49 protein-coding genes, 1 tRNA gene and 1 riboswitch (2 of these 51 cut by a window edge) are annotated in these 57671 nt (G+C 56.6%); of the genes, 34 read left to right on the top strand and 16 right to left on the bottom strand.

Translation table 11 applies throughout. The annotated features are described in order from the left end of the window. On the bottom strand, window positions 1-1618 hold the 5' portion of the coding sequence (locus GSF01_RS20450; RefSeq protein WP_159887157.1) for a methyl-accepting chemotaxis protein. It extends 140 nt beyond the left edge of the window; only the first 1618 of its 1758 coding nucleotides appear in the window; its start codon is at window positions 1616-1618; its stop codon lies beyond the left edge, outside the window. Window positions 1619-1848: 230 nt separating this feature from the next. On the opposite strand from GSF01_RS20450, the gene GSF01_RS20455 reads away from it, so the two are divergent. The 13 genes from GSF01_RS20455 (at window position 1849) to GSF01_RS20515 (ending at window position 16047) form a co-directional block, all read left to right on the top strand. After that, window positions 1849-2577 (top strand): (Fe-S)-binding protein, encoded by a 729-nt coding sequence (locus GSF01_RS20455; protein WP_159887203.1) that lies wholly within the window; start codon window positions 1849-1851, stop codon window positions 2575-2577. Continuing rightward, window positions 2574-4094, top strand: coding sequence for a LutB/LldF family L-lactate oxidation iron-sulfur protein (locus GSF01_RS20460; RefSeq protein WP_159887158.1), 1521 nt, complete (start codon window positions 2574-2576; stop codon window positions 4092-4094). The genes GSF01_RS20455 and GSF01_RS20460 overlap by 4 nt, the downstream gene beginning before the upstream one ends. After that, window positions 4087-4851, top strand: coding sequence for a LutC/YkgG family protein (locus GSF01_RS20465; protein WP_159887159.1), 765 nt, complete (start codon window positions 4087-4089; stop codon window positions 4849-4851). The genes GSF01_RS20460 and GSF01_RS20465 overlap by 8 nt, the downstream gene beginning before the upstream one ends. A gap of 329 nt (window positions 4852-5180) precedes the next feature. Next, complete coding sequence (locus GSF01_RS20470; RefSeq protein ID WP_159887160.1) at window positions 5181-6116, top strand: glycoside hydrolase family protein; 936 nt, start codon at window positions 5181-5183, stop codon at window positions 6114-6116. 144 nt (window positions 6117-6260) lie between these two features. Beyond that, window positions 6261-6959 carry a pirin family protein gene (locus GSF01_RS20475; protein WP_159887161.1) on the top strand — a complete coding sequence of 233 codons (699 nt, stop codon included), beginning with the start codon at window positions 6261-6263 and terminating at the stop codon, window positions 6957-6959. A 13-nt stretch (window positions 6960-6972) separates the two neighbouring features. Further along, the gene (locus GSF01_RS20480) at window positions 6973-7302 is read left to right on the top strand and encodes a hypothetical protein (RefSeq protein ID WP_159887162.1); all 330 of its coding nucleotides are present in this window, start codon (window positions 6973-6975) and stop codon (window positions 7300-7302) included. Between the two features lie 405 nt (window positions 7303-7707). After that, window positions 7708-10011 (top strand): ATP-binding protein, encoded by a 2304-nt coding sequence (locus tag GSF01_RS20485; protein WP_159887163.1) that lies wholly within the window; start codon window positions 7708-7710, stop codon window positions 10009-10011. 255 nt (window positions 10012-10266) lie between these two features. Beyond that, complete coding sequence (locus GSF01_RS20490) at window positions 10267-10473, top strand: helix-turn-helix domain-containing protein (RefSeq protein ID WP_159887164.1); 207 nt, start codon at window positions 10267-10269, stop codon at window positions 10471-10473. Between the two features lie 96 nt (window positions 10474-10569). Beyond that, window positions 10570-11976 (top strand): MATE family efflux transporter, encoded by a 1407-nt coding sequence (locus GSF01_RS20495; RefSeq protein ID WP_159887165.1) that lies wholly within the window; start codon window positions 10570-10572, stop codon window positions 11974-11976. Between the two features lie 350 nt (window positions 11977-12326). Next, complete coding sequence (locus tag GSF01_RS20500) at window positions 12327-13280, top strand: ABC transporter permease (protein ID WP_159887166.1); 954 nt, start codon at window positions 12327-12329, stop codon at window positions 13278-13280. Then, window positions 13270-14220, top strand: a complete 951-nt coding sequence (locus GSF01_RS20505) for an iron chelate uptake ABC transporter family permease subunit (RefSeq protein WP_159887167.1) — start codon at window positions 13270-13272, stop codon at window positions 14218-14220. Before GSF01_RS20500 ends, GSF01_RS20505 begins: the two co-directional genes overlap by 11 nt. Next, window positions 14214-14972, top strand: a complete 759-nt coding sequence (locus GSF01_RS20510; protein WP_159887168.1) for an iron ABC transporter ATP-binding protein — start codon at window positions 14214-14216, stop codon at window positions 14970-14972. The genes GSF01_RS20505 and GSF01_RS20510 overlap by 7 nt, the downstream gene beginning before the upstream one ends. A gap of 94 nt (window positions 14973-15066) precedes the next feature. Next, window positions 15067-16047, top strand: coding sequence for a siderophore ABC transporter substrate-binding protein (locus GSF01_RS20515; RefSeq protein WP_201305449.1), 981 nt, complete (start codon window positions 15067-15069; stop codon window positions 16045-16047). A gap of 124 nt (window positions 16048-16171) precedes the next feature. Here GSF01_RS20515 and GSF01_RS20520 read toward each other — a convergent pair whose 3' ends face one another. Further along, window positions 16172-17317 (bottom strand): GGDEF domain-containing protein, encoded by a 1146-nt coding sequence (locus GSF01_RS20520; protein ID WP_159887169.1) that lies wholly within the window; start codon window positions 17315-17317, stop codon window positions 16172-16174. A gap of 191 nt (window positions 17318-17508) precedes the next feature. Here GSF01_RS20520 and GSF01_RS20525 point away from each other — a divergent pair, with 191 nt between their 5' ends. The 3 genes from GSF01_RS20525 (at window position 17509) to GSF01_RS20535 (ending at window position 23376) form a co-directional block, all read left to right on the top strand. Further along, window positions 17509-18651: a glycosyltransferase family 4 protein gene (locus tag GSF01_RS20525; protein ID WP_159887170.1), complete on the top strand. Its 1143-nt coding sequence runs from the start codon at window positions 17509-17511 to the stop codon at window positions 18649-18651. Window positions 18652-18772: 121 nt separating this feature from the next. Then, window positions 18773-20047, top strand: coding sequence for a metallophosphoesterase family protein (locus GSF01_RS20530; RefSeq protein WP_159887171.1), 1275 nt, complete (start codon window positions 18773-18775; stop codon window positions 20045-20047). Beyond that, entirely contained in the window at window positions 20044-23376 is a 3333-nt protein-coding gene (locus tag GSF01_RS20535; protein ID WP_159887172.1) for an AAA family ATPase, read from the top strand. The genes GSF01_RS20530 and GSF01_RS20535 overlap by 4 nt, the downstream gene beginning before the upstream one ends. Window positions 23377-23563: 187 nt before the next feature. Here GSF01_RS20535 and GSF01_RS20540 read toward each other — a convergent pair whose 3' ends face one another. Then, window positions 23564-24604, bottom strand: coding sequence for a DMT family transporter (locus GSF01_RS20540; protein ID WP_159887173.1), 1041 nt, complete (start codon window positions 24602-24604; stop codon window positions 23564-23566). Window positions 24605-24641: 37 nt separating this feature from the next. Next, a complete protein-coding gene (locus GSF01_RS20545) occupies window positions 24642-25400 on the bottom strand; it encodes an SDR family NAD(P)-dependent oxidoreductase (RefSeq protein WP_159887174.1) in 759 nt (252 codons plus the stop codon). Window positions 25401-25498: 98 nt separating this feature from the next. Here GSF01_RS20545 and GSF01_RS20550 point away from each other — a divergent pair, with 98 nt between their 5' ends. After that, a complete protein-coding gene (locus tag GSF01_RS20550) occupies window positions 25499-25789 on the top strand; it encodes a hypothetical protein (protein ID WP_159887175.1) in 291 nt (96 codons plus the stop codon). Window positions 25790-25814: 25 nt separating this feature from the next. Next, entirely contained in the window at window positions 25815-26267 is a 453-nt protein-coding gene (locus GSF01_RS20555; RefSeq protein ID WP_159887176.1) for a hypothetical protein, read from the top strand. On the opposite strand, the gene GSF01_RS20560 is transcribed toward GSF01_RS20555, so the two are convergent. Then, complete coding sequence (locus GSF01_RS20560) at window positions 26187-27239, bottom strand: YkvI family membrane protein (RefSeq protein ID WP_159887177.1); 1053 nt, start codon at window positions 27237-27239, stop codon at window positions 26187-26189. The two genes, GSF01_RS20555 and GSF01_RS20560, sit on opposite strands and share 81 nt — an antisense overlap. A 177-nt stretch (window positions 27240-27416) precedes the next feature. On the opposite strand from GSF01_RS20560, the gene GSF01_RS20565 reads away from it, so the two are divergent. Next, window positions 27417-28037 carry a DedA family protein gene (locus tag GSF01_RS20565; protein ID WP_159887178.1) on the top strand — a complete coding sequence of 207 codons (621 nt, stop codon included), beginning with the start codon at window positions 27417-27419 and terminating at the stop codon, window positions 28035-28037. 104 nt (window positions 28038-28141) lie between these two features. Here the strand turns inward: GSF01_RS20565 and GSF01_RS20570 are convergent, their stop codons facing one another. Continuing rightward, on the bottom strand, window positions 28142-28861 hold the full coding sequence (locus tag GSF01_RS20570; protein ID WP_159887179.1) for a DUF4309 domain-containing protein: 720 nt from the start codon (window positions 28859-28861) through the stop codon (window positions 28142-28144). 333 nt (window positions 28862-29194) lie between these two features. On the opposite strand from GSF01_RS20570, the gene GSF01_RS20575 reads away from it, so the two are divergent. From GSF01_RS20575 to GSF01_RS20605, 7 genes are all read left to right on the top strand, one after another. Then, window positions 29195-29764 carry a xanthine phosphoribosyltransferase gene (locus tag GSF01_RS20575; RefSeq protein WP_159887180.1) on the top strand — a complete coding sequence of 190 codons (570 nt, stop codon included), beginning with the start codon at window positions 29195-29197 and terminating at the stop codon, window positions 29762-29764. A gap of 136 nt (window positions 29765-29900) precedes the next feature. Continuing rightward, entirely contained in the window at window positions 29901-30224 is a 324-nt protein-coding gene (locus GSF01_RS20580) for a hypothetical protein (RefSeq protein WP_159887181.1), read from the top strand. 468 nt (window positions 30225-30692) lie between these two features. Further along, on the top strand, window positions 30693-30929 hold the full coding sequence (locus tag GSF01_RS20585) for a hypothetical protein (protein WP_201305451.1): 237 nt from the start codon (window positions 30693-30695) through the stop codon (window positions 30927-30929). Continuing rightward, window positions 30926-31660 (top strand): adenosylcobinamide amidohydrolase, encoded by a 735-nt coding sequence (locus GSF01_RS20590; RefSeq protein ID WP_201305450.1) that lies wholly within the window; start codon window positions 30926-30928, stop codon window positions 31658-31660. The genes GSF01_RS20585 and GSF01_RS20590 overlap by 4 nt, the downstream gene beginning before the upstream one ends. A 57-nt stretch (window positions 31661-31717) precedes the next feature. Further along, a complete protein-coding gene (locus tag GSF01_RS20595) occupies window positions 31718-31927 on the top strand; it encodes a hypothetical protein (protein WP_159887183.1) in 210 nt (69 codons plus the stop codon). Window positions 31928-32287: 360 nt separating this feature from the next. Then, window positions 32288-32371, top strand: a tRNA-Leu gene (locus GSF01_RS20600). A gap of 199 nt (window positions 32372-32570) precedes the next feature. Then, entirely contained in the window at window positions 32571-33458 is an 888-nt protein-coding gene (locus GSF01_RS20605) for an RCC1 domain-containing protein (protein WP_407945783.1), read from the top strand. Window positions 33459-33860: 402 nt separating this feature from the next. Here GSF01_RS20605 and GSF01_RS20610 read toward each other — a convergent pair whose 3' ends face one another. Then, window positions 33861-34769, bottom strand: a complete 909-nt coding sequence (locus tag GSF01_RS20610) for a CAP domain-containing protein (protein ID WP_159887185.1) — start codon at window positions 34767-34769, stop codon at window positions 33861-33863. A 7-nt stretch (window positions 34770-34776) separates the two neighbouring features. Next, window positions 34777-34914: riboswitch (cyclic di-AMP (ydaO/yuaA leader) on the bottom strand. A 233-nt stretch (window positions 34915-35147) separates the two neighbouring features. Here GSF01_RS20610 and GSF01_RS20615 point away from each other — a divergent pair. Further along, window positions 35148-35939 (top strand): ABC transporter ATP-binding protein, encoded by a 792-nt coding sequence (locus GSF01_RS20615; protein WP_159887186.1) that lies wholly within the window; start codon window positions 35148-35150, stop codon window positions 35937-35939. A 172-nt stretch (window positions 35940-36111) separates the two neighbouring features. Further along, on the top strand, window positions 36112-40557 hold the full coding sequence (locus tag GSF01_RS20620) for a DEAD/DEAH box helicase (RefSeq protein ID WP_159887187.1): 4446 nt from the start codon (window positions 36112-36114) through the stop codon (window positions 40555-40557). Between the two features lie 155 nt (window positions 40558-40712). Here the strand turns inward: GSF01_RS20620 and GSF01_RS20625 are convergent, their stop codons facing one another. From GSF01_RS20625 to GSF01_RS20645, 5 genes are read right to left on the bottom strand one after another with little or no spacing between them, the layout of a single operon-like run. Then, window positions 40713-41657, bottom strand: a complete 945-nt coding sequence (locus GSF01_RS20625) for a ferrochelatase (RefSeq protein ID WP_235941642.1) — start codon at window positions 41655-41657, stop codon at window positions 40713-40715. Window positions 41658-41691: 34 nt separating this feature from the next. Further along, window positions 41692-42255, bottom strand: a complete 564-nt coding sequence (locus GSF01_RS20630; protein WP_268893727.1) for an ABC transporter substrate-binding protein — start codon at window positions 42253-42255, stop codon at window positions 41692-41694. Window positions 42256-42270: 15 nt separating this feature from the next. Then, window positions 42271-42738 (bottom strand): TroA family protein, encoded by a 468-nt coding sequence (locus GSF01_RS20635; RefSeq protein WP_159887189.1) that lies wholly within the window; start codon window positions 42736-42738, stop codon window positions 42271-42273. 15 nt (window positions 42739-42753) lie between these two features. Further along, the gene (locus tag GSF01_RS20640) at window positions 42754-43548 is read right to left on the bottom strand and encodes an ABC transporter ATP-binding protein (protein ID WP_159887190.1); all 795 of its coding nucleotides are present in this window, start codon (window positions 43546-43548) and stop codon (window positions 42754-42756) included. Then, window positions 43545-44630 (bottom strand): FecCD family ABC transporter permease, encoded by a 1086-nt coding sequence (locus GSF01_RS20645; protein ID WP_159887191.1) that lies wholly within the window; start codon window positions 44628-44630, stop codon window positions 43545-43547. The genes GSF01_RS20640 and GSF01_RS20645 overlap by 4 nt, the downstream gene beginning before the upstream one ends. A 245-nt stretch (window positions 44631-44875) precedes the next feature. Here GSF01_RS20645 and GSF01_RS20650 point away from each other — a divergent pair, with 245 nt between their 5' ends. The 4 genes from GSF01_RS20650 to GSF01_RS20665 all read left to right on the top strand — a co-directional run bounded on the left by GSF01_RS20650 (window position 44876) and on the right by GSF01_RS20665 (window position 49520). Next, complete coding sequence (locus GSF01_RS20650) at window positions 44876-45361, top strand: GNAT family N-acetyltransferase (protein WP_159887192.1); 486 nt, start codon at window positions 44876-44878, stop codon at window positions 45359-45361. 104 nt (window positions 45362-45465) lie between these two features. Continuing rightward, complete coding sequence (locus tag GSF01_RS20655; RefSeq protein WP_159887193.1) at window positions 45466-47160, top strand: methyl-accepting chemotaxis protein; 1695 nt, start codon at window positions 45466-45468, stop codon at window positions 47158-47160. Between the two features lie 172 nt (window positions 47161-47332). Further along, on the top strand, window positions 47333-49051 hold the full coding sequence (gene argS / locus GSF01_RS20660) for an arginine--tRNA ligase (RefSeq protein ID WP_159887194.1): 1719 nt from the start codon (window positions 47333-47335) through the stop codon (window positions 49049-49051). Window positions 49052-49310: 259 nt separating this feature from the next. Further along, window positions 49311-49520 (top strand): YqzE family protein, encoded by a 210-nt coding sequence (locus GSF01_RS20665; protein ID WP_159887195.1) that lies wholly within the window; start codon window positions 49311-49313, stop codon window positions 49518-49520. A 173-nt stretch (window positions 49521-49693) separates the two neighbouring features. Here the strand turns inward: GSF01_RS20665 and GSF01_RS20670 are convergent, their stop codons facing one another. The 3 genes from GSF01_RS20670 to GSF01_RS20680 all read right to left on the bottom strand — a co-directional run bounded on the left by GSF01_RS20670 (window position 49694) and on the right by GSF01_RS20680 (window position 53650). Next, on the bottom strand, window positions 49694-50656 hold the full coding sequence (locus tag GSF01_RS20670; RefSeq protein WP_159887196.1) for a hypothetical protein: 963 nt from the start codon (window positions 50654-50656) through the stop codon (window positions 49694-49696). 166 nt (window positions 50657-50822) lie between these two features. Then, complete coding sequence (locus GSF01_RS20675; RefSeq protein ID WP_235941643.1) at window positions 50823-51827, bottom strand: YqhG family protein; 1005 nt, start codon at window positions 51825-51827, stop codon at window positions 50823-50825. After that, entirely contained in the window at window positions 51824-53650 is a 1827-nt protein-coding gene (locus GSF01_RS20680; protein WP_159887197.1) for a DEAD/DEAH box helicase, read from the bottom strand. The genes GSF01_RS20675 and GSF01_RS20680 overlap by 4 nt, the downstream gene beginning before the upstream one ends. A gap of 223 nt (window positions 53651-53873) precedes the next feature. Between GSF01_RS20680 and GSF01_RS20685 the strand changes: the two genes are divergently transcribed. After that, window positions 53874-54722, top strand: coding sequence for a lipoate--protein ligase family protein (locus GSF01_RS20685; protein ID WP_159887208.1), 849 nt, complete (start codon window positions 53874-53876; stop codon window positions 54720-54722). A 105-nt stretch (window positions 54723-54827) separates the two neighbouring features. Here GSF01_RS20685 and dat read toward each other — a convergent pair whose 3' ends face one another. Continuing rightward, entirely contained in the window at window positions 54828-55679 is an 852-nt protein-coding gene (gene dat / locus GSF01_RS20690) for a D-amino-acid transaminase (protein WP_159887198.1), read from the bottom strand. Window positions 55680-56039: 360 nt separating this feature from the next. Between dat and GSF01_RS20695 the strand changes: the two genes are divergently transcribed. Then, window positions 56040-57671, top strand: the 5' portion of a protein-coding gene (locus GSF01_RS20695) for an adenosylcobalamin-dependent ribonucleoside-diphosphate reductase (protein ID WP_159887199.1). It continues 972 nt past the right edge of the window; only the first 1632 of its 2604 coding nucleotides appear in the window; it begins with the start codon at window positions 56040-56042; its stop codon lies off the right edge, out of view.

The raw sequence follows: 57671 nt of genomic DNA on the forward strand, positions 1-57671 counted from the left end.
GGGTCGCCATGCGCTCGAGCTCCTGGAGGGAAGCGGCGATCTGCTGCGAGCTGGCCGACATTTGCTCCGCAGCGCCGGAAGATTCCTGGGCCTGCTCGACAATGCTGCGGGCAGCGGCCAGAATATGGGCGAACGTATCGCCTGTAAGGCGGATCGACTGTACGCCTTCCTCGACCTCATGCTCGCTCTTGGCCATGGCCGCCGCCGCCGTTTCGATATCGTGACGGATCGAATCGATCAGCTCCGTTATTTGGGAGGCGGACAGGTTGGAGCGCTCAGCAAGCTTCTTCACCTCGCTGGCGACTACGGCGAATCCGCGGCCGTGCTCACCCGCGCGGGCAGCTTCGATCGAGGCATTGAGCGCCAGCAGATTGGTTTGCGAGGAAATCTCGCTCATGACCTGAACGATCTCTCCGATCTGGTTGGACCGGTTCTCCAGCTTATGCATCATGCCGACCAGTTCGACCACCGTGGCGCTTATCGCATTCATCTGCTCGGTGGAGTAATGGATGAGCCGATGACCTTTCTCCGCTTGCTGACGCGCTGCGATCGAGGTCTCATAGACCGATAAGGAAGTAGCGGCTATGCGCTGGATGCCCAGTGCCATTTCTTCCATAGCTCGGGAGCTTTCGCGGATGCTTTGGGCCTGAGCTTCATTGGTTCCCGCAACGGTCTGCACCGCTTCCGCGATTTGGGTGCTGGCGGAGGTTGTTTCGGTGGTAGCCGCAGATAATTGATACGAAGCGGCGGACAACGAATCCGAGCTCGTCAGCAGTCCCTGGGCCAGCGTCTTCAAGTTGGCATGCATGGTCTGGAAGGAAACGAATAATTCTCCGATTTCGTCCTTGTTGCGGATTTTCAGCTCGTAACTGCTCAGATCACCGGCGGCAAACTGCTTCGCCTGCCGGGCAAGTCCCATGATCGGCCGGGAAATATGCAGAGAAAATAAGGTTAGGATGACGGCTCCTGCTACATAACAGACAGCCAGCGTAAGCAGGATCGTTTTGAGGATGCGAACTTGGCCGCTATTGTAATCCTCGTAATAGGAGCCGGCGCCTATGATCCAGCCCCAGGAAGGACTAAGACCGGCGTATGTAATTTTCGGAGCTTCCTTTGTCGAATCGGGCAGAGGCCAGGAATAGGTGGTGAAGCCGCCTCCTGCTTTTGCTTTGGTAATCATATCCTGAATATAGTAAAAACCGTCGCTTGTCTGTTTGTCTGCGATGTTTTGACCTTCCAGCAAGGGATGAGCGAGCAGATCCCCTTGTTCATTAAGGATAAAGAAGTAGCCGTGCTCGCCGAGGTCAATCGAGGAATTGACCGGACGGAGCCCTTCCTTCTGCGGTCCGAGCAGCAGCTCTTTCACCTGTTCTTGCGCCTGCTGCTCGGTTAATCCGCCTGATTTGGCGGCCTGCTCATAGAAGGAGGTCAATTCGACAGCCATATGGACCGCATTTTTCAGATTTTTTTCGATCAGGAGGTTGTTCTCTTCCGCTGACGTTTGATAGATGATCGAACCGAGTATGGCGATGGGCGCCAGTAAGAGGACGAGGCACGTCAGCACTAGTTTGTTTCGAATCGTCAAGTTCTTCCTGGCATTTGTTTGTTTGCTGCTCAATACAGTCACTCCATTCTGCTGGTCTTGGGTATTTAGGGCCATCCATGTAGGTATTTTTGATTATTATACGTTCGATACATGCTAATGGCGCTGAAAAATAAGAATATTCTGTGAATTTATGTCGAAATTTGAATGATACAAAGTAGTATTCAAATAAAAAACCACAAGGTATAATAAAATCATTAACTTATCTGATAACCTGACAACATCAATTACACGAGAGGTGCATGATGAAAGTCTCCTTATTTATTACTTGCTTGAGCGATGCGATTTTTCCCCGCGTGGGCGAAGCGATGGTTCGCCTCTTGGCACGCTACGGGGTCGAGCTGGAATTTCCTCCGATTCAAACCTGCTGCGGCCAGCCCGCCTACAACAGCGGATACTGGGATGAGGCCAGAACCAGCGCCAGAACGATTGTGGCCGCATTTGAGGACAGCGACTTCGTTATTGCTCCATCCGGGTCCTGTACGTATATGATTCATCACTACTCCGAGCTCTTCAAGGATGATCCGGTTATGCTGGCCAAGGCGGAGCGGCTGCGGGACAAGACGTACGAGTTTACCCAATTTCTCGTCCAAGTACTGGGCGTCACGGATCTTGGGGCCGAGTTCAGGCACAAGGTAACTTATCACCCGTCCTGTCACGGCAGCCGTCTGCTCGGCGTCAAGGACGAGCCGATGGAGCTGCTGAGCAAGGTGCAAGGTCTGGAATTCGTTCCGTTGCCGTTCGCGGAGGATTGCTGCGGCTTCGGCGGAACGTTCGCCGTCAAGATGGCGGATATTTCCGGTGCGATGGTGACCGAGAAGGTTGACCATATCAAGGAGACGGAGGCCGAGGTGCTTGTCGGACTGGATATGGCGTGTCTGATGAACATCGCCGGGAACCTGCGATACCGCAACGAACCGGTCAGGGTGATGCACTTGGCCGAGCTATTATATGAAGGAGTGAAGCAGGCATGAGCGCAGCCCATCAGGCAGGAGCAACCGTCAAGGAACGGGCGGAGCTGGCACTGAATGACGAGTTTTTACGCAAGGCGGTCAAGTTTACGACGGAGCGGCTGCGCAGCGGCAAGCTTAAAGCATCGGCGGAGCATGGCAACTGGGAGGAGTGGCGCGAGCGCGGACGGCAGATTCGTCTGCATACGATCGCCCATCTCGATTATTACCTGAACTTATTTGTGGATAACGCCAGAGCCAACGGGGTTCACGTTCACTTTGCCGATACGGCGGCCGATGCAGTCCGGATCTCCCTGGCTATCGCGGAGCGCAAGTCGGCCAAGTCTGTCGTTAAGTCGAAGTCCATGGTATCCGAGGAACTGCATCTGAACCACGCGCTTGAGGGCATCGGCGTGGAAGCGGTCGAAACGGACCTTGGCGAATATATCATTCAGCTGGCGGGCGAGACCCCGTCGCATATTATCATCCCCGCTATTCATAAAAATCGTTACCAGATTGCCGATCTGCTCTCCAAGGAGGCGGGCGAGACGCTGCAGCCCGAGACGACGGTTCTGGCCGGGTTCGTCCGCAAGAAGCTTCGGGAGAAGTTTCTGGAGGCGGATATCGGGATGACGGGCTGCAACTTTGCGATTGCAGAGACGGGCTCGATGGTGCTGTTCGAGAACGAGGGCAACGCCAGGATGGTCACAACCGTCCCGAAAACGCAGATCACGCTGATGGGGATGGAACGGATCATTCCATCCTGGTCCGATCTGGAGGTTATGGCGACGCTTCTTCCGCGCTCTGCTACCGGACAGAAGCTGACCGTCTACATGTCTGGAATTACCGGTCCGCAGCGGGAGCTTGACGCGGACGGACCGGAGGAAATGCATATTATCATCGTGGATAACGGCCGTTCCCTTCAGCTTGGCGACCCTGAGTTCCAGGAGCTGCTCAACTGTATCCGGTGTGGGGCTTGTCTGAATGCCTGTCCGGTCTACCGTCATATCGGGGGGCATTCCTACGGCGGCACGTACAGCGGTCCGATCGGCGCCGTCCTGACCCCTGCTCTTCAGAAGAACGTTGCGGAGTGGGATGATATCGCCAATGCTTCCAGCTTGTGCGGAGCCTGTTACGAGGCTTGCCCGGTCAAGATCCCGCTTCACGATATGCTGGTATCTTTGCGCAGACGTAAGGTGGAAGCAGGCTATGACAATAAAATGGAGACCATCGGCATGAAGGGCTTTGCCGTGATTACCGGGCAGTCCGGCCGGATGGGCGCGATGCTGAAGCTGGGCAAGCTCGGTCAAAAGCTGGTAGCCCGCGACGGCGGCATCCGTATTAAGCTCGGACCGCTCAAGGGCTGGAACAGCTACCGCGTGACGCCTATGCTGCCCAAGCAGACGTTCCGCGAGAAGTGGGGGACGCTGGAGCAGGAAATCCGCCACGATCTGGGACAGATGGACCCGGCGATCAAAAGCCGCATGGAAGCGATCGTGAAGAATCGCAGCAACGGGAAGGGAGGACATGGCCATGGCTGAGACATCGAGGGGGGCACAAGCAGGTGCCGGAACACAGGACGACCATCAGGAGTGGCTTGCTCAGATGGAGCGGGAGTCCCGCGCCAAGCAGAAAACGTTCATGGACGGCATCGCGTCCAAGCTGAACCGGCCGCGCGTGACGCAGAAGCCGGCACGTCCCGTGAAGGGAGCGCCTGACTTCTGGCAGGCGTTCGAATGGCCGCTGGAGGAGCGCATCGAGCGCTTTACGGAGAACTTCCGCAGCGTGGGAGGCCACGTGGAGCGGCTCGCCGATATGAGCGGGGTACGCGAATTCATCGCGAACAAAGCCCGGGAGATGAGCGCGCGGTATGTGATCCGTCAGAACGAGCCTGAGCTGGAAGCGCTCGGACTGGAGGCGGCGCTGGAGCAGGCGGTCGTGCGCGTGTGGAATACGGATGAGCAAGAGCAGTGGAAGGCACGCGCGGCGGAGTCTGATTTCGGCGTGGTCCTTGCGGATTATGCCGCTGCATATACAGGCTCGATTACGGTGCTATCGTCCAAGGATAAGGGCAGATCGGTCAGCCTGCTGCCGACGGTGCTGTTTGCCATTATTCCGGCGGATCGCTTGAAAACGAGTCTGGGCGAGATTTTGGTCAACTTCGATGAGGCCGGACAGGGCGGGCTTCCCGCAGGCATCCATTTTATATCCGGACCGAGCCGTTCGGCGGATATTGAGAACGATCTGACGATCGGCGTACACGGCCCTGGCGTCGTATATGCGCTGATCGTCGGCTGACAGCCGATTCTGAGGCTATCGATTCATTGTGGACGGCAGCGCAGTTAAGTAAAGGCTGATCGTAACGGACACCACAGTCGCTATTTCACAAAAATGGGGCCTGTTCAAATTGTAACGGACGCAGACGACCTTACTTACGTCAAAACCGCATAGAATGGGCGGAAATGCACCAAATAGCGTCATCGGAGTCCGTTAGATTTTCAATATCGCGAAAATGCTGCAAATAGAGACTCTGAGGTCCGTTAGCGAAAGCAGAACGTTTCAACTTAGTTACTCACAATGAATCGACAACCTCGATTCTTTCCGCTAGAGAGGGGATGCGTTAATTCATGAAGGCGCCATTATTTCGCGATCCGATCTTCGACGGTGCCGCCGATCCGGTGGTGATCTGGAACCGTCAGGCACAGGAGTGGTGGATGATCTATACGAATCGCAGGGCAACGGCCGAAGGGCCGAAGTTCGCGTGGGTTCATGGTACGGACCTCGGGGTGGCTTCTTCGCGAGACGGGGGCGCAAGCTGGGTATACCGCGGGACGCTGACGGGTCTTGAGACGGAGTGGGGACGCAATACGTTCTGGGCGCCCGAGGTGATCTGGCATGAAGGGCTTTATCATATGTATGTCTCCTATATCCAGGGAGTACCGGATGACTGGTATGGACATAAGCGGGAGCTGTATCATTATACGAGCTCTGATCTGCTAAACTGGACCTTTGTCTCGAATATAAAGCTCAGCTCGGAGCGGGTGATCGATGCCTGCATCCATCCGCTGCCGGGCGGCGAGTTCCGCATGTGGTATAAGGATGAGCAGAACCATTCCCATACGTATGCGGCCGATAGCGCTGACCTATATACGTGGACGGTAGTGGGACCGGTTATTACCGACCGGGCCCATGAAGGTCCCAACGTCTTCCGGCTGGCGGATAGCTATTGGATGATCGTCGACGAATGGAGAGGTCAGGGTGTGTATAGATCGGATGATCTGCACAGCTGGGAACGCAATGGCTTGATTCTTGACCAGCCCGGCCGGCGGCCGGATGACGGGACGATCGGCCTGCATGCGGACGTTGTCGTGCAGGGAGACCGTGCGTATATTTTCTACTTCACGCATCCGGACCGCGAGCATCACGGTGCAGCCTCGTCTACGTATGCGGCTCGTCGATCTTCGATTCAGGTGGCGGAGCTGGAGGTTGAACAGGGCAGGCTGGTGTGCGACCGGGACAAGGAGTTTGTGCTGGCGCTTACCGGAGAAGATGGAATCGGTTAGGAGCGCAATGGCTTTTCCTTTGCCTTCAGGGGCAGAGGAAAGGCTTTTTTGCATGCTGTCCACGCTTCATTGTGAAGAAAAGGATCTCTGGGGTATAATGTAGATAGGAGAAAGGCTTGATATCCGATTCCCAGGAGGTGCGAGATGATTCACATTATTCCATCTGATGACAGGCCTGTCGTCGATCTGGGATGGCTGCACAGCAGGCCCAGCTTCTCGTTCGGGGAGTATTACGATCCGGAAAATACGGAATTTAGCGTTATGCGGGTATGTAATGACGATGTGCTGGCCGCCGGAAGGGGGTTCGGCCCCCACCCGCACAGCGATATGGAAATCGTAACGATCGTATTGGACGGCGCGGTCAGGCACGAGGATAATCTGGGCAATAAAGAGGTCGTCGCAGCCGGTCAGGTGCAGCGCATGTCGGCGGGCAGCGGGCTTATTCATGCCGAGTATAATGCTTCGGAGGAGGAGGAGCTCCGGCTGCTGCAGCTCTGGTTCATGCCGGCCGAGCGCGGGCTGACGCCTTCCTTCGAAACTTGCAGCTACCCGCAGTCCGGGCTGACGAACGCGCTGCTGCCTGTAGTCTCCCAAGAAGCGGGGGAAGGCATCGCTGGCATTCATCAGGATTTGACGATCTATTTAAGCCGTGTCGAAGCGGGCCAGACGGTCTCCTTCCGTCAGCAGGAAGGCCGTCGTATCTACGTATACGCCATGGAAGGAAAAGCAGACTTGTCCGGCAAAGCGCTGTCGGCCGGCGATACCGCGCGAATCAGCGGTCAGCACGAGCTTTCGATCGCAGCGAAGGAAGCCAGCTTCCTTATGCTCATCGATCTGCCCTAAGGAGGTTGTGAGGATGAAGGAGACGTTGCTGGTTAAGCATGCCGTGGGAGGAAGGACGTTTATCGATACGGGCAAGCAACCGCTTGATTATGAAGTGATCCCGGAAGGCGAGGGCTGGAGATTCGTGATCCGGACGCCTTGGAACGATAAGGTCGAAGAAATCGTAAAGTGGAGAAACGAGCTGAACGTGTTTTTATTCGAGGAGTACTCTGACCGCCCGACGGTAAAAAACTGGTATTACATCAAGGATGGCCCGGTGGAGTATGATCAAGAGAACGAACGGTTAACGATCCACGCCCAATCCCGGATCGGATATGTGCCGGATGAATTCACCGTGCTATAGGAAAAGGGATGCCAAACAGGCGCCGCTGAAGCGGCGCCTGTTTTTTGCCTGCTGCAGCCAAGCAGCGGGCTAGTAAAATAAAACAAATTATACACAAATATTCATTATTTTGCTAAAATATGACTAAATACACCTTACCAGGTGCTTTGGGGCTCCTTCTTAGTCCCGGATTTTTCGGAACGGTGAAAAACGGTTCTAAGAGCAGTCAACTCCCCTTCCGATAATGAAGCGGAAAACGAACTTGCCGAGAAAGCATTCGCGGGATAGCTTGGTTCCTTCAATTGCTGAACGGCACGGTGGAGCTGAGGGGACAATTGAATAATGGACATATGGATTCACCGCTTTCTCATAAATGGGTTGCATAGAAAATTATATCAAAAACTGGAGCGAAGAGGTAGAGCCGATATGAAAAAAGACTGGTGCCTAGGACTTGGAATCTTAGTTCTTTTCGCTTGTATATTGTGGTGCTTGACGGTTGCTTTTCGATTTCCATATCTCGGCTTGTACGTGGATCTCAATGGACAGCGCGAGTGGGAGATTACGGATATCGATAGGCAGGGCAGCGCTTCGAAGTTAAATATCCAGGTCGGGGATAAGATCGAGCTGATCGACGGCCGGCCGCCTGGAGATTCGCTTGTTGTTCAGAAGTGGAGAACGGTCGAACAGGCCCGCGAACTCGTCATTACCCGAGATGGACAGAGACTGTCATTTGCTATCGTAAAGGACGGGATTCTAGCGTATGATGTCGTTCCGCTCATCGGCAGCCTAACCAGCTTATTCATGTCCGCATTGCTTATAACGAGGGTGAGACAGTCCCCCTCGGCCCGCCTGCTTTCGCTGGTTTTTCTGGCCTGCGGCCTTATATGGGCGAGCCAAGGCGCCTCCGTAAGAGGAGACGCGCTGGGCAAGTTTTTGATTGCGAATTTTATGATGGCTCTGCAAATCCTTTTTTTGCATTTCCTGCTCGTGTTTTTCAAGGAAAAAGGAAGCTTCTCTTTGCCGCTGGGATTCATGAAATATTTGTACGCCGTCCTGTTTGCCGGTTTCCTTATCCGGATTTTATACTTTATTCCCCCCTGGGCTTATTTCGCTTATTTAACGCATAACCCGCTTACGCTAACTTTTTTTGTATTCGGATTTGTGTTGAATATTTCTTTACTTGGATATCTGTACGTCCGGCACCGGCAAGAAAAAACATACTTCGCCTCTATCCTAAGAAGCGTATGGGTCTGCTTGTTCATATCCTTTGCGCCTTTCATTTGTTTCACGGTGCTTCCCAAACTAATTGGCAACGTTCAAGTGGCACAGTCCGAGTACACGAGCATTTTCATCTTGTTTTTCCCTCTTTGCTTCGCTTACTTAATCATGTCCGATCAGCTTTACGACATAGGTAATGTATTGCGGCGCTTGCTGTTCGCCATAGCGATGGCCGTTATTCCGTGCGGCGTGCTTACCGGCTTGTATGCGACGATATTTCCGGATGACCTCCATCTGCAGCATTTGGTCTTTCTGTTTGCCGCTTCCGTCGGGCTTGTGGCCTTGGTGCTGTATTCGGCCGAGTATTTCACCCCGAGACTAGAGCGGCTTGTGTTTCCAAGAAGGCATGCCCTTCAAGCTTCGCTGAAAAAAATGTCCCGGCGGCTGGAGCAGATCTCAAGCTTTGGCGAGCTCAAGGATGTCCTGCTGACGGATATCGTCTCCACCTTGGAGATTGCCGGGGCAGCCATCGTATTTCAATACCCCGATGCCGTCGAGACGGTAGCGGAGGGAGCGATCGATCCGGGGGAAATCGAGCAATTGCTCGCATCGTCCGCGCTGATGAATCATCCCGGGTACACTTGTCTGGAAATTAATCGTCACGAGGAATATGCCAGCTACATGATCCTGACAAGAAAGAAAACGAATATGAGACTCGTCGAGGAGGAGCTGCAATGGCTCCGTCTCATCACGACCTATCTGGCTGTCAGCATGGAGAATCTGCACTTGACCCGGAAGCTTACGCTCCGGCTGCAGCAGCTTGCTTCGCGGCTTCCGGCCGAGCAGGAGGCGCCGGATATTCAATGGTTCCGCAAGCTGATGTTCGAGCTCCAGGAGACGGAGAGGATTCGGATCGCCAGCGATCTGCATGATACCACTATGCAGGACTTGTTTTTTCTCAAACGAAGGTTCGCCGCACTGCTTGAGAAGGTGGCTTTGAATCCGGACGAACAGGCTCATGTTAACAACATCATCAATTTTGTGGAGCTGATCCATGTCAATCTAAGGCAAAGCTGCTTTGAACTGAACCCTTCTATGCTGAACGATATCGGGCTTGTCGCCACCGTCCGGATGTGGCTGGATCAGGAGGCTTATCATAGTCCTTTTCAAATTGAGTTCATCACTGAAAATACCGCTGTCATCGAGCAGGTGGATATCTTGAAGAAAAAGCATATTTTCAGAATTATTCAGGAATGGCTGAATAACGCGAAGAAGCATTCGCAAGCCTCCCGAGTGACCTTCAAAATGGAGGCGGCGGATCACGTATTTTGTTTGCTCTATGAGGACGACGGCGTGGGCTTCGATGACCAGGTAGTAGAGCCAAGGGAGCATAACCGCTCGGGGATCGGGATGGAGCAGTTGAAGGGCCGGGTACATTTCCTGCACGGAAAAATGGAACTGAAGGCCTCCCCGGGGGAAGGGGTTAAATACCGGGTAACTCTCCCTGTGTAAGACTTAAGGCGAAAGCAAAGGATGCAGCAGCGCGCATGCGGAAATGAAGGCAGACACCTTGTCCGAAGCCGGCAATAGGATAATAGGAGGAAGGACCGCTCGCAAGGAGCGGTTTTTTGCTGGAGAGCCAGGTGTCAGAGACGTTTCTGCTCGGATGTTTGTTAACAAAAGTAAAAATAATTGGTTGCATTTGTAAAGAATGGTGACTATTATACATAATAACACCAAGAAAAGGGAGAGTTTGGGGGAGATGGCGTGCGAATTATTGCCAAGCCGAAAGCGGTGACGAAGGCGCGGATCGTGAAGGGCATGACGCAGCGGGAATTGGCCGACAGTACCGGGATCAGTTATGCATACATCAGCTTGCTGGAGAGATCGCTGAAAACGATCGGACCGGGAACCGCCAAGAGGCTGGCCGAGGTATTGGAGAGGCCGTTCGATGAACTGTTCGAGCTGCAGTAGGTTCATCTAATATTTACCTTCTGTACGTCCAGCCTCAGGTGTATGATAATAGGGAGGATGTGGATTTAGAGACAGAAGGAGAAACCGACTCGAGACATGAACAACTTACAGACAGAAACCTCTCCGGCTTGGAAGAAGCTGAGCCTGCTGGCCGTTACATGGCCTATCTTTGTTGATTCTCTGCTGCGCATGATGCTTGGTACGGCTGATGTATTCATGCTCAGCCGCATATCCGACCAGGTGGCCGGCTCCATCGGGCTTGCCAATGAAATGATCGTTTTCTGCATTTTGATGTTCGGCTTTGTCGGCATCGGAACGAGTGTCGCGGTCACTCAATATTTGGGTGCGGGCAGACCCGAGACGGCTACCCGGATTGCGGCCGTAGCCATTACGATGAATCTGCTGTTCGGCATCCTGTTAAGCCTTGCGCTCGTGCTCTTCAGCCGTCCGCTGCTGGAGCTGATGCATCTGGACCCGTCGATGCTCCAATTGGCCGACCGTTATCTCAAGCTGATCGGAGGCTTTATCTGGGTCGAGGCCTTGTCCTATGCGATATCCTCCGTCATTCGGGCGAACGGCCAATCCCGCGACGTCATGTTTGTCACGCTTGGGGTAAACGTCCTGCATATTATCGGCAACTATTTGCTTATTTTCGGTCATATGGGCTTTCCGGAATGGGGCGTTACCGGAGCCGCCGTATCTACGGTAGGGAGCCGTTTGCTCGGCCTGATCGTCCTTATCGTCCTGCTTTACCGGCGAATGCCGGTGCCTATCCGACTCCGCGATTATGTCACCTTCGATAAGTTGCATGTCCGGCAGATTCTCGGTATCGGGCTGCCGTCAGCCGGCGAACATCTATCGTGGCAATCGCAATATATGATGATCATGGTGTTTATTACGAGGATCGGGCAGGAAGCGCTCAGCGCGCATGTGTATGTCTATAATATCAGCATGTATTTCATGGCGCTCGCCGCCGCTATCGGTATGGGTACGGAGATCGTAATCGGCCATATGATCGGAGCGGGAGAATTGAAGCCCGCGTACCGCAGGCTGATGAAAAGCTTGCGTATCAGTCTCGTGCTGACCTTCGTCATTGTATGTATCGCGGCGTTGTTTCGCGAACGACTGATGGGCCTGTTCACCGATAATCCCGAGATTATTGCCATGGGGGCCGGCATTTTGCTGCTTTCCGTTATTTTGGAGCCGGGCCGGACGTTCAACCTGGTCGTGATCAACTCGCTCCGGGCGGCGGGGGATGCCCGTTTTCCTGTACTCATGGGTGTATTATCCATGTGGGGCATTTGCGTGCCGCTGTCCTACTTCCTCGGCATTCATCAGGAGATGGGTCTGATCGGGGTCTGGATAGCCTTCACCGTCGACGAATGGCTTCGCGGATTAATCATGCTGCTCCGCTGGCGCAGCCGCGCCTGGGAGCGCAAGGTATTGGTGAAGCCTGCCGCGTCCTCAGGCGTTATCGGACAGGACGCTCCTATGGCGGGATGATGCCCATGTCTCCCGTTCGGATACAGATAGCCCCAACATGTTAGCCTGGAATACGTACGTGCGTACCCTACGCAGCCGGCAGCGGAACTTCATGGCGTGCCTCGCGGACTCCAAGCCTATACGGCCAAAGTCGCGGGATATCGCAGCGAGGTTCCGCTGTTTGCGTTGCACGCCGATCCCTTTGTAGAAATCGCATCTGAAGAAAAGTCCATCCGGCGAAACAGGAAAGTCCATTCAAGTAACTGAAAAATAAGGTAGGATAGACTTCGGTGATAATGATTATCAGTTTCGATGAGGAAGAGCGTTCTGCTCTCCGATACCTCGGGCTAAAGGATGCGTTACAGACCGTTATGAAAAAAAGATATCTCGCAGCGCTGCTCTTCCTCTTATCCGCCTGTTCCGTTTTTATCGGCGTGAAGGATTTGTCCCCGCTGGACCTGCTGAATATGCAGCCGGACCACATCCAGATCTTGCTGACTAGCCGGCTCCCTCGACTAATCAGCCTCATTATCGCCGGAGTCAGCATGAGCATCATCGGACTCATCATGCAGCAGCTTAGCCGCAATAAATTCGTATCGCCGACGACGGCGGGAACCGAGGACTCGGCACGGCTCGGTATTCTAGTCTCGATGCTGCTGTTCAGCTCGGCCGCACCGATGCAGAAGATGCTCATCGCCTTCGTGTTTGCCCTGCTGGGCACCTTCATCTTCATGAAAATCCTGGAGAAGGTGAAGTACAAGGATGCGGTGTTCATCCCGCTGGTAGGCCTTATGTTCGGCGGTATCGTCAGCTCGATTACGACGTTCTTCGCGTATAAGTACGACAAAATCCAAAGCATCTCCGCCTGGCTGCACGGCGATTTCTCGATGATCATGAAAGGCCGGTACGAGATGCTGTACCTCAGCGTGCCGCTGGTTATCATCGCCTATCTGTATGCCAATCGGTTCACGGTAGCCGGCATGGGCGAGGAATTTGCCGTCAATCTGGGGCTCAAGTACAAGCAGGTCGTCAACATCGGACTTGTTCTGATCGCCCTGGTCACGTCCGTCGTTATTCTGACGGTGGGCATGATTCCGTTTCTCGGCTTGATCATCCCGAATATCGTCACTCTCTTCCAGGGGGATCATCTGAAAAAAAGCTTGCCCGCCACCGCGCTGCTGGGCGCCGTTTTCGTACTCGGCTGCGATATTGTGGGAAGGCTCATCATCTATCCGTATGAAATTTCGATCGGCTTGACGGTCGGCGTCATCGGAAGCGGCATTTTTCTTTATTTGCTCATGAGGGGTAAGGCATATGAACAATAAAGCGAAGCTCAGCATATTGGCTGCGGCGGCGCTTGGATTGATTGCCGTATTCATGGTTATTCAGGCCGGCGGCAACTGGGATTATGTATTGCCGCGCCGAGCTACCAAAGTACTGGCGATACTTCTGACCGCGATCGCAATCGCATTCTCGACTATGGTGTTCCAGACCTTGACGAACAACCGGATCCTGACGCCCAGCATTCTGGGATTGGACTCCTTATATATGCTGCTTCAGACGGTTGTTGTATTCGCTCTAGGCTCGCAGGCGCTCACCTCCATGAGCAAGCATCTGCACTTCGGCTTGTCGGTAGCGGGGATGGTGCTATTCTCTCTGGTGCTGTATCGGATCGTCTTCAAGAGGGAAGGGCGGAATTTGTACTTCCTGCTGCTGGTCGGGATCATCTTCGGCACGTTGTTTCAGAGCATCAGCTCGTTCATGCAAGTGCTGATCGACCCCAATGAATACCTGATTGTCCAGGACAAAATGTTTGCGAGCTTCAACAACGTAAACAAGGACCTGTTGGCCATCTCCATTGTCCTGATGATCCTAATCGGTCTGTACTGCGCCAAATACATGAAATACCTTGATGTGCTGTCGCTGGGCCGCGAGCATGCCGTCAACCTCGGGATCGATTATGACGCTGTTGTCAAACGACTGCTGATCGTGGTCGCCATCCTCGTGTCGATCGCCACCGCGCTTGTCGGACCGATTACCTTCCTAGGCCTGCTGGTCGCCAACGTAGCGCATGAGCTGCTGAGGACCTACCGGCACCGGGTGCTGATCACCGGCTCTATACTGATCAGCGTCATTGCCCTGATCGGCGGGCTGCTGCTCGTCGAGCGGGTGTTCACCTTCACGACAACCATCAGTGTAATCATCAATCTGATCGGCGGCGTGTACTTCATCTATCTGTTACTAAAGGAGAATAAGTCGTGGTAGAGATCAAGCATGTGTCGAAGCGGTATGGCAGCAAAAACGTCATCGACGATGTCTCCGTGACCATCGAGAAGGGCAAGATTACGTCGTTTATCGGGCCGAACGGCGCCGGCAAAAGCACGCTGCTGTCCATGGCCAGCCGGCTCATTACGAAGGATAGCGGTGAGATTTATATCGATGGCAAGGAGCTGGGCTCCTGCAAGAGCAATGACCTGGCCAAAAAAATATCGATTCTCAAGCAGTCCAATCATATCAACATTCGCCTGACGGTAAGGGAGCTCGTCAACTTCGGCCGCTTCCCTTACTCCCAGGGCAAGCTGACTCCCGAAGACGTCGCCTTCGTGGATGAAGCGATCCGCTACATGGACCTGGAGGACATGCAGCACAAATACCTGGATCAGCTGAGCGGCGGACAGAGACAGAGAGCCTACATAGCGATGGTCATCGCTCAAGACACGGAATACGTGCTGCTGGACGAACCGCTGAACAACCTGGATATGAAGCACTCCGTGCAAATTATGAAGGTGCTGCAGCGGATGGTGAGCGAGCTTGGCAAGACGATTGTACTTGTCATCCATGATATCAACTTCGCTTCCTGCTACTCCGATACGATCGTTGCCTTGAAGGACGGCCGGGTAGTCAAGGAAGGTCCTACAGAAGAAATCATCCGCCCGGATGTGCTCCGCGAGGTGTACGACATGGATATTCATATCCAGGACATTCAAGGGAACAAAATTTGCGTGTATTTTACGTAGCGCAGGATAAGCAAGCGGCTAAACCATGGCGAAAAGGCTCCGTAAGGGGCATTTCCATATATAACAAACCATACTAAGGTAAAGGGTGAGTAGAGTGAAAAAGTTTTCCACAGTCCTGATGACGACGGTACTGGCATTGGCGCTCGCAGCATGCGGCAGCGCTCCGGCAACGAACAGCTCGAACGGGGGCTCGGCAGGAGGGACGGAAGCCCAGGCGCCCGCCAAGACAGATGAGGTATTGACGATCAAGCATCAGCTTGGCGAAGCCAAGGTTAAGAAAAATCCGCAGAAGGTCGTCGTATTCGACTTCGGCGCGCTGGATACGCTGGAAAAGCTGGGTATTCCGGTCATCGGAGTTCCGCAAGCGAATATCCCTCCCTATCTGGAGAAGTACAAGGATACGAAGTATAAAAACGTCGGTTCTCTGGTAGAGCCTGATTTTGAGAAAATCAACGCGGCGGCGCCGGACCTGATCCTGATCTCAGGCCGTCAGCAAACGGCTTACGAGGAGCTTAGCAAAATTGCTCCTACGGTATTCGTAGGCGTAGACAATACCAAGTATATGGAGTCTTTCGAGTCGAACATGAAGACGATCGGCCAAATCTTCGGCAAGGAAACGGAGATTGAGAAAGAAGTGGCGACTGTCGGCGAGTCCGTTAAGAAGCTGAACGCCAAGGCGTCGTCCGGGGACAAAAAAGCGCTGATCGTGCTTGTAAATGGCGGCAAAATCAGCGCTTACGGCCCGGGATCGCGTTTCGGCATCCTGCATGAGACGTTTGGCTTCGCTCCCGTGGACAGCAGCATTCAAGTTACTACGCACGGCCAAAGCATCTCGCCGGAATTTATCGCACAGAAAAATCCGGATCTGCTGTTCGTCATCGACCGCGATGCCGCAGTGGCAGGCGGCGGCGATTCGCCGGCCAAGAAAGTGATTGAGAATGAACTGGTCAAGAACACGAACGCCTTCAAAAACGGCGGCATCGTTTACCTCGATCCGAACTACTGGTACTTGAGCGGCGGCGGCTTGATCTCGGTTTCCAAGATGGTGGAGGAAGTCGATAAAGGCGTGAAGTAAGTATCGCCTGCTCCTCTTCTTCATCAAAAACGCCTTCTCCTTCCGGTTGCGAAACCGGAGGGAGAAGGCGTTTTGTTATAAGGCGACAGGGCAGTCGAGTAAGAAGCGGATAAGTGCCGGGGGATCAGCTCCAGCCGACGACCTTGTTTTTGCCCGTCGTCTTGGCCTTGTACATCGCTTCGTCCGCTTGCTTGACCAGCTCGTCCGGCCCAACCCCTTTCTTCAGCTTGCTATGCCCCATGCTTACCGTGACGATCGTCTCGGACTCGACGCGGGCCCGGATGCGCTCCGCCAGCTCATCGGGCGAAGTGGAGCCATCGGTTACCATGACGACCATCTCTTCCCCGCCGTATCGGCCGCATATTCCGGCCTCCTCGGCTTCTTCCTTCATGATCTGGGCAACCTGCTTGAGGACTTGATCGCCCATGTGGTGGCCTTTCGTATCGTTCAGCTTCTTGAAGTTGTCGATATCGCTGAAGATAACGGATACAGGCAGCCGCTGCTGGATAGCCTGCGAGAGCCGATTGCTGAAATATTTGCGGTTATACAGCCGGGTCAGTCCGTCCGTGATGGAGGAGGTATAGATCGCCTGCATAATCTCGATGATGCGCTCGAAGATAAACAGGAACAGGATGATGTGGAAGCCGAAAGGCAGCAGCTGCTCCAGCAGCTTCATCAGAGGCTGTTTGTCTTCGAAAATATACAGATTGGCCATATGAAGCGTATGGGAACCAAAATAAAACGTGAGCATAGCCTGAAACTTGCCGTTCTGCCCGATACGGGGATTGACCAGCAGAAAGCTGAGAAACAGCAGGATAAACAAATATAGCTCCAGCCCAAGGGGACGAAGCAGCCTCGTATGCTCCTCGCTGCCCTGCAGCCAGGAGGGAGCCAGCCAATAGGTGGAGCAAGCGGCGGCAGTCAGAAGGAAAAATAGAATAATAACGGCGCTATCCCGCTTGCGCGTCGGATTGTAGAGCTGGAAGATGCCGATATTGATCATCACGAAGGCAAGCACCTTCAGGGTCAGCTCGAAGAAGGTCTGCATATCGCCGGCCTCGGGATTCCAGGCGCGGGCGATCAGCTGCCCGTACTGGAGGAGCGTAATGCCTAGAGCGACGAGCATGGAGAAATAGCCGATCTTGCGGCGCGACAGGAGAAGCCGGATCGATAAAAGCATCGTCATAAGGATAATGACCGTCAGCATGGAGTGAATCCACAGCGAGCCTGCCGGTCCGAATAAGCTTGGGGTAAACGAAAAACGGTCCATAAATCGGTGTCTGGCCTCCGTCCTGAGCCTTGAACTGGTTCTCATTATACCAAACATATATTCGAGTAGGAAGTCTTGTTCTGAGTTTTCATACCTGTTAGGATGATAGGTAGACAGAAAGTCATCATGAACTGTACGCCATGGCGTTCAGGCGTCATTCAACTTTGGAAGGACCGGGGGTTTATTTTCACATGCGAGTGCTTCAAGCTTTGTTTTTTCCGCCGGAGCAGCCGGGCGGAGTTTCTTCCATGGTTCCGTTTATGCTGGACCGCTTCAACAAAAGAGGGTGGGAGATGGAGCTGTTCTCGCTGCCCAAGCGCATTCGGAATAAGGGAAGCGAAGAGGTGCGTTTCGAAACCTTCGACTGGACCGTGTATGCAGGCCATCCGGTCGTCGATAAGTATATCCAGACCTACAAGGACTACACCTGGTGGACGAAGCTGCGGATTCAGAAGTCCTTCGATCTGATCCATGCCCATCATCCGATCGCTGCGCTTGTCATGAAGACGCTATTCCCGGATACACCCCTCATCATGACGGTCCATTCCAGTTACGAGAAAGAATTGATTTTAAACGGCAAGATCGCGGAGAACGGTCCCGAGCATCAATTCCTGACCTCGGTGTACCGGGAGCTGGAGGAGCGGGCGGATCAGCTGATTACCGTATCCAATTCATTCAAGCGGTACTTGGCCGATTATGTGCAGGAGCCCGAGCGAATCGGGGTGATCCCGAACGGTTTCGATGAGAAGCGGTTTCGACCGGTTCACCGCGACAATAAGGTGCCCCAGCTGATCTCCGTCTGCCGGCTCGTACCGGCCAAAGGCTTGGATACGCTCCTGCAGGCTTGCGCCGAGCTGAAGCGCCGGGGCCATAAGTTCGTTCTCCACTTGATCGGCGACGGTCCGATCCGTACCGAGCTTGAGGAGCTCGCGGTCAAGCTGGATATATACGAGGAAACGATATTTTACGGATATATTTTGCATCCCGAACATTTTATGCCGTTCTTCGATGTCTTTGTTCTTCCTTCGCGCGCCGAGTCCTTCGGTTCGGTCTACGCCGAGGCTGCTCTATGCGGGCTGGCTGTCGTGGGCACGCAGGTCGGAGGCATCGCAGAGCAGATCGAACACGGGATCAATGGACTGCTCGTCCCCGTCGACGACGTCCCGGCGCTGGCCGGAGCGCTTGAGAAGGTGATCGGCGATCCGATGTACCGCTACCAGCTCTCCCGGGTAGCTCTGGAGAAGGCGCTGAAATCTTATTCCATGACGCGTGTCGTGCAGCAGCTGCGCGCGGTATACCGCTCTTACCGCAAGGAGAACGGGGCCCGGACTTGAGCCGGCAACCATCCCGGATAGACAAACGATGCAAACCTGGCCGGCTGGTCAGGTTTTTTGTCCGGGAAGGGCCGGGTCAGGCCGAGCCGAGTCGTTCAAGACTGAAGAAGGAGGGAAGCGGATGAGGGCGTTTCGATTTATACATGCGGCCGACCTGCATTTGGATAGTCCGTTCAAAGGATTGGCCGGACTTCCGGATGCCGTCAGAGCCGAGCTCAGGGATTCGACATTCGCCGCTCTGGACAGACTGGTCGAGCTGGCGCTGGAGCAGCGGGTGGACTTTGTGCTGTTTGCAGGAGATATCTACGACGCTAAGGAGCGCTCGCTGCGCGCTCAGCTGCGGTTTCAGCAGGCGCTGAAGACCTTGGCCGAACACGGCATTGCTTCGTATATCATTCATGGCAACCACGATCCGATGCAGGAGGGATACTCGGCGAAGCTGAGTTATCCTCCCGGTGTTCATGTATTTGGCTGCGGGAGAGTCGAGAGCGTCCTGGCGGTCGATCGGAGCGGCGCTGCGCTGGCCCGTATCTCCGGCATTTCCTTCGACCGGGCGGCGGTGACGGAAAACTTGACCCCCGGCTTCCGCAGGGAAGCTGACGGGTTGTTCCATATCGGACTGCTGCATACGAATGTGGATGGGGACGGAGAGCATGGCAACTATGCGCCGTGCCGTCTCGGGGATCTGCTGGGCCGGGGGATCGACTATTGGGCGCTCGGGCATATTCATACGCGGCGGGTGCTGCATGAGCGTCCCTGGGTTGTGTACCCGGGCAATATCCAGGGAAGGCATATCCGCGAGCAAGGGGCCAGAGGCTGCTACCTCGTAACCGTATCGGAGCAGGGGGACGCGGAGCTCGACTTCCATTCCTTGGACGGCTGGCGGTGGGGGGCGGCCGACGTCTCGATAGAGAGACTGGAGACGGAGCAGCAATTGAAGCAAGCGCTGGAGGAAGCGATGGAAGCGGCAATGGCGGAAGCGGAAGGCCGCCCGGTACTGCTCCGGTTGTCCCTGACGGGCAGAGGCACGCTCCATGGCATGCTGCGCCGTGCGGGAGCCGTCCAGGAGCTTGCGTCAGCGCTCGGAGAGGAATACGCCGGGATCTGGCTAGAGGGCTTGGCCGATCGGACGGGAGCCCCTGTCGATACTGGGGAGCTGGCTGCCCAATCCGGATTTCTTGGAGAGCTGCTGCGGCTCTCCAGGGATGCGGCAGGCTCGCCCGGGCTGCTTGCGGAGCTCGGCGCCGATGCGTTTGCCCCGCTGGAGATGAATCCGCTCCTTGCTACTCTGCTGAAAGGGGTTTCGGAGGAAGAGAAGCGGGCATGGCTCATTGAAGCGGAGGAGCTGGCGGTTGATCTGCTGCTGCCGGGTATGGAAGCGGGGCGGAACGGATGAGAATTGAACGTATCGAGATCGGCGCGTTTGGCCCGCTCCGCGGCATGTCGGTCAACACGGAGGGGCCGATTACCCTGATTTATGGGCCGAATGAAGCGGGGAAGAGCTCTGTCCTGGAATTTATCCGCGCGCTGCTGTTCGGCTTTCACAGCAAAGGCGGCGCCGGCCGCTATGTCCCGGATCCGTCCGTTATTCAGGGAGGCAGGCTGATTCTGAACACAGGCGGAGGGGACCGGATTACGGTGGAACGCTGGGACCGCTCGCCTGAAGGCAAGGGAAGGACGCCGGCGGCAGGACTAGTTAAGGTCATTTTTCCCGATGGAGCGGTGGGAGGCGAGCGTGAGCTGAGCGAGCTGGTCGGGGGGATGACGCCCGATGTGTTTCAGCATGTCTTCGCGTTCGGCTTGACCGAGCTTCAGGAGCTGGGTACGCTGCAGCAGGACGAGGTCAGCGGGTTTCTATACAGCGCGGGGCTAGGCATCAGCGGGGCCGTTATTCGGACGGCCCAGCGCAAGCTGACCCAGGAGATGGAGCAGCTCTATCGGCCGCGCGGACGGACGCCGCTGGTCAATCAGGCGCTGCAGCGACTCGCCGAGGCGGAGGAGCAGCTTGGTGCCAGCAGACGTCAGTCCGAGAAGTATGAGACGCTGCTGCATGAGGAGGGGGCTTTATCGGAGCGCTGCAAGCGAATGGAGGAAGAGCTTGCCGAGCTGCAGCGGAAAACCGGCGAGCTTGAGCGGCTTCGTCAGGCAAAGCCGCATGCTCTTCGCTATGAGCTGGTATACAGCGAGCTGCGGGAGCTGCCCGCGGCCCTTGATCACGTGCCGGAGGATGCGCTGGCCCGCGAGGAGGCGCTGGAAGCCGAGCGGGAGCGGATTGCGCTCGAGCAAGACAGGGTGTCGCTGCAACTGGAGGAAACGGACGCGGAACTGGCCGTTCTTCAAGCAGAAGCGGACAGGCGGAGGCAGCTGCTGGTGCGGCGCCAAGAGACCGAAGCCTTGGTGGACCGGCTTGCCGCGTATGAAGAAACGCTTAGGCAGCAGGGGGAAGCCGCGGGCGAGGCGGAGCGGCAGCAGGCCGAGCTGGAGCGCTTGCTCCGGCGAATCGGCCCGGACTGGTCCCTGTCGACGCTGGAACAGCTGCGTCCGGCGGTGCTGCTGAGAGAGGAAGCTGCTTTTTTCCGTGAGGAATGGAGGGGCTGGAAGCAGGAGCTGGCGGTGCTGGACGGAGAGCGCAAGCGAATCGAACAGGAGCTGGCTGAGGGAGCGGCGGAAGAGACGGAAGCGGGCGGGGGACGGCAGACTGCGGCAGCGCTGGAGCGGGTCGGAGCGGCACGCCGACTGCTGGCCGACTGGCGAGAGGCGCAGCGCGAGCTCAGGCATGCCGGGCAGCGACTCCGCGATCTGGAGCGGATCGGCGCAGGTACGCCCGAAGCCGGTACAAGCGGGAGTGAGGGCGGCGGCCGGGCTTTCCTCCCCGGCCTGATCGCCGCAGCGCTTATACTTCCTGCGCTTCTGCTGGCGCTGGGAGAACCGGTTGCCGCTGCCGTAGCCTTTGTGCTGATGGCCGCGGGGATCGGAGGAGCGGTCCGTTCGCGGCTCCGCCGCCAGGCCGGCAAAGGTCAGCCGGGCCGCGGAGGACGCGCGCAGCGTGCGGGCGGCGCAGCCGGGGCAGCCGAGCGAGGCGCTGGACTGGGCCCGCTGGAGGCGCATGCCGCCGAGCTGGCCGTCCGGCTGAGCGCGGAGCTTGGCGCGCTGGGCTGGCCGGGCCTTGCGGCCGGGGCGGCTGAGACGGCGGCAGCCCGCGGGCCGGCCGCGGGCGAAGCACCTGCCGACGGCCTGCGCCCGCGCGGCGCCGGGGCGGCTGGCCGCAGGAGCGCGGCTGCGGCTGCAGCTGACGGCGCACCCGCGCCAGGCGCCAGCGCGGGGCCAGCCGCCGATGCCGGCGCGCTGCCGCTGCCGCCGGAGGACATCGAGCCTTGGCTCGATGCCCTCGAGCGGCAGCTCCGCGCGAGCGCAGCCCGGCAGGCCGCCCGCGCGGGCGCCGAGCAGCGGCTGGCCGCGCTCGAGGCGCAAGCCGCTGCCCATGCGCGAGCAGGCGAGCCGCTGGCGGCGCGCTGGCGCGAGTGGCTGCGGGCCAGCGCGCTGCCGGAGGCGGCCAGCCCCGATGCGGCGCTGGAGCTGCTGGCGCTGGCGGAGGCCGCGCTCGGCGAGCTGCAGCGGCTGCGCCGGCTGGAGGCGCGCCGGGCGGCATGGGCCGGCGAGGCGGCAGCCTTCGCGGCAGCAGCGGCGGAGCTGCTCGGCCCGGAGGCGGCGTCCGGGCCGGCTGCAGCGCTGCGCGCCCGGCAGGCCGAGCTGAGCCGGGCGGTCGACCGCGAGCGGGAGGCGGCCCAGCGGCGCGAACGGCAGGCGGAGCTGCGCCGTCAGTCCGCGCTGCTCGGGCAGCAGCGCGAGCGCGTGGATGCGCGCTCGGCCGAGCTGTACCGTGCCGCCGGAGCGGCGGACGGCGAATCGCTGCGGCGGCTGTACCGTCAGGCTCAGCGACGGCGTGAGCTGTCGGCGGCCGGCCGTCAGGAGACGGCGGCGCTGCGCGCGCTGCTCGGTGAAAGCTGGGAGCAGTCGCTGCTGCAGCTGCGCGAAGACGGGGGCCGAGAGCTCGAGCACATGCAGGCCGAGATCGATGCCCGGCTGGAGGAAATAAGCCGTGGCCTGGAGGAGGCCCGGGAAGCCAGGAGCCGTCTGCGGATGGAGCTGGAGCGATTGGCCGACGGCAGCCGGCATGCGAATGCGATGCAGCTTGTCGAGGAATGCCGGACGGAAACGCTTCGTCTAGCGGGGCGATGGGCGGTACAGGCGCTATGCCAGCAATTAATCGTCCGTACGAAGACGATCTTCGAGCAGGACAAGCAGCCCTTGGTTATGAGAAGGGCATCCGAAGATTTTTCCCGGATTACCGGAGGAAGGTATACGCGGATCCTGACGCCGATCGGAGAGCAGCGAGTGCTGGCCGAGCTGTCGGAAGGGGGCCTCGTCGAGACGGGGAGACTGAGCCGGGGGACGGCCGAGCAGATGTATGTCTGCATCCGGCTGGCTCTTGCCGATGAATATGGAGCGACCGGTATCCGGCTGCCACTGATCATGGACGATCTGTTCGTCAATTTTGACGATGAACGGCTGAGGCGGGGGCTGGAGCTGCTGGAGACGGTAGCCGGACGGGGCCAGCTTCTGCTGTTTACCTGCCACCGGCATGTACAGCAGGCGTATGCCGCGAGGTTTCCCGCCAGCACCATCGTCCGTCTGCCCGCCTTGGAAAGGCGGATGGAAGGCTGACGCAGAGGGCAGTCCTCTACATGCGTAGTCATTTCCAAAGAGCCGGCCCCAGCAGGAAGCCGCTGAACAAGCTTTGCTCAACTCAAAAAGGTACAGCGCCTCGGGTTAACGAGGGGACTGTACCTTTTTCCTGTATGCTGGACGCGAGTCAGACCTATGCTTGTACGATGACTACTTGCCCTTTCTCTTAGGAAAGCAGCTTCAGCAGAACGATGCCGGCAAATCCGATGGCCATGCCCACCGCTTCAAGCCGTTTGAAGCTTTCACGAAGCACAAACCGCGCATACAGCATGACCAAGACGACGTTGGCGGCCATTACGGCGGATACAAGACCGGTGACTCCAAGCTTGAAGGCCGGCATAGCGAACATCATCCCGCAAGCATTGGTTATCCCCACGGTCATTCCCCACAGCAGGGTACGCTTTATGGTCCAAGGCTTGCGGGGCGGCGTAATCTCACTGCTTGCGCTCGCCTTGGCTTCGCCTTCCGTGCCAGCTGCCGATTCCTTCAGGGCTGCAGCCATGACGGCTTCGCCCGGAGTCGCTTCGGCGTGATCCGCAATGCTTGCGCTTGGCCCCGCTTCTGAAGCGGCGGCGCTCTCCTGCCTGGCCAGAAGCAGGCTGCTCTGGGCAGCTTTCGTCTTGCGCAAGTCAAGCAGCCAGGTTGCGCCGAACAGAAGGCCGCCTGTTGCATACATCATGGTCAGCGTAGGGAAGGTGGCCGCATGGAGCAGGGTAGCTTGCTTCGTGAAAAAGTCGGTAAGGCCGAAAAAGAGCATGGTTAAAACACCCCACTGGGCTCCCTGCAAATTGCGCAGCGACAAGTCTCCGGAGTAGCGGACCATCATCAGGCCCGTCATGATGACGACGAAGGCAAGAAGCTGCCCCGAGCTGAGACGCTCGCCCCAGACCGTGAAGGCAAGCAAGGCGACGACGACCGGCGGAAGACCCGTGAACATCGCGATGAGCGAAGCCTTGCCGACCGAATAGCCTTTATACATAGCTGCGTTGGAAATAAATGAAAACAATCCCATCAAGGCGCCGACCCAGACCGCCGGGGACCAGGTTTCTCCCAGCAGCAGGGAGCCGGTAACTGTGATGATCGTCCCCGAGATATAGACGCCAAGAAGCATCAGATTCCGGTTAAGCGATTGTTTGGAGGACCATTGATATAAAATCCCCCGCAAGCCGAAGCTGATCGCGGAGGCACAGGCAAGTACAAACCACATGTTGTGTCAAACTCCTTAAGTGAGCATGCTCATGATATTATTCATAGATCATTTTGACGGTCATTCCGCCGTCGATCACCAGATTTTGTCCGGTGATGAAACCTGCTTCCGTGCCGCATAGATACAAGCAGGCTGCCGCAATATCCTGCGGCGTGCCGACGCGGCCGGCGGGATGCTGGCGCCGGTCCTGCTCGGAATGAACAGGCTGGCTGCGTGCGGACGACTTCTGCCAGTCCGCTGTTTCGATCCAGCCGGGGCTGATCGCATTCACGCGAATACCGGCCGGGCCCAAGCTGACGGCCATCGCATGGGTCAAGGCCAGCAGTCCGCCCTTGGAGGCGGCGTAGCTCTCGGTATTCGCCTCGGACATCAATGCGCGTGTCGAAGCTATATTGACGATGGCTCCCGCGCCTCTTGACTTCATCAGGCGAGCGGCTTGCTGCGAGCAGACGAAGGCCCCTCGCAGATTAACTCCGATCACTTGGTCGAAGGAGGCGAGCGGAAGCTCCAGCATCGGAGCGTTGCGTGATATTCCCGCATTATTGATAAGCGCGTCCAGCCGGCCGAAGTCGGTCTCGATCAGCTTGAACCAGCGCCCGACCTGCTGCTCGTCCGAGACGTCGACCGGCATGAAGAACCCTTTGGCCCCGCGCCTGCGAAGCTCCTGCATCACCTCGTGCCCCGCTTCGCGGTCGATATCGGCTATGCATAGCTCATACCCGGCATCGGCGAAGGCCAGCGATACGGCTTTGCCGATGCCCTGCGCTCCCCCGGTTACCGCGGCAATTTTGGTCATGATTGCACCTCCCATTCTTCCTGGCTCAACCGTTGCTTTTTCAGAAGTATATCACTACTATAAAGAATAGCACAAAAATGAGCCGGAGGTGCCTAAAGTTGAAGCCCGAACAACGAAAGAACCGTGAACTTACCTATCAGGTGGGCTGGAAGCGGGGGACGATCAAGACTTCTCCGGAGCGTAACGCCTCCTCCGACGCGGAGCAGTCGCCTTGGTTTACAAGGCTGGCAGGAGCGCTGCACCGATGGAACGGTGAGGTGCTATGGCGCAAGGCTCCGTTAGGGAAGGGCAGCAGCGCCGGGGTGCTGATGGCCTGCTTGTATGTGCTGCCTGCTGTATTGTTTACCATGTTTGTGTGGGTTGTGTACGAGCTGTCCCGGCTATCGTAGTTTTGAAGATAAGGAGTGAGCGAATATGTTGACGCTGTTAGCGGTGGTTGGCGCTCTGGTAGGGCTGCTGGTTACCGGATCGGCGATTTTTATGGCGGTGAAGGTGCGGATGAGCCCGGCCGAAGGCATGCCTTCGGAAGAGGAGCAGAAGAGTGACGCTAAGCCAAGTGCCGCAGACCGTTTGCGGAGTGCGGCCCCGCAGCTGCTGCAGTGGACTTTTTTCGATTATGCGCTGCTCGTGCTGTTTCTTATAGGGAGCTTGTTTCTGTTCACGGATCTGCTGGCCGCCTTGCGCGACGCCGAGTCGTTCCCGCCGTACCATGTGCCTTACTTGCTGTGCGGGTTTATATTTACTTGTGCGGCCGCTCTGATGATGCTCGTGCGGCTGGCTGCCGTGCTAACGGTCGCGGGGGGCGAGAGGGTCCGTCGGACGGAATACCAAGAGCACGAGCCAGGCCATGCTCAGCACGCCGAATAACGGGTAAAGCGAGCTGACCAGCACCTTGAAGCCGATCTGGCTGCCGGCATAGCTGGTCAGCAGCACAAGGGGCATAACGAGGCTGTAACGGATGCCCAGACGCTGCTCAAGCTGCAGACACAGCCCGTATACATTGGCGAGCAGCGTCGTAAAAATCTCCCCATAGATGACCAGTAGAAACAGCAACTGGAACCATCCCCCGACCCGGCCGATCAGTTGGCTCATCGGAATATCGAATTGCTGGATGCCCGGCATCTGCGAGGACAACGCCATGTGGGCGGCCAGCAGCATGCTTCCTATCGCTATGCCTCCGAGCAAGCCGCCCCCCAGCAGCACTTGCCGATCCTTGATCTTGGCTCCGAGCGGTACAAGCACGGCCTGGGCCATAGCCAGATTGAATGCCGTGTAGAGGAAAGGGGACAGCCAGATACGCAGAGGTGAGAAGTCAGACGTCAGCTTCAGCCAATTCCCAGCGTTCGGAGTGTCAGATGCTTGCCACACCGTAAGCAAAGTGAACAAGATCATCATCGGTACGACAATCGTGTTGACAGTCATGATGGCATTGATGCCCCTGATCAGCAGGATGTAGGCGGCTGTTAGCGTCAGGAGCAGGCCGAACTGATAAGGCAGTCTCATCTGCTCTGTGAAAACGGATCCGCCTCCCGCCAGCATGACCATGCTGACGCCGAGCAGCGAAAGCAGCGTCACGAGACTGACGTAGCTTCCGATTTTGGGACCGAACAACAGATTGTTCACATCCTCATAGGATTTGGAATTCATCTGACCGGCGAGCAGCATCAGCTTGATGCCCAGCCAGGTGAATAAAATGGTCGCGATCCCGATCGTCATGGTAGCCATCCAGCCATAACGCGTAAAAAACTGCAAAATTTCCTGTCCCGTGGCAAACCCTGCCCCGACTACCGTTCCTATATAGGTGAAGCTGACCTGTATGACGCTCCCCCATTTTTTCATACGGGACGCGATCCCTCCCTTGCATAGCCTGTTTATCTTAGCTTATGAAAACGGGCCAAGCCTGATGACTATTAGTACATATTGGGAATCCGCAAGATTTCTGATACAATAGGATCAGGCATGTCCCGTCACCCGGAAGAGATGCCTGGGAAATTCAGGCGGTTGGAGCGTGTCATCTTGGAACACTTGCTGGATTTAATCGATCAATATGGATATATCGCACTATATGGTTTATTAGCGCTCGGGATTGTCGGAATCCCGGTGCCGGACGAAATATTGATGACGACGGTGGGGACGCTTACGATCGGGGACGACCCGCTGCTTCATTATTGGGCTTCATTCGCAGTTAGCTTTAGCGGAGCGATGACGGGGATGATCATAAGCTATTGCCTTGGAAGGGCGGTCGGCAAGCCTTTTCTTTACAAATACGGCCGTTGGATCAAGCTGACGCCTGAACGGCTTGCGGTCGCGGAGCGATGGTTCTGCAAGTACGGTTTATGGGCCGTTGCTTTTGGCTACTACGTACCGGGTCTTCGACACTTCACTTGTTACTTATCGGGTGTAAGTAACGTCAATTTTTTTCGTTACCTCGCGTTTGCCGGCTCGGGAGCCCTGATCTGGTGCGCTACATTCCTGACGCTCGGTCATTTGATAGGGCGCAATGCCCCAGTACTTTTGCATGCTATCGAGCCTTACTTAGGCATGTGTGCGGTACTAGCCGTTATACTCGCAGCCGGCGGGTACATGCTGTACCGCCATCGCAGAAAGAAGCGTGCCTCGTCGGTCGACCCCGAGTGATACCCGGTAAAGATGGGTGATCCTCGTTCAGCCCAAAAAGCCTTGATCCCGCGAATGACTTGCGGGTCAAGGCTTTTTGGGCTGAAAATCGACAGGGGCCGCGTTTAATCGGCAAACAGCTTAATCGAGTTTATCTTCTGGGTCTTGGGATCGATATCAAGCTTCAGCATGGCGCCCGTCGCTTTGTAGGTAATCACGTAGTTGGAATTAGCGGTCGGCTTGCCCAGCGCTTTGTTGACGGCCGTCACCGGATCGCCGAGCTTCAAGCCGTTAAGCCCGGGATCTACGTCTGCGCTGCGAACATCGATGAAGTGAACCTCTTTCTTGCTGTTGAAGCCGATGAGAAAATCGCCATAATCGTAGACGATCATCGGGTCGGCATCCTCATCCATGACGAATTCGTCCTTCGGCTTGCCGAATTTGTTCAGGATCTCGGAGGTATTCGTCTTGAGCGTCAGCCCGAGAAGCGTAGGCTTGGCTTGCGTGTAAGGATTTTCGATTTCGATTTTGGGCTTGGAGCTTGGTGTTTTTCCTTTGGGACTGTCCGGTTCGGTTGCGTTCTTGGTTTCCGTGTCGGCGCTGGCCAGCGAGACCTTCTCGCTGCTCGGCAGCGGAGTGGCCGGTGCGGGCACCGAGCTGTCGACCGATTCCGTGTCAGACTCAGGAGGATTGACCGGCGTGGCTACGACGGGAGGCTGATCCTGAGGAATGATCGGCTCAGCAACGGGGGCGACGGCAGGCTGCTTGGATTGACAGCCGACCGCGAAAACCGTCACGCATATGACAACGGACAAGAAACCGATGAAGGATCTCTTTCGTTTCATCATGTACTTCCTTTCCGCAAATAACGTATAGAGTGAGGAACCTAACTAATCATACTCTGAAGAGGCCGGGTTCACAAAGATGAAATACAACCAAAAACGGCCAAATAGCTTAAAAACAGGCGATTTTCATTTTCAAAGCTGCTACAGCGTGCCGAAGGACATCTTTTTACGTGTTCTTACCCATTTAGACGAATAATAAATCATAAAGTTGCAAGTTTTTATGAAGTTTTGGAAATTGTCTTACTTTTTTTACAGGCTGCTACTTGAAACGTGGTTTGCCATTGTGATAAGTTTACGAAAAAAGATTGTTCTCCCTCGAAAGGCGTGGATCGTATGGAATTATTGAAGCAAAGAATACGTGAAGTCGGAATCGTATTGTCGGACGAGGTGCTGAAGCTGGACGCCATTCTTAACCATGCTGTCGATCCCGTGCTGACGACGGCTATGGGCCGGGAATTCGCCCGCCTGTTCCGCGAGGAACAGGTCACCAAAATTTTGACCATCGAATCGTCGGGGATTCCGATTGCATTCGCGGCTGCGCAGGAGCTGGGGGTGCCGCTGGTTTTTGCCAGACGCAAGAAGCCGCTCAACACCGATACGGAGACTTACTCGGAGCGTGTCCCTTCTTTTACCAAGGGCTTTGTGACGGATATTATGGTGTCGAAGGAGTTTTTGGACGAAGCCGACCGCGTGCTGCTGATCGACGATCTGATTGCCAACGGAGCTGCGGCCCGCGGACTGATCCGCATCATCCGGCGCTCCGGCGCTTCGCTTGTAGGCGTGGGGATTGCGGTGGAAAAAATGTTCCAGCCCGGAGGAAGGACAATCCGCGACACGGGCGTGCGCGTGGAGTCTCTTGTGCGGATAGCATCCCTGGCTAATGGAGAGGTTCAGTTCGAATAACAACATTTACACATGGGGCATTTCAGCGGAAAGCTTTCCAATCCTGGCGATTTCCTTTATAATAGTGGCAGTGACTTATACAGCTTTATAAGAAGAGCAGTTAGTTTCGACTGACTACTTGAGGAGGTGCACCTGCATGGGGAAAGAAATTCCAGCCGATTTTTTCGTGACCAAATTAAATGAGGCGAAGGTTCATTTTGAACGTGCCCTTGATTGTAAACATACGGATTTTGACGATCTGTATCCCTATATGATTGAGCATCCTCAATTTTTTTGGTACAAACGGTATGTAGCCTGGTCTGAACTGTTGACTGTCGTAAAGCTCTGCAAGGAACTGGATATAGCTTGGGAAGCCCAATTTACCGAGCAGCAGGTCGATTATATCAATAAACGTGTTATGTCGAGCAAAGTCCTCGATTATTGGTTTGAAACGAACGATTCCCGAGAGCATGTTGGCTAGTGCAATTTATTGTCCGACCCATACAACCTGAATGCCGCCGGCATTCAGGTTTTTTCTATATAGGCTGAACATAAGATGGAAGCATTCGGCTGGATCTTCATCGGCCAAACCCATCATGCGCTTAAAAGCCTGCGGTTGTACATCTGTTTTATCTTATAGTTGACTGCCAAGTAAAACTCCTGCTAAGGTGCATCTATTTTCTGCTTAACCCGTTGTTCTGGGAAATATCGTATGAAAATTCCTGCGTGCTCGCAGACTTTTCTTCTCTGGCAGGGCTATCTATGGTAAAAAACTGCACTTTGGCATTTCTTCAACCTTGGAATGGGGACTTGGTTAGATGGTAAGCGTAGAAATGCAAACACCTTCTTTCGCTTACCGATGGAAGCTCCTTTATTGTATCCCCCGATTGTTGTATATTTATTAAGAAAAGTGCCTCAAGCAACCATAATTCAGGAAGGGGAGAAGATGATGATTACGGAGGACCAATTGGACCGTTACCGGGTAGAGGGTACGATGCTCCGTGTCGTGCGCGACGCAGACCGCGCCAACGATATACGGGGGATCGTCGTCGCTTGGGATGACGATACGGTCATGATCCGCCGGCCCAATCGGAGGGTGGTCAAGCTTGACCGCTCCTACTCCTATCGACCCTTCAGCGAGCCAAGAGCCGAGCTGTTCGGAGACGAACAAGGCCAAGAATCATGACGACGGGAAGGTTGAGTTCCACATTCGAGGAGGTTGCCGGGGTTCACTCGGGCTTAAGCTGCAGGATGGAGGAACGCGGCGAGGAAAGCTACTTTCTCTTCGAAAGCGTCAAACCGTTAAGAACCTTGAACTCCTCGTTGTGGGGGGAGGGCTTCTCGCTCGCGCATCGGCTGATGAATCGCCAGGTGTCCAAGCGGTATATGTGCGACGACCCATTGCAAGAAATGAATGGCTTCCTGCAGGGAGAAGGAATCCATGAGGACGGAACGGCCGCCTTGTTAACGGCTGCAGACTTGCGCGACCGGAGCTATCGAGGATTGCGCTTGTCGGGAGAATTGGCTGTCCATACTTGGGTAACCGCCGGCCTATCCAATAAATGCCGTGCCGGCGTTCCTTGCGAGATCGACAGCTTGTTCCCGGGAACGATCAATATCGTGATCGCCATAGAAGGCAAACTGACGGATTCCGCCTTCGTCAATGCTGTGATAACGGCCACTGAAGCGAAGGCTGCCGCCTTGCAAGACATGCAGGTCACGCTGGATGGAGGTCTTACGGCGACGGGGACGACGACCGATGCCGTACTGATCGCGGCTACGCAGGAAGGCGAAGCAAGCCGCTACGCGGGGGCTTCCACCCGGCTTGGCTATGCCGTCGGGCTAACCGTGTATGAAGCAGCCAGAGAATCCATAGCTTCGTACGGCAAGCGGATGAGGCTTTACCCTGTCGTATGAGCGGCGTTTAGCAGGGAATGCTAAGTTCATGGCGGACCGAAGGGGCTTGATTGTAAGATGTCAGATACACATTCGCTGATGGCGCTGCAGGGTGGCTGCTTGCTTCGCATATACCGGCAGGAAGGGGGAGTCACGGGCGAAGTACTCCTGCCTGATGCCGGGGAGCAGAGGCGTGGAACGAGGCTGTTTCATGCTCCGCTGCATCCCGGCGTCGACGAACTGGCCGAATGGGCTAACAAGGCCGTACGGGCTTATATGGAAGGTTAAAGCGGTTACTTGCAGCCCGAGCATAAGCTTTTTAAGCATTTCCTCTCCTCCTCAGCAAAGGGTTTCTTACAACCTGATGACGGTTCGCACAGATATGCATCTATCGGCTCCAACGCGCATATGGTAGTACCTACGAAATTATTCGTCAGGGAAGGTGGGCTTGGGATGAAGCAGGGCTCTGCGATTCGCGGCACAATCTACGGGATATTGTTTACCATCCCGATTTGGGCGCTCATTATCTGGGGGATTCGAAGCTGGCTTGGCAGTTAAAAAAACTTTAAAAAAAGATTTGACATCCTTTTTAAAGGATGATAAGATACTACTTGTCCCCAAGAGAGGGAAGCAAGAAATAACCGATATGCGTTCGTGGCGGAATTGGCAGACGCGCTAGATTCAGGTTCTAGTGGGGTAACAGCCGTGGAGGTTCGAGTCCTCTCGAGCGCATCAGAGTGAATAAGGGTTTCAGCCTTCAGGCTGAAGCCCTTATTTTTTGTTAGTTGAACATATGCGTAAAAGAATAGGCTCATTTCAAAATCCGGATGATTGTCTTTCCACCCCCAAATTCCCGTTGTCCAAAATGCTCATATGGTGTAATTTAGGAGATAGTGAGTGATTAACGTGAGAATTGGGCGAACTGATGCAGGTGGCGATAGAGGCGAAACGATGGCCCAAGGCTAGCATAGCGGCGGGTCGTCGTCATACCGTTGGGCTTAAGTCTGACGGTACGGTGACGGCGGTGGGGGATAATAAATTTGGCCAATGCGACGTAAGCGGTTGGCGCGATATTGTGGCGGTCGCGGCCGGTAATGTTCATATGGCGAAGAACACGGGTAATGCTCATACCATCGGTCTTAGATCGGACGGCACGGTGGCGGCTGCGGGCTGGAATAAGTATGGCCAATGCGATGTTAGCGGCTGGTGTGATCTTGTATCGGTTGCGGCGGGTTGGCGTTATACCATCGGGCTCAAATCGGATGGAACGGCCGTAGCAGCGGGCCGAAATAATGAAGGTCAATGCGATGTAAACGGCTGGCGGGATATAGTGGCGGTTGCTGCGGGTGACTGGCATACCGTCGGTCTTAAGTTGGACGGCACGGTGACAGCTGCAGGTAATAATCGGTATGGCCAATGTCAAGTAAGCGGCTGGCGCGATAGGGTAGAGGTTGCGGCGGGCTATCTTCATACGATCGGTCTTAAATCGGACGGTACGGCAACCGCTGTGGGCTTGAATAAACACGACCAGTGCCAAGTAAGCGGTTGGAACGGTATTGTAGCTATAGCGGCGGGTAGTAATCATAGCATCGGCCTTAAATCGGACGGTACGGTGGTAGCTGTGGGCTGGAATGAGTACGGCCAATGTAAGGTAAGTGATTGGTGCGATATTGTGGCGATTGCGGCAGGTTGCGCCCATACCGTAGGGCTTAAATCGGACGGCACGGTGGTTGCTGTGGGTGCTAATGACTATGGACAATGCGATGTAAGCGATTGGAGCGACATCCGTTCCGAGCGCTCGCTCTACCACCACGAATGAATGGATTAACTTTCATTGTCTGCGCTGCATGAAGCAAAGGGATGCATGAATGGCTTACGGGTACAATAGTATACATACAAATCCCCCTTCGAGGTCGGAAACATGCCAAAGCGCAGGTTTTTTACATAAATGGCTTGCCGAAGAGGAAACGTCTGCAATTACGCAAGAATTTCATGCGATATTTCCACCGGTTAAGCGGAAAAATAGATGCGCATTTGCGGGAGTTTTACTTGGCGGTCACTTATATGACAAAAAAAGATGTACAACTGCAGGTCTTTAAGCACAAGATGTTTTTTTTCGATGAGGGTCTAGCCGAATGTTACCGTTTTAAGTTCAACCTCTAGAAAAAGCAAAAACAATTAAGAAGCCCGGAGCTTGCTCCGGGCTTCTTGAATAATAGCTTTAGTTTGCGATAAATTGCTGAACCCATACGCCGTTGTAATAAGCAACGCCGATTTTTGTGAAATTCGGGCTCAAGATATTTTGTCTGTGGCCGGCGCTATTCATCCAGGCATTCATAACCTCCTGGGGATTGCGTTGACCTTTGGCGATATTTTCACCGGCATAGGAATATTGGATTCCGTAAGATTTCATCATATCGAATGGGGACCCAAATGTCGGCGATGTATGATCGAAATAGTTCAGGTTATACATATCCTTCGCTTTGTCCATTGCCACTTTAGCCAGGGACGAGTCGCTGGCAAGCGGAGACAATCCAGCCTTGGCGCGCTCTGCATTAACCAGGTCTACGACTTGGTTCGCATAAGCGGAAGCTTGGCTGGTCGTGGCATCTGCGCCTTGACCGTCCGAAGCGGGAACATCTGGAGTTGGAGCAGGTACGCTTGGTGCTGGTGCAGTTGGAGCAGGTACGGCTGGCGCAGGTACGCTTGGCGCTGGCGCAGTTGGAGCAGGTACGGCTGGCGCAGGTACGCTTGGCGCTGGTGCAGTTGGAGCAGGTACGGCTGGAGCCGCATCCGGTGCTTCAGCTTCGGAGTCCGGGGCCGTATTCGTATCCGGAGTCTCGGCATCAGGGTTTGATGGTGCTGTCGGAGTCTGGGTTTGACCGCCGCTATGAGAGCCTTGGCCAGGATAAACATTGCTCAGATCCGGGCATACCAGGCGAAAATTGTTACCCTGAAAATGCTGCAGCAGTTCGCTTAGCGATAGTCCGCCGTAATTTTGCTTGAGGCTGCCCTTCATCAGGTCGTTCAAGTTGGAATCAGCCGTTGGTGCGGCCGCGAAAGCCGAGCCTGTTCCGGCAATCAAGCTTAGTGCCAACGCTCCGGTCATTACCGTCTTTTTGAAATGCATGTAAATCATCCTCTCCTTATTTGGCCTGCGAGGTTAGCTGACGGGTTCGGGTCAAAGAGCAAGCACCCGGCCGCTACTTAGCGGCTTCACCCCGAAAGATTGGGTTCCCCGCGCTTCGATAAAGAAGCTTAGGCTGTTTTTGTTTGTTCACAGATTTGAGCGGCTCTCGTTAATCAAGCTGCCGTCTGTCTTGCGTGTTTCATCGTAACACGGGAAACAAGGGCAAATCATTACACAATGATTTCCATAGAAAGGGTAGCGAATCGCTATAGAAAGGAATTGCCGCCTTTTCCACGCCCGTGCTATAGTCAGAATCAGGAAAGAACGACCGAAGGCAAATAGGAAGTTTAAGAGCTTGGAGAGAGGGGAGCGGTAGCCATGAGTTCGGTGATTGAGGTAAGCAAGGTGTCCTGGAGGCGGGAGGACAAGACTATACTTGATCATGTGGATTGGCAGGTCAAGGAGGGCGAACACTGGGCGGTGCTCGGCTTGAACGGCTCAGGGAAAACGACGCTGCTTAACATGATAAACGGTTATATTTGGCCGACGGAAGGGCATGTTTCGGTGCTGGGACATCGTTTCGGGGAAGTAGATCTACGCGATCTGCGCAAATCGATAGGATGGGTCAGCTCCTCCTTGCAGGAAAAAATATATCCGAATGAGCGCACCCAGCATGTGGTGATCAGCGGGAAGCACGCCTCCATCGGGTTGTACGATAAGCCGACGGATGAAGACTACGAGCGGGCGGCGATGTGGATGCGGCAGCTGGGCTGCGGCCATCTGATCGATCGCGCCTACCAGGGCTGCTCGCAGGGAGAGAAGCAGAAGCTATTGATAGCGAGGGCTCTCATGGCTTCGCCGAAGCTGCTTATTCTGGATGAGGCTTGCAATGGGCTCGATTTTTTCTCCAGAGAAGCGCTGCTGAGCAGCATACGTCAGTTGGCTGGGGCGCCTGGAGCGCCGCATATGCTGTTTGTGACCCATCATACGGAGGAAATTATTCCGATATTTACTCATACGATTCTGATTCGCCGCGGCTCGGTTTTTGCCAAAGGCCCTACAAGGGATGTGCTGTGCAGCGACGTATTAACCGATTTTTTCGAATCGCCTGTAGAGGTGAGCTGGAACCAGAATCGGGCATGGTTGTCCGTGCCGGGTAGTGACGACTAGACTGCTGACTGATTGCATAGGAAGAGGCATCAATTGAAGCGGTAGCCGGCGAACATCGGCAACAAGCGCGTTTGTACCGGCTGGAGGCAGATAGCTTGGTGCCCCTCGCAGCCCAGGCAAGCGATAAATAGGACTGCTTGGATCGATAGGAAGCAGATTTGGGGGTGCGGGTATGAACAAGCGTGAACAAGACGAGCACGGGTTTCATCCGATATTGTGGTCATGGTTCACCTCGCGGTTCGGTGAGCCGACGGATGTACAGCGACAAGCGTGGAGGCGCATTGGCTCCGGGGAGCATACGCTCATCTCTTCGCCGACGGGCTCGGGCAAGACGCTCGCCGCGCTGCTCCCATGTCTGGATCGTATTCTCCGGCGCAAGCAAACGGAGGCAGCGGCCTATGTGCCGGGGGTGCGTACGCTGGTCGTGACGCCGCTGAAGGCGCTTAACAACGATATTCATCATCATCTGCTTCAGTTTCTGGAGGAGATTCAGGCCGTGGCTGTTGAGAGCGGCGAGCCTGAGGGCTGGAGCGGGATTTCGGCGGCGGTCCGCACAGGGGATACGAAGCAGAGTACGCGGGCGTCGATGCTGCGAACGCCGCCGGATGTGCTGGTCACGACTCCGGAGTCGCTGTATCTGCTGCTAACCTCTCCCCGTTCCAGGGAAATCCTGAAGACGGTGGAGCATGTGATTGTGGACGAGATTCACGATCTCGCGGCGGACAGGCGCGGCATGCACCTGTCCTTGACGCTGGAGCGGCTGCATGTCTGGTGCTCAGGTCTTGTACAGCGTATCGGCGTGTCTGCGACGCAGAAGCCGATCGAGCGAGTCGCCCGCTATCTGGGCGGGTGGGAGGGCGAGGAGCCAAGGCCGGTAGCGATCGTAGAAAGCCGAGCCGATAAGCAGTATTCGCTGCTCGTGACGATCCCGGAGAGGCCGCGCCCGGGAGCGGACCGGGAGGAGATCTGGACGCCGCTGGTCGAACGGCTGCTGAAGCTCATGGAGGGCAGCAGGACGGCCCTTATCTTTGCCAACAGCCGGAGGCTGTGCGAGCGGCTAACGCTGAGGCTGAATGAGCATGCCGGCTATGAGATGGCCCGCAGCCATCATGGCAGCGTGGCTCGCGAGATGCGGCTTGAGGTGGAGCAGATGCTGAAGGCGGGCGAGCTGCGCTGTCTGGTCGCCACCTCGTCGCTGGAGCTCGGCATCGATGTAGGTCACGTCGAGCTGGTGATCCAGATCGACTCGCCGTTCAGCGCGGCCGCGGGCATCCAGCGCGTAGGCCGTGCCGGGCACAGCGTCGGCGGCGTCAGCCGGGGTGTGCTTGTGGCGCGCAGCCGCAGCTTCCTGCCGGAGCTGGCTGTGCTTGCCCGGCGTATAGCCGCGCGCGACATCGAGGCCATCCGCATCCCGAGGGGAGGCCTTGATGTGCTGGCGCAGCAGGTGGTCGCCATCGTCAGCCTCGGCGACGAATGGGATGTGGCGCGGCTGGAGCGCCTGCTCGAGGGGAGCGACAGCTTCCGCGGGCTGACGCGGGACAGGCTGCTGGCCATGCTGGAGGTGCTGGCCGGGTTCTACCCCTTCGTGCGTCCGCTCATCGAGTGGGATCGCGATACAGGCCGCGTCGGCCGCCTCGCGGCTACCCCGATGGCCGCTCTGGTGGGGGCGGGCACGATACCCCAGAGTACGGCCTACCCCGTCCATCATCAGGAAACGGGACTTCATCTGGGGGAGCTGGATGAGGAATATATTCAGGAGTCGTCCGTCGGCGACGTTTTCCAGCTGGGTACCGCCTCCTGGCGGATCATCCGCATCCGTCCGGAACGGATCTATGTCCGGGAGGCGGAGAACCGCTATAGTGAAATTCCGTTCTGGCGCGGCGAAACAGGCGGCAAGTCCTATGAGCTTGGGGTGCAGACCGGAGCCTTGTGGCGGGAGCTTCGCGGCCGCTTGCATCCGGGGCGTCCCGGCGATCTTCAGCCGGCAGAATCGGATGAAGAACGGTCTGGACAAGCGACCGCCCCGGCTGATGAGGAAGCCGGGCGCAAAGTCCTGGATAGACAAACCCAGGACTGGCTCATGGCCGAGTATTACATGGACGCCGAGTCTGCAGCCAGCCTGATCGGATTGGTCCGCAACCAGTTGGCCGTCGCTCCAGTGCCCACGGATCGGACGGTGGTGATCGAATCCTTCATGGACGAGCAAGGCCATGTCCACTACATCGCCCACAGTCTGCTTGGGCGCAAGCTCAACCGAACCTGGCTGCTGGCCGTGAACCGCAGGCTGGCCGAGGCTGGACACCAGGCGCTGTATACCCATGCGCGCGATAACGGCTTTGAGCTGATCTTTCCGGGCTATGAAGCCTCTATCGTGCGGACGATCAGAACCCTCACTTGGGGCGAAGCGGAGCCGCTTGTCATCGAGGCTGTCTCCCAGTCGCCGATGTTCAGTGTGGCGTTCCAGCGTCTGGCCGAAACTTCCTTGCTGCTGTCTAGGAGCTTCACCCGAATGCCGGCATGGAAAAAGCGGCTTCGCAGCCAGGAGCTGCTGAAGGAGGCGCTGCCCTTCCGGGAAAGGTTTCCTCTGTTTCAGGAGGTGATGAGGACCTGTCTGGAAGAGCAGGTGGATACGGAAAACCTGAGACGGGTACTGGATGCGGTACAGCAGGGCGAGATTCGCTTTGCCGAGCACCGGGGGCAGGCTCCATCGCCGCTGGCCGCCCAATTCCAGGCGGATTACGTGCAGACGCGGCTGTACGAATCCGATGCTCTGCCTCGGGATCTGCAGGCGGAGCTGGTGGGCTTCAGCCGACAGCTCGCTGCCGAGGTGTTCGGAGCCGAGGCTATCCGTCAGGCGGTCCATCCGCAGGCGTTGGCCGAGGAAGAGCAGAGGCTCGAGCAAAGGGAAGGAAGCTGGTCCCGGGCGGAGGATGTGCTGCGCCATCTGAAGGAGCATGGCGAGGCCGCGGAGGGAGAGCTGCGGAAGCTAGCAGCGGAGGAAGCTGGCCTGCTGGACGGCTGGCTTGCGCAGCTGCAGTCCCGGGGAGCCGTCAGCACGATTGAGCTGAACGATCAGCAATTTTACATATGCAGCGACGAACGCAGTCTTTATGAAAGCTTGAACGGCTCGCCGGAGGCAAGAGCTTTTATTTTGCAGCGATACAGCGACCATGCGATTTCCATCACGCTGGAGGAATTGACCGGGCGATACGGACTGGAGCGTCCGGCTGCTGAGGAGTGGCTGCAGAGCGCCCTGGCGGGGCAAAGGATGGAAGCTGCGCCATTCTCGGACCCCGGGCATGAAGGATTATGGACAAGCCGAAAGGTGGCGTCCCGGCTGATCCGAACGTCGCTGCAGCTGTTCAGGCGGAGCAGCGAGGCCGTGCCGGGGCTGACGTATTTGCGGCATATGCCGCTTTTCGTTCGTCTGGGCGAAGCTTCTCCGCTTACGGGGACGGAACGGCTGCGGGAGCTGATCGCTGACCTGCAGGGCTTCTTCCTGCCTGTCTCACTTTGGGAGTCGCTGTTCTTTCCCGTCAGGCAGCCCGGGTACAGGAAGCAGGATCTCGACCTGCTCTGTTCATCGGGGGACGTGATCTGGATAGGACGGAGATTGCCTGATGAGAAGGAGGGGAGAATCGCCTTTTTTGCTGCCGAGAGCCATGAGCTGTACCAGCCTTATCTGGAGGAAGCAGCCGAGGCGAATAGGCCGGCCGCCGAGCCTGAGGTGCTGCGCCTGCTTCGGGAGAAGGGGGCGGTGTTCCTCACGAAGCTTTCCATCGAAACCGGGAGGCCTCCTTCCGTTCTTCTGACCGAATTGCTGGAGCTCGTCTGGGACGGTCAGGCGGCCAACGACCAATTTGCCCCGATACGTCTTCATGCGCAGGGGAGGAGCAAGAAGCCCGACAAATTCCAATCGGGTCTAGGTCGATGGTATCCGCTCGAATCGCTGTACAATCCGGGGTATGACAAGGAAGCGTCCCTACTAGCCTGGATCCAGCATTTGCTCGGTCATTACGGGCTGATTACCAAGGAACTGATCGCCTTCGCATCCCCTTACGATTGGGACACCTTGCTGCCGCTGCTGAAGAAGCTTGAGGAGTGGGGGGTAGTCGTTCGGGGGCTGTTCATTCAGGATCTTCCGTATCTGCAATTCGCGTCCAAGGAGTTCGTGACCCGGCTGTATCAAGCGGCTTCGGTAACGGACGCCCCGGCCTTTGATGCCGCGGAGGAGCGGCTTACTTTGCTGAATGCGGTCGATCCGGCCAACCCATTCGGTCTGCTGCTTCCCTGGCCGTCGGTGGAAGGACTTTCCTTCTCGCGGAAGCCGGGTAATTCATTGGTGTTTCAAGGAAGCCGCTGGCTGTACTGGATTGAGAATAACGGCAAGCGCATTTACCGGGTCGAGAGCGGGCAGGACGGGACGGAAGCGGAGATCAGCCGGCAGCTGAAGGACGTATTCCGGCTGTTTCTAAAGCATCAGCAGCTTCGCAAGATTGTCGTCGAAAGCTGGAACGGGGTAAGCATCTTCGAAGCTCCCGAACAGCTGTACCTTCAGCTGCTTGGGGCGGAGAAGGACCGCAAACACTATGTGCTTTGGCCTAGCCAGCTCGGGTAGAGGGACCCGGCAAGGGCTGGTGGCGCCTAGCTTTCCGCCCGCAAGAAGAACTTCGGCTACAACCCCATTACCGTATCTCGGATAAAGCGTGGGTTAGAAGTATCAACCTTGCCGTTTATAAGAGTCTAATCCCAAATGGCTGTACAAAGAAGAACCTAGCGGTAATCCTCCGCTAGGTTCTTCTTTGATATATAACCTGCAACAATTTCTTCCAACGCCGTCATTCCATCATCCGAGTCGTTCAGAAAGGAGGTAGAGACAAACTCGATGCCGAGCTGCTCCGCTTTTGCCTGTCCATCGTAACGGCAATCCTGCAGTGTTTCGATATTTTGGGTAATCGACAACAAGTCGCATACGACCACTGCTGACCAGCCTTCCCGGACCGACTGTTCCATCATATCGAGCAAGTCAGGGCCAAGCCAGGTTTGTGGAGCGGATCCGCCGCTGCGGTAACCGAGCTTCCAGTGCGGACAATTGGCCAACTTGGCAACGGCATGTGCCAGCTCGGAGAAGGCGCGAATATAGTCGCGATTAGGGCCGGGGAGCCCCGGCATACTGTGTGTTGTAAAGATTACGACTGTGCGCGCCCGGTTGACATGTGAGATCCATTGCATCGCCTCCTGTACGCGTAGTGCCAGAGCGGTCGTGAATCCCGGATGAAGATGCCAGCGATCGATATCCGTAATTTGGAATGAGGCGCTACAGGCTTCCCTTGCCTTCCTCACTTCTTGCTGATAGCTCTTGACGCCAGTTCGCGAGTAGAGGGGAGAGAGCGGGAGGGTGTAGATATGTTCCACACCGCGCCCAGTTATCTCGCGAACCGCATCCTCGATATAAGGAGGGGTATGCTTAAAGGCTGTGTATACGGGAATATCCTCGCGGAACCGCAGCTTCAATCTCCGCTCCAGCGCTTTGGCCTGTCTGAGAGTCACGACTCCGAGCGGATCGGGCTCTCCCAGCTCTCGGTAACGCCTCGAAGCCTCCTGCAAGCTTTCTGTTGAAGGGGGGCGGCCGTGGTAGAGGTGGCTGTAGAAGGCAGGAATATCGTCGATAGACCGAAGCAAGCAATAGGACATACATAATACGGCTTTCATTGTCATTCGTACGCTCCTTTCAGTTGGCGATCATACAGGCTTAGGGGAAGTCAAGCTGCGGGTGAAACCACTGCGCAAGCTCCTCCACGGCGTCGGCATTGTAGCGGTTCGGGTATAACATCTGCTTCACGGTCATGATCTTCACTTTATGATCCTTCACGGCTCTTAGCGAGGACCAGCCGGGAGAACTGGTGATTTCGTCCAAGTCGGCGTTGTCCCCTTGCTTCCACTGCAAAAGCACAAGGAAGTCCGGGTCGGCCTTCAGCACCTGCTCCATTGATGCTTTAACGGATCGGGTCACTCCCCAGGCTTCCGCTACGTTGACGGCCCCCGCTTGCCGGACGATATCAAAGGAAATATTGGAGGCGCCGATCCAGTAGGGCCCAGTACCCGGACCTACCGGCGAGAGGACGAGTACGGTAGGCTGAGTCCTGCCTAGTGTCGCTTGCCGCGTGTTGTCGAGCTTGGCCCGCATCTCTCGAACGATGTCCTCGGCTTGCGGACTGGCTCCGAGCGCTTGCCCGAGAAGCAGGTAATTGGCTTCGATCTTGTCAAAGGTATTCCATACGTCCAGGCTCAGCATGGGAATGCCTGCTTGTCGCAGGAGAAGAGCGGCTTCCTATTCCTTGTCATGTCCCTTGGTCATGACAAGTAAATCCGTGTTGAAGGACATCACTTTCTCGGGATCGAGCGAGGTGGCGCCGTTGATCTTCGCTTGGACAAGTTCGGCAAGATCGGCATGGAAGGCAAGTGCCGGATCGGCTGCACTGCGGGTAACGACGGCCACTCTCTCGGGCGCGACAAGCTCCAGCACCGCTTCGGCCGCATCTAGCGACAGGGCGGCGATTCGTTCGGGCTTCGACGGGATCAGGACCGGCATCCCGTCGTCAAGCACGACCGTCGCGGGAAAATCAGAGTTTGCGTCTTTCTGCAAGTTCACTTTTTCCTTGAGAAGGTCGGGGGACACGGGTCGTTCTTCTATACGTTCCGGCGTATGAGCTTTTCCGCAGGCGGCCAACAGGATGGCGAGGGCAAGCGGCAGCAGAATCATTTGCTTACGGTACGGGACAACGGCTGATTTCTTCATCTGAGAACGCCTCCTTCATAAATAAGATAGTTCCGTTTCGCCGATGGCGGTCACGCTTAAACAGCCAAGCTGGGGATCGGGCCGAACGACGCTTTGCACCCCGTAGGCCGCAAGGACCGAAGCCGGGGTAAGCACCTGCTCGGGCGTCCCTTGGCCGATGATCGTCCCCTTATGCAGCAGAGCAAGGCGGTCGCAAAAACGAGCAGCTAAATTCAGATCATGGAGGGCGGCTACTGCCGTCACCCCGCTGGCAGTCAGCTTGCGGATAAGCGCGAGCAAACGCAGCTGATGGCGGATGTCCAAAGCAGATATAGGTTCGTCGAGCAGAAGAAGCTGCGGCTCTTGGGCAAGGGCTTTGGCAATCATCACCATCTGTCGCTGGCCTCCGGACAGATCAGTCACCAGACGGTCGGCCAAGGGCCTGACTCCGCAGAGGTCCATGGCTTGCTCTGAAGCCAGTCTGTCTCGTTGCCCGATTCCGCGAAAACGGGATACATGCGGATGTCTCCCCATAAGCACAACCTCTCTGACCCGAAAGGCGAAATCAAGTCTTGTATCCTGCGGAACATAACTGATCAGGCGGGCCAGTGGTTTGCGACTGTATGTATCCAGAGGTCTGCCCGCGACAAGGATGCGGCCGGAGCTGGTATGGCGAAGTCCTGCCATGGTTCTGAGCAAGGTAGATTTGCCGCTTCCGTTAGGTCCAAGCAGCCCGATGAATTGCCCCTTGTCCGCACAGAGGGAAATTCCCCGCAGGATGTGCTTTCCATCGATAACGATGCCCGCTTCGTCAAGCTCCAGCATCATCATGTCCCCATTCCCTCCTGACTGGATCGCAATATCATGACGATAAAAAGTGGAGCGCCTGCCAAGGCACAAACGACGCCAACCTGCACGGTAACGGGCTGGAGAATCATACGGGAGGCTAGATCGGCCCAGACGAGAAAAATCGCCCCGCCCAGAGCGCTTGCGGGCAGCAGAGAACGGTGATCGGGACCGATCGCCAAACGGACGGCATGAGGAACTACGAGCCCGACAAAGCCAATCATACCGCTAATCGCAACGGCGGATCCGGTCATGGCGGAGGCTAACAGAAGCAGAAAATAACGGGTTTTGGCTAGATTGACGCCTGAGCTAGCGGCTTGCTCGTCTCCGAGCAACATAGCATTAAGATCTCTTCCGCAAGACAGCATGAGCAAGCTGCCGAGTATGACCGGCAGAGCGACAAGCCGCACATGCTCCCAGGTCCGCGCCTCTAGACCGCCTTGCAGCCAGAATACGATGCTGCGAAGCTCCTGCTCGCTGCTTGAGCTTGCTACCATAATGTTAATCAAGGAGGAAAGCAGCGCATTAATCCCGATGCCCAGCAGCAGCAGCGAGGCGATGGATGTTCCGCCCCGGATTCTCCAAACGGCCAGAATCAGCAGCACGGCCGCAGCCGCTCCGGCGAACGCCGACAGGGGGAGAGTCCATGCTCCCCAAGCCTTCCAGCCGAAGAATAAAGCGCATACTGCTCCCGCCGCAGCTCCGCTGGAGACTCCTACATAGCCCGGCTCAACCAAAGGATTACGAAAGAGTCCTTGCATCGCTGCTCCCGAAATACCGAGGGCGGCTCCGACCAGAGCGCCGGCCGCGACGCGGGGCAACCGCATTGTCGAGACAATAAGGACCTCCTGCTCCGAGTAAGGAACGCGCGAGGGCAAGCCGAGCTGCGACCCCAGGATGGCCAGTGACTTGGAGAACGAGATGCTGACGGGTCCTAAGGAGCAGGCGATAACGATTGTAGCGAGCAGAGCTGCCGCCATGGCAACAAACGCTAAAACTTGCGCCCCCACCCTTTGCGTTCCCGAAGCTGGCAGAGATCCAGTGCGGCTTGAGGTATTGATGTCCATATCAGCGCTCCTGTTCCAGATTTTGTTGGTTTCGAAAGTTATTATAGATCAAGGAAAAACTTTTGTATAGCACAAAAAAAGTTTTCCTAGGTAAAAATATATTCAAAAATATGGAATAACCCGTATAACCGGAAAGCAGCTCCGCATGTTTGCATAGAACTGCGTTCATTTTTTTGCTAGGATAAGATTCATGTTCAGAGATTTTATAAGTTATCTTCATCTGGGGAAAGAAAGAGGTCATAGCCGTGGACATTCGATTAGCAGCATTAGACGATGTACCGTCCATTCTGGAGATTTATAATGAAGCCATCGTCAATACGGTGGCTACGTTCGATACCGTGCCCCGCACGCTGGAGCAGCAGCAGGAGTGGTTTGCCCAGCATGGGGACGCCTACCCTGTCCTGGTCGCAGAGATCGGGGGGATCATCGCAGGGTGGAGCGCCTTGAACCGCTACTCCGACCGTCTGGCCTACGCGCGGACAAGCGAGCTGTCGCTTTACATCCGCGACGAATATCGCGGTCAGGGGATAGGCAGGGAGCTGCTTGAGAGGATGCTCCGGGAAGGCAAGCAAGCGGGCTTGCATACGATATTGTCCCGCATCGAGGAGAGCAATGAGGCCAGCCTGCACCTGCACCGGGCATACGGCTTTGAACAAGTCGGCACGCTGAGGGAGGTCGGGGTCAAGTTCGGCAGACTTCTGAATGTCGTGCTTATGCAGAAGATGCTGTGAGAGATGCGGCAGCTGTGACATTTGTTACAGTAGATTCGCCCAGGTGCCCGCATAATGTGTAGTAGATCACACAGACAACTTCATTAAAAAAGGCGGGCATCCAGATGAAGGCAGGGATTGTAACAAAAGTGATTTCGATGGTGTTGATTGCTGTTCTGGTCAGCGTCGGTTCCATGATGGCGATCGGTTTTTTTGTGAACTACAGTCAAGTTGACGCGGCGGCCGGCGAGGAGCTGAACGGCTGCGCGAACATTACGTCGGGGCTTCTGACCAAGGAAGATATCCGGCAGCTTGGACAAGCGACGTCCGCCGAGCTCCAGGCCAAGGTGGATTGGATCGTCGATCATAAGCCTATCTTCATGAATGCCGGAATTATCCGGACGGATGGCACGATACTGGTAGCGGATCAGCGTCTGCAAGCGCAAGGGTTGAAAGCCGGCGACAAGGTTGCTGTGGACGAAAACGCCATAGCGATGGTCCAGTCGATGAGGCATCCGGCGGCTTCGGACATTTATAGCTTCAACGGGGTGGAAAGAAAGACAGGCTATGCTCCGATTTTCGCGGACCATGATCCGTCAGGAGAGATTGTCGCTTTAATGACGGTGGATTTCAATGCGGATATCGTCTCCGCGCGTACCTGGGAGATGCTGCGCTATACGTTGATGACCGGGGGGATTTTTCCTATTCTATCGGCGGTCGCCGCGTTCTTCGTCATCCGCCGGATGATCCGGCCGATCGAGACCATCAGCTTGCGGGTAAAGGAAATTGCCGACGGGGACCTGCAGGGCATGCCGATCCGGGAGGAAAGCCGGGATGAGCTGGGCGCTCTCGCTCAGGCCGTTAACCGCATGACCGTGAATCTGCGCGCTATCGTCACGAGTATTCAGGAGACGAGCCGGACGGTGACGGGTACGACGGAGTCGCTGGCTTGCGATGCAGACCGTTCGCTCGATGCGGTTCATGAGATGAAGTCGGCTGTCCAGCAGATTGCTTCCGGGGCTCAGCTGCAGGAGAAAAGCACCCGGGACAGCGCGCTGGCTATGGAAGAGATCGCGTTAGGCGTAAACCGGATCGCAGCCTCGTCGGTCAGCGTAACGGAGTTAATGCAGGATACGCTCGGACAGGCCCATAGGGGCGGCGAAGCCTTGTCTCGCGTCCGGCAGCGGATGGATGGCATCGGTGCAAGCGTAGAGAGCAGCTCCGCGATAGCGGAAGAGCTGAAGGAGCGGTCCGGACAGATCGAGCATATCGTTCAGATCATGAAGGATGTGGCCCATCAGACGAATCTGCTGGCGCTCAATGCTTCCATCGAGGCGTCCCGGGCGGGCGAGCAGGGGCGTGGCTTCGCGGTCGTGGCGGCAGAGATCCGCAAGCTGGCCGAGCAGTCGCGCGGCTCGTCCGAGCAGGTGACGGAGCTGATCGAGTCGATTCGGGATCAGATCGGCCAGTTGGATGAGGCGATGGTTCGGGAAACAAGCGAGGTTGCGTCGGGCCGGGTGGTCGTGGAGGAGCTGGCGGAGGCCTTCCTCCGCATCGTTCGGCAAGCCGAGCATACGCATGATCAGATTACCGACATCTCGGCCGTATCCGAGGAAATCTCCGCCGGCACGCAGCAGGTAGCCTCTTCCGTGCAGGAGATGGCGGCGATCGCTGCCCGTTCAGCAGCGGAATCCGACAGTGTCGCACAGCTGGCCATCGGGCAGCTGGAGGTGCTGGAGCAGATGACGGAGGGCGCCCACCGGATCGAGCGGATGAATCTGGAGCTGACGGAAGCAGCGAGCCGGTTCAGGCTGTCCTGACGGATAGCCTAACGGCTTGACTCGATTTTATCGCCTCGATATAATGGGAGATATGTGAAATTTCGACCGGGTCACTATGCCCCATACGGTGGCAGTGGAGGCACCCCAACAGGGGTGCCTTGTCGTATTCGGGGCTTGGCGGAGCTGTATAGACGGAAAGGGGTTCAACAGGATGAATTATAAGCAATGGCTGGCGGAACAGACCGTATCCCGGCTTGAGGGACTGAAGGCGGAGGAACTGGCGGATTGGATCGAATATCCGCCGAATCCGGAGATGGGCGATTTGTCGCTCCCCTGCTTTAAGCTGAGCAAGCAGCTGCGCAAGTCTCCCCAGCAGATCGCGGAGGGGCTGGCTCAGGGCTGGGAGGAGCATGCGCTGGTAGAGCGTGTGGAGGCCGTCTCCGGGTACTTGAATGTGTTCCTGAACAAATCCGCGTATGCTGCGGAGGTAGTAGGGGAAGTGCTTGCGGAAGGCGAACGGTTCGGCTCCCGGAATATCGGACAGGGACGGAGCATTGTCATCGACTATTCGTCGCCGAACATTGCCAAGACGTTCCATATCGGACACTTGAGGTCCACGGTGATCGGCGGCGCGTTGTATCGGATATTTAATTTCCTCGGCTACCGGAGCGTCGGCATCAACCATCTGGGCGATTGGGGCACCCAGTTCGGCAAGCTGATCGTCGCTTATAAGCTGTGGGGGGATGACGCGGCTGTGGAGGCCGACGGGATCGACGAACTGCAGCGGATCTATGTGAAGTTCCACGACGAGGCCGATGTACGTCCCGAGCTGGAGGACGAGGCGCGCGCCTGGTTTGTGAAGCTGGAGCAGGGCGACGCGGAAGCGACCAAGCTGTGGCATTGGTTCGTGGAAATCAGCGTGAAGGAATTTCACAAGATGTACGATCTGCTGGGGGTCAAGTTCGATTCCTATGCGGGGGAGAGCTTCTACAATGACAAGATGGCTCCCGTGCTGGACATGCTGAAGCAGAAGGCGCTGCTGGAAGAGGACGAAGGGGCGCTGCTCGTCAAGCTGGAGGACTATAACATGCCTCCCGCGCTTATGGTCAAGAAGGACGGCGGCACGCTGTATCATACGCGCGACGTGACGGCGGCTATCTACCGCAAGAACACGTATGACTTCGAGAAGGCGGTATACGTCACCGATGCCGGCCAAAGCCTGCACTTCCAGCAGTGGTTCAAGGTCATCGAGCTGATGGGCTACGACTGGGCGAAGCAGCTTGTCCATGTGCCGTTCGGCAAGGTCAGCCTGGAAGGCGCCAAGCTGTCGACGCGAAAGGGCAATGTCATTAACCTTGAGGAGCTGTTGACCAAGGCTATTGAGAAGACGCGGGAAATTATCGAAGAGAAGAATCCCGAGCTGGAAGACAAGGACGAGGTGGCCCGCCAGGTAGGGGTAGGAGCGATCGTGTTCAACGATCTGAGCAACAATCGGGTCAAGGATATCGTCTTCTCGTGGGATGATGCCTTGAACTTCGAAGGCGAAACCGGACCTTACGTCCAGTACGCCCACGCGCGCGCCTGCAGCATCCTCCGCCGGGCAGCGGCGGGCCATGACGCGGCAGACGGCGCTGCCGCGCCTGAGCTCGGTCTGTTGACCGACACGGCGGAGCAGGGCTTGGTGCGTGAACTGTACATGTTCCGGGAACGGGTCGTGCAGGCGATGGAGAAGCTGGAGCCGTCCATCGTCAGCCGGTATCTGATCGACCTGGCACAGGCGTTCAACCGCTTCTACCGCGAATGTCCAATATTGAGATCGGATGTACAGGCGGACGTTAAAGCAGCGCGCTTGGCGCTGGTGAAGGCGACGACGATCGTACTGACGAACGGTCTCGCTCTGATCGGCCTGGAAGCGCCGGAGAAGATGTAGCCGGCAATTAACAGAGGAGCCTTCATTCGGCAAACGCGAAAGCGGCGGTCGAATGAAGGCTCTTTGTCGCGGCAGCATCGCGGGAGGGGCTCGCCACGTTAGGGTCTCGGAATCCCGGAAGCCTGCCAACCGGGAGGTATCTCCGCAGCGAGCTTGCGCTTTGCCTCGTTCCCGTGCCTCGATCCCATGTTTGTCCTGCTGCCGACCTGTCGATACTTATACTTATCGATACTATTACGGTAAAGGAGGGGCTGGCCGTATGGGAAAAGGCGACGAACTCGTCAAGTATGTGACCGAGCGAGTGGTCCGATATATGGATACGCCGAAGGAAGTCCGGAGGCAGGTCAGGGCAGGGCGCAAGGAATCAAGGGAGCACTGGGAGGTGCGCTGGTTCGGCATGCTGCCGCTAGCTATCAGGATGTGGAGCAATCGCTTGGTGAGAAGGAAGGACCGTGCAGGAGACCGTTAATTCAGCCCCGCGTCTTCGTCCAGATGTGGGCTTGCCCCAAGCTTCGATAAATAAAAAAAAGGAAAAGCTTCTCGTACCCGAGTCTCGCCATGCCGTACTGTAAAGGACGGGGCAAGCCTCCAAGGAACGCGGGAAGCTTTTCTATATAGGGAAGTGAGGAGAAAAACCGTCGGTTAAGGGTAAAAATGGCCTAGACGCGTGAGGGCGTCCAGTGGAAGAAAGCGGTCGTCGTCCTGGGCGAACTGGACAAACCGGTCGCCGCCGGACCACTCCTGATAGCCGGCTACGGCAAGCGGGACGGTAACTTCGCCGTTGTACAGCTCGGCGGCAAAGACAGGTGGCGTTCCCGCCTTGATCCGGGACTGCAGCGCTTCGAAAGCGCCGTCTCCGGCTATCGGGCTCCCCTTTACCCAGGAAAGTCTGGCATAAGGGTCGGCCGGATACGTATGGCTTGCTTGACTTATTTTATGCTGAGAGGTGGTTTTAGTGAACGTTTTCAAGGAAGTTTCCGGCTCGGGGAACCGGTCCTCCGACATGAACGGAAGCTCTTCGCCGGTCTTGGCATCGAGATACCAGACCCGGTCGGCCTGCTCGACCGTAACCTTCCATACGGCCTGCAGCGGATTATAATAATAGGGCTCAGCCCGATAAGGGTACTCGATGAGTTCGAGCCGTACCAGACTTCGGTACAGCGTTTGCTGGCTGAACAGCGGGAAGCTGCCCTTGCCGTATTCCGTCAGCCGATAACCGTCCCTCTCGCTCGCATGAACGATCAGGTAGCCGATCTCTTGGGTCCCGGAGCGGAGCAAAATGACCCACCCGTGTGACCCGGGTCCGAGCGGCTGGCTTGTCCACTCGGCTTGTGTCCACCCTTCGAAGCCCGGCTGTTTGGACAATTCGGCGATAAAGCCGGTAACCGCCTTCTGGAGCTCGGTGTCCCGAGAAGCCGTAGCGGCGGCAGCAGGCAGGTAGCCGGGATCGGACGCGGGCGCAGACTTGCCGGCTGCAGCTATAGGCAGCTGGACCTCGGCGGTTTCCGTTGCGGTGTGGACCGCGGACGTATCGGGCGCCGGTCCGAGGACAAGCAAGCTTGCTCCGAGAGCGGCGGATACCAGGAATAACGCTAGCTTTTTCATCTACATTCACCTGCTTCACCTTGGAGTCGGTGCATATCGCCTCGACCTGCGCCGCAAGAGCGAATATGCCTTCATTGTACAAGCTATGCCGGGAAAAGTTTGTTAGAACCTGTAGACGGCCGGAAAATACTTTCCCCGTAAAACTGCTAGAGTTCGCGCGGGTTCGTCAGGAGAGCTGCCGGTTCGATGCCGTGACGTGGAACAATCCGCAGTTGATGGCGGATATTTGGATGCGCGGCCGGTGCTGCCAGTCCACTTCCTGTGTCCGGCGCTCGAACTGGGCTTCGATCCCGGCTCTCGCTTCGGGCTCGGAGGCTTTGAGCAGCGCTTCATAATAGTCGCGCACCCGGTTGTGCTCCTCGCGCAGCCGGACATTGGCATGATCCGCCCAGCTGTGATCGTACCGGGACAGCTTTTGCTCCATGTGCTGTTCGAGAAAAAGAACGGCCCGCGGCAAAGTCAGCTTGTCCGGCATGATATAGACGCGGGCGGGAAGCCGCGGCGTAAGTCTTCGCGAAGATACCCATTCCTGGAACTGCTCGCGGATCTCGCCGGTTTGCAGCTGGATGCCGATCGAGTGATATTCGCTTCGCTTCATATCGCAGGTCAGCTCGACCTTGTAATTCACGGCCAGCCACGTTTCGTAGGGCACGGTGGATTGGAGCTGGCCCGCTTGCGCCTGCGTCTGCGGAGCGGAGTAGGCTTCGAAGAGCCGGACGAATCGCCCCTTCGCCCGGACGGCAGCGAAAATTTGCTCCAGTCGGCGGCTGCCATACGTCAACTCGTCACGCGGGATTCGGGCGGTGTAGGTCGTAGGCACGAAGCCGAAATAGCGGCCAAGGATGCTGTCGCCCTGCGGCGGCTGTCCTGCGGCCGTCGCGACCTGAGGCGCCGATACGCGCGGATCGGCTTGCGGCCCGGGCTGCTGGGGCTGAGGATGCAGCTCCCGGTAGGTATCCGGGTCGAAGATGAACGTGCAGATCATCGTCTCCGGCGTTACGCCGGTCCGTTCGACGAAGCTCCAATAATACGGCCGGTGCGTCAGATCGCGGTCGGCTGACGGAGACAGCTTCACGGTGACATAGGCCGGGTGCTTCTCGATAATATCGCATTGCTCGGCCTCCAGATAGCGGAGGACGAACGACTGGATCTGCGCGCTGCTCATGCTCATGGCCGCACCTCCCCGGCGCCGGGAAGCGGCTGAGGGACGGTTTGGCCGACCGCGCTGAGCAGGCTGGAGAAGGGCGACGCCTCCTCCGGACTGCCGTTATCCGGAGAGACGTACGCGGTGTCGCTGCGCAGCTGGGTGAACGATTCTCCCAGATTGTCGATCTGGCGGCGGATCTCGCTGGAGTCGCGGGCGGTCAGGATCACTTTAGCCAGATGGGATTCCAGCGACGTTTGCTGCTCGAGCCTCTCCAATATCGTATCCAGCTCGCCGATGACAAGCTCGAACATATTAATTTTCTCATGGAGCAGGGACAGGATATGCTCCTCGATCGTCCCTGTCGTAGACAGGTTGTAAATTTTCACATCCTGCTGCTGGCCGAGCCGGTGAACCCGTCCGATCCGCTGCTCGACCCGCATCGGGTTCCACGGCAGGTCGAAGTTGATCATATGGTGGCAGAACTGAAGATTGATGCCTTCGCCTCCGGCCTCGGTGGCGATCAGCACCTGCGCGCGATTGCGGAACAGGTCCATCATCCAGTCCTTCTTGCCCCGGTTCATGCCTCCCCGATAAGGGACGGCCGTAATTTTGCGGTCGCGCAGATACTGCAGCAAGTATTCCTGGGATGCCCGGTATTCCGTGAAAATGATGACCTTATCCTGAATCGATTGGATCAGCTCCAGAACCTTTTCCGCTTTGGTATTCGCTTTAATGCCGCGGATAAATTCGACGAGCTCCCAGATCCGGGGGCGGACCGGGGAGTCCTCTTCTGTCTTCTTAAACATATTCACAAGCGTAATAAACACGGCGTCCCGGCTGGAGCAAACCTCGCGCTGCAAGGTAACGAGCGACAGCGCGCTGCTCAGATCGCCCCCCGATTCCTCATACCGCGTGCGGACGAAGCTGGTCACGCCATCGTAGAGCGCCTGCTCCTCGGGGGACAGCTGCAGCGGAATGTTGCGGACGATTCGTTTCGTGAAGGATACATTGCCGTCGCTGCGCCGATTTCGGATCATGACCTTGCCGAGCTCCTGCTGAAGCAGCTCTTCGTTTTTCGGCACGCGTTTGTCGACTACATAATTGGCCTGGAAGCTCGTCTGCCCGCCGAGCTGTCCCGGCTTTAGCAGCGTGATCAGGTTGTACAGCTCCTTGAGATCGTTCTGTACGGGGGTTGCGGTCAGCAGCAGGCAATATTTTTTGCGCAGGTCGAGTACGAACTGATAATTGGTCGTTTTCTTGTTCTTCAGCTTATGGGCCTCATCGATAATCAGCATATCGTATTCCTGGTCCATGACGATGCTGCGGTGAGGGTCGCGCTTGGCCGTATCCATAGAGGCGACGATGATATCTTGCTGGGCCCACATATATTCTTTTTTCTGCGCGACGGCCGGGATACCGAACTTCTGATTCAGCTCCCGCACCCATTGCAGCACCAGCGAAGCGGGAACCAGGATCAGTACCTTGCGGACCAGTCCGCGGATCATATATTCCTTCAGGATGAGCCCGGCCTCGATCGTCTTGCCGAGTCCGACCTCGTCGGCCAGGATAGCCCTTCCCCGCATCTCGGTCAACACTTTGCGGGCGGTGCCGATCTGATGCTCCATAGGAACGAGATTCGGGAGATGGGAGAGACACAGCAGCTCGTCGAACGAGCCGATCATGCCGGAGACTTCGGCCTCGCAGGCGAGACGAAACATCGTCCAGTCGTCCCAGGGTCCGTTTTTTTGGGCACGGGTATGCAGCTCTTCGAACCATTCCCGTTCAAAATGCAGCTCGACATGCTCGTTCAGCGGGCGTACGTGCTCTTTGCGTTCGGTCTTGTGCATGGTAGACACTCGCTCCTTTTCATCGGCGCATGCGGTTAGTAGATTTACTTATGCCGGGGCTAGCGGCCCGGGATTATGAGGCATGGAGGCGGCCCGATGCCCAGAGTTAGTAATTAGTATGCACGGATCGGCGCTCTTTCAAACGGAAGCCGGATGCTTTATGATGAAGGATAGCGTCTATCGGACGCATACCCTAAAAGATGAGCTGGAGATGGATATGGATATGGAACAGAAGGAATGGAGATGGATCCGGTCGGGCGCAGGCGACCCGGCCTATAATATGGCAGTGGACGAGGCCATTCTTACGGCGCACAGCGAGGGCTTGTCTCCGCCGACCGTCAGGTTCTACGGCTGGTCGCCGGCGACGCTGTCGATCGGTTACTTCCAGAAGGCCAAGGATGAGATCGACTTCAAAGCCGTGGAACGCGAAGGCTACGGCTTCGTCCGCCGGGCGACGGGCGGGCGGGCGGTGCTGCATGACCGCGAGCTGACGTACAGCATGATCGTAGCCGAGAGCTATCCGGGGATACCGAGCAGCGTGACGGAGGCTTACCGGGTGCTTAGCCAAGGCTTGCTGCTGGGCTTCCGGCGATTGGGTCTGGCAGCGGATATGGTGCAGCTGGCCAGTCCCGAGGAGCAGGAGAAATATGCTTCGATGGGCTCGGCTGCCTGCTTCGACTCGCCTTCGTGGTACGAGCTGGTCGTAGAGGGCCGGAAGATCGCTGGCAGCGCGCAGACCCGGGCGAAAGGGGTCGTGCTTCAGCACGGCTCGATATTGCTCGATCTGGATGCGGATGCCTTGTTCGATCTGCTGCTGCTCGGTAGCGACCGGATCAAGGAGCGGATGAAGCAGCAGTTTCTGCGCAAGGCGATCGCGATCAATGACCTGCTGCGGGCGGCCGGGCGCGAGCCGGTAGGCTTGGCGGAGGTAGAGAAAGCGTTCGAGACAGGCATCGCCGAAGGGTTGAATGTACGTCTCGTGCCGGGCGAGCTGACCGACTATGAGCGCGAGCTGACCGAGAAGCTGATAGCGGAGAAGTATGGCAATGCCGAATGGAACTTGCGGAGGTAAGTAAGTGAGGCCGGGATGTCGAAGGGCTAGTCGAAGGGCTTGGGGAAAGGCAGAGGACCGTCCGTTTTCCTAGCGGACGGTCCTCTGCGTACTCAGAGTTAGGGTTCAGGCCAAGGCTGAGATAGCAGCCTCGAAGGCCGTTTGCAGCTGCTGGACGATCGGTCCCGGCGAGCCGTTGCCGACAGGACGGCCGTCGATGCGGATGATGGGCGTTACCTCCACGGTCGTACCTGTAAGGAATGCTTCGTCGGCCTGGCCGAGCGCTTCGAGCGTGAACGGCTCCTCCAGCAAGGGGAGCCCGAGCTCGCGGGCGAGGCGAAGGACCACAAGGCGGGTCACGCCATGCAGGATCAGATGATTGGCCGGATGCGTGCGCAGCACCCCGTTCTTCACGATCATGATATTCGAGGCGCTGCACTCCGTAACGGTCCCCGAACGGTGGAGGATCACCTCGTCGGCTCCGCGGTCCAGCGCTTCCTGCTTGGCGAGTATATTAGGCAGCAGGTTCAACGTCTTCAGATCGCAGCGCAGCCAGCGGATATCGTCAGCCGTCACGGCTGTAATGCCTCGGCGCATCATATCCAGAGGGCGCTCGGAGACGGAGGTATGGGCCATCAGGACCGGCTCTACATAGGGAGGGAAAGGATGAGAACGGGCGGCCTCTCCCCGGGTGATCTGCATGTAGACGGTTCCATTAGTCACCTCATTTTTCCCGATCAGCTCCTGCAATCTTGCTTCCATCTGGGAGCGAGAGAAGGGAAGTGCTATCTGGAGCGCCTTAGCCGTTCTCTCCAGACGGTCGAAATGAGCGGACGGTTCGAAGAGGAGGCCGTTGTAGACACGGAATACTTCGTACAGGCCATCTCCGAAATAATAACCCCGATCGTCGGGGGAGATGCTTACGGCTTGGCGGGGAAGAAATTCATTTTGATACCAGATCCAGCCTGATTGGGACATGAGGATGCTCCTCCTTTGGGAATAAGGGAAAATGAAATACGAACATTTGTTTGTAATTTTCATTTACAATATGATAAGATAATTCTAGACTATCAAGGGGAGCGGCAGAAGTCAAAACCTAGGCAAGGCTCCTGTCCGGCTGGCGGCTCAGCTTCAACAGGAGAGGGAAGTGAGAGGAAGGGGGGGGGGCGTAAAATAAAGAGAAAGCCGAAGAAAATGAAAGAGAACCCGGACATGCCTGGGGGAAAACCCCGCATATGAAGGTTTACCCATTAGAACTACTACATATGGTGTTATATAATAATCCTTACATCCAGATATTGAGATAGTTGCGCTACCATTTTCCGGGAGGTTATTGACTTGAAGATCGAACAGCAGACCAAATTAGAAGGATTGAGCGAGAAGATATTTCTTGACCGATATGCGATGAAAGACGCTGATACGAGCCATACGAAGGTGGGCGACACCGTACTGGTGCTGACCAAGGATGATCCCAAATTTCCCTCCAAGGAGGTCGGCGAAGTTATCGCACGGGAAGGAAGGATCGTTAAGGTCAAGGTTCGAAGCGGCGAAGTTGTAGAGTCTTCGGTTGAGAAGCTGACGCTTACCCTTGAGAAAACGCCTCAGCAGATGTGGGACCGTCTCGCAACCGCCATGGCCTCGGTCGAAGCGACCCCGGAGAAACGCAAGGAATGGACAGATAAGTTTCGCTATATTCTGGACGACTGGAAGCTGGTTCCTGGCGGACGGATAGCAGCAGGGGCCGACGCGAGCGACGAGCTGACCTTGTTCAACTGCTATGTCATCCCGTCACCGAAGGACAGCCGAGGCGGGATCATGGCAACGCTTTCCGAAATGACGGAGATTATGGCGCGCGGCGGCGGCGTAGGCATCAATCTGTCTTCGCTGCGTCCTCGACGTGCGGTTGTGAAGGGCGTGAACGGATCTTCGAGCGGCGCCGTTTCGTGGGGAGGCTTGTTCAGCTACACGACGGGGCTAATCGAGCAAGGAGGCAGCCGTCGCGGGGCGCTGATGCTGATGATGAACGACTGGCATCCCGATGTGGTCGATTTCATCACGGTCAAGCAGTCGATGGGCCAGATCACGAATGCCAATCTGTCCGTTTGCGTCAGCAATGCTTTTATGAAGGCCGTGAAGGAAGACTTGGATTGGGAGCTGGTCTATCCCGATACAACCGATCCGGAGTACGACGAGCTGTGGGACGGCGATCTGGACAAATGGCGGCGTATGGGCAAGGCCGTCAACCCGTACCGGACGGTCAAGGCGCGCGAGGTATGGCACACGATCATCGAATCGGCCTGGAAGTCTGCTGAGCCGGGCGTTGTGTTCATGGAATATTACAATCAGATGTCCAACAGCTGGTACTTTAACCCGATTATTTGTACAAATCCGTGCGGCGAGCAAGGCCTCCCGGCTTGGGGCGTATGCAACTTGTCCGCGATCAATCTGTCCAAGTTCTACGACGAGGAGAACCATGACGTCGATTGGAAGGAACTGGCGAAGGTCGTACAGTTCTCGACACGCTTCCTGGACAACGTCATCGATAAAACTCCGTATCATTTCGAAGAGAACCGCTTGAATCAGCAAAGCGAACGACGCGTAGGTCTTGGCTCGATGGGACTTGCCGAACTGATGATCAAGCTGGGTATCCGTTACGGCAGCCCGGAATCGCTGGAGTTTTTGGATCGGATCTATGGATTTATGGCACGTGAAGCTTATTTGGCGTCGGCGGATATTGCCGCGGAGAAGGGCTCCTTCACCCAATTCGATGCTGATCAATTTCTGCAGAGCGGGTTCATGAAGTCCATGACGAGCGTATACCCCGAGGTCGGCGCAGCCATCAAGAGCAAAGGCATGCGCAACGTAACGGTCATTACGCAAGCGCCTACGGGCAGTACAGGGACGATGGTCGGCACTTCGACCGGTATTGAGCCTTATTTTGCATTCGAATATTACCGCCAAAGCCGGCTC

Source organism: Paenibacillus puerhi (assembly GCF_009846885.1).
Classification (GTDB): domain Bacteria; phylum Bacillota; class Bacilli; order Paenibacillales; family NBRC-103111; genus Paenibacillus_G; species Paenibacillus_G puerhi.

Excerpts from the sequence above, each read along its gene's own strand:
- GSF01_RS20585 (WP_201305451.1), top strand. The coding sequence starts at position 30,693 with ATGATTACGGAGGACCAATTGGACCGTTACCGGGTAGAGGGTACGATG.
- GSF01_RS20500 (WP_159887166.1), top strand. The coding sequence starts at position 12,327 with ATGAAAAAAAGATATCTCGCAGCGCTGCTCTTCCTCTTATCCGCCTGT.
- GSF01_RS20505 (WP_159887167.1), top strand. The coding sequence starts at position 13,270 with ATGAACAATAAAGCGAAGCTCAGCATATTGGCTGCGGCGGCGCTTGGA.
- GSF01_RS20665 (WP_159887195.1), top strand. The coding sequence starts at position 49,311 with ATGGGAAAAGGCGACGAACTCGTCAAGTATGTGACCGAGCGAGTGGTC.
- dat (WP_159887198.1), bottom strand. The coding sequence starts at position 55,679 with ATGTCCCAATCAGGCTGGATCTGGTATCAAAATGAATTTCTTCCCCGC.
- GSF01_RS20635 (WP_159887189.1), bottom strand. The coding sequence starts at position 42,738 with ATGAAGAAATCAGCCGTTGTCCCGTACCGTAAGCAAATGATTCTGCTG.
- GSF01_RS20465 (WP_159887159.1), top strand. The coding sequence starts at position 4,087 with ATGGCTGAGACATCGAGGGGGGCACAAGCAGGTGCCGGAACACAGGAC.
- GSF01_RS20575 (WP_159887180.1), top strand. The coding sequence starts at position 29,195 with ATGGAATTATTGAAGCAAAGAATACGTGAAGTCGGAATCGTATTGTCG.
- GSF01_RS20595 (WP_159887183.1), top strand. The coding sequence starts at position 31,718 with ATGTCAGATACACATTCGCTGATGGCGCTGCAGGGTGGCTGCTTGCTT.
- GSF01_RS20615 (WP_159887186.1), top strand. The coding sequence starts at position 35,148 with ATGAGTTCGGTGATTGAGGTAAGCAAGGTGTCCTGGAGGCGGGAGGAC.
- GSF01_RS20555 (WP_159887176.1), top strand. The coding sequence starts at position 25,815 with ATGTTGACGCTGTTAGCGGTGGTTGGCGCTCTGGTAGGGCTGCTGGTT.
- GSF01_RS20455 (WP_159887203.1), top strand. The coding sequence starts at position 1,849 with ATGAAAGTCTCCTTATTTATTACTTGCTTGAGCGATGCGATTTTTCCC.
- GSF01_RS20625 (WP_235941642.1), bottom strand. The coding sequence starts at position 41,657 with ATGACAATGAAAGCCGTATTATGTATGTCCTATTGCTTGCTTCGGTCT.
- argS (WP_159887194.1), top strand. The coding sequence starts at position 47,333 with ATGAATTATAAGCAATGGCTGGCGGAACAGACCGTATCCCGGCTTGAG.
- GSF01_RS20570 (WP_159887179.1), bottom strand. The coding sequence starts at position 28,861 with ATGAAACGAAAGAGATCCTTCATCGGTTTCTTGTCCGTTGTCATATGC.
- GSF01_RS20675 (WP_235941643.1), bottom strand. The coding sequence starts at position 51,827 with ATGAGCATGAGCAGCGCGCAGATCCAGTCGTTCGTCCTCCGCTATCTG.
- GSF01_RS20480 (WP_159887162.1), top strand. The coding sequence starts at position 6,973 with ATGAAGGAGACGTTGCTGGTTAAGCATGCCGTGGGAGGAAGGACGTTT.
- GSF01_RS20540 (WP_159887173.1), bottom strand. The coding sequence starts at position 24,604 with ATGTGGTTTGTACTTGCCTGTGCCTCCGCGATCAGCTTCGGCTTGCGG.
- GSF01_RS20475 (WP_159887161.1), top strand. The coding sequence starts at position 6,261 with ATGATTCACATTATTCCATCTGATGACAGGCCTGTCGTCGATCTGGGA.
- GSF01_RS20610 (WP_159887185.1), bottom strand. The coding sequence starts at position 34,769 with ATGCATTTCAAAAAGACGGTAATGACCGGAGCGTTGGCACTAAGCTTG.
- GSF01_RS20485 (WP_159887163.1), top strand. The coding sequence starts at position 7,708 with ATGAAAAAAGACTGGTGCCTAGGACTTGGAATCTTAGTTCTTTTCGCT.
- GSF01_RS20640 (WP_159887190.1), bottom strand. The coding sequence starts at position 43,548 with ATGATGATGCTGGAGCTTGACGAAGCGGGCATCGTTATCGATGGAAAG.
- GSF01_RS20620 (WP_159887187.1), top strand. The coding sequence starts at position 36,112 with ATGAACAAGCGTGAACAAGACGAGCACGGGTTTCATCCGATATTGTGG.
- GSF01_RS20655 (WP_159887193.1), top strand. The coding sequence starts at position 45,466 with ATGAAGGCAGGGATTGTAACAAAAGTGATTTCGATGGTGTTGATTGCT.
- GSF01_RS20470 (WP_159887160.1), top strand. The coding sequence starts at position 5,181 with ATGAAGGCGCCATTATTTCGCGATCCGATCTTCGACGGTGCCGCCGAT.
- GSF01_RS20535 (WP_159887172.1), top strand. The coding sequence starts at position 20,044 with ATGAGAATTGAACGTATCGAGATCGGCGCGTTTGGCCCGCTCCGCGGC.
- GSF01_RS20580 (WP_159887181.1), top strand. The coding sequence starts at position 29,901 with ATGGGGAAAGAAATTCCAGCCGATTTTTTCGTGACCAAATTAAATGAG.
- GSF01_RS20460 (WP_159887158.1), top strand. The coding sequence starts at position 2,574 with ATGAGCGCAGCCCATCAGGCAGGAGCAACCGTCAAGGAACGGGCGGAG.
- GSF01_RS20670 (WP_159887196.1), bottom strand. The coding sequence starts at position 50,656 with ATGAAAAAGCTAGCGTTATTCCTGGTATCCGCCGCTCTCGGAGCAAGC.
- GSF01_RS20560 (WP_159887177.1), bottom strand. The coding sequence starts at position 27,239 with ATGAAAAAATGGGGGAGCGTCATACAGGTCAGCTTCACCTATATAGGA.
- GSF01_RS20520 (WP_159887169.1), bottom strand. The coding sequence starts at position 17,317 with ATGGACCGTTTTTCGTTTACCCCAAGCTTATTCGGACCGGCAGGCTCG.
- GSF01_RS20680 (WP_159887197.1), bottom strand. The coding sequence starts at position 53,650 with ATGCACAAGACCGAACGCAAAGAGCACGTACGCCCGCTGAACGAGCAT.
- GSF01_RS20530 (WP_159887171.1), top strand. The coding sequence starts at position 18,773 with ATGAGGGCGTTTCGATTTATACATGCGGCCGACCTGCATTTGGATAGT.
- GSF01_RS20525 (WP_159887170.1), top strand. The coding sequence starts at position 17,509 with ATGCGAGTGCTTCAAGCTTTGTTTTTTCCGCCGGAGCAGCCGGGCGGA.
- GSF01_RS20685 (WP_159887208.1), top strand. The coding sequence starts at position 53,874 with ATGGAACAGAAGGAATGGAGATGGATCCGGTCGGGCGCAGGCGACCCG.
- GSF01_RS20545 (WP_159887174.1), bottom strand. The coding sequence starts at position 25,400 with ATGACCAAAATTGCCGCGGTAACCGGGGGAGCGCAGGGCATCGGCAAA.
- GSF01_RS20590 (WP_201305450.1), top strand. The coding sequence starts at position 30,926 with ATGACGACGGGAAGGTTGAGTTCCACATTCGAGGAGGTTGCCGGGGTT.
- GSF01_RS20645 (WP_159887191.1), bottom strand. The coding sequence starts at position 44,630 with ATGGACATCAATACCTCAAGCCGCACTGGATCTCTGCCAGCTTCGGGA.
- GSF01_RS20495 (WP_159887165.1), top strand. The coding sequence starts at position 10,570 with ATGAACAACTTACAGACAGAAACCTCTCCGGCTTGGAAGAAGCTGAGC.